Origin of the sequence: Paenibacillus sp. OV219 (assembly GCF_900110075.1) — a bacterium.
GTDB lineage: Bacteria > Bacillota > Bacilli > Paenibacillales > Paenibacillaceae > Paenibacillus_Z.
The window spans coordinates 288,358-346,028 of sequence record NZ_FOCJ01000005.1 but is presented as its reverse complement, the minus strand read 5'-3'; the positions used below and the strand labels follow the sequence as shown (position 1 = coordinate 346,028).

General features: G+C 48.1%; 55 protein-coding genes (2 of these 55 only partly in view). 42 read left to right on the top strand and 13 right to left on the bottom strand.

The window, feature by feature from the left end; translation table 11 throughout:
* The 14 genes from BMY11_RS15425 to BMY11_RS15360 all read left to right on the top strand — a co-directional run.
* Positions 1 to 1,490 carry the 3' portion of an extracellular solute-binding protein gene (locus BMY11_RS15425; protein ID WP_090577683.1) on the top strand. It extends 4 nt beyond the left edge of the window, so only the last 1,490 of its 1,494 coding nucleotides appear in the window; the start codon falls outside the window, past its left edge; its stop codon occupies positions 1,488 to 1,490.
* A gap of 77 nt (positions 1,491 to 1,567) precedes the next feature.
* Positions 1,568 to 2,497 (top strand): carbohydrate ABC transporter permease, encoded by a 930-nt coding sequence (locus tag BMY11_RS15420; protein WP_218150189.1) that lies wholly within the window; start codon positions 1,568 to 1,570, stop codon positions 2,495 to 2,497.
* A 17-nt stretch (positions 2,498 to 2,514) separates the two neighbouring features.
* A complete protein-coding gene (locus BMY11_RS15415; RefSeq protein WP_090577680.1) occupies positions 2,515 to 3,846 on the top strand; it encodes a carbohydrate ABC transporter permease in 1,332 nt (443 codons plus the stop codon).
* 55 nt (positions 3,847 to 3,901) lie between these two features.
* On the top strand, positions 3,902 to 5,167 hold the full coding sequence (locus tag BMY11_RS15410; RefSeq protein WP_090577678.1) for a Gfo/Idh/MocA family protein: 1,266 nt from the start codon (positions 3,902 to 3,904) through the stop codon (positions 5,165 to 5,167).
* Between the two features lie 27 nt (positions 5,168 to 5,194).
* Positions 5,195 to 5,902 carry a DUF554 domain-containing protein gene (locus BMY11_RS15405; protein WP_090577675.1) on the top strand — a complete coding sequence of 236 codons (708 nt, stop codon included), beginning with the start codon at positions 5,195 to 5,197 and terminating at the stop codon, positions 5,900 to 5,902.
* A 196-nt stretch (positions 5,903 to 6,098) separates the two neighbouring features.
* Positions 6,099 to 6,515 carry a hypothetical protein gene (locus tag BMY11_RS15400; protein ID WP_090577673.1) on the top strand — a complete coding sequence of 139 codons (417 nt, stop codon included), beginning with the start codon at positions 6,099 to 6,101 and terminating at the stop codon, positions 6,513 to 6,515.
* Entirely contained in the window at positions 6,512 to 6,703 is a 192-nt protein-coding gene (locus tag BMY11_RS15395) for a hypothetical protein (RefSeq protein WP_090577671.1), read from the top strand. The genes BMY11_RS15400 and BMY11_RS15395 overlap by 4 nt, the downstream gene beginning before the upstream one ends.
* Before the next feature lie 30 nt (positions 6,704 to 6,733).
* A complete protein-coding gene (locus BMY11_RS15390) occupies positions 6,734 to 7,462 on the top strand; it encodes a glycosyltransferase (protein ID WP_090577669.1) in 729 nt (242 codons plus the stop codon).
* Positions 7,452 to 8,600 (top strand): glycosyltransferase, encoded by a 1,149-nt coding sequence (locus BMY11_RS15385; RefSeq protein ID WP_090577667.1) that lies wholly within the window; start codon positions 7,452 to 7,454, stop codon positions 8,598 to 8,600. Before BMY11_RS15390 ends, BMY11_RS15385 begins: the two co-directional genes overlap by 11 nt.
* A gap of 9 nt (positions 8,601 to 8,609) precedes the next feature.
* Positions 8,610 to 9,689 carry a polysaccharide pyruvyl transferase family protein gene (locus tag BMY11_RS15380; protein WP_090577665.1) on the top strand — a complete coding sequence of 360 codons (1,080 nt, stop codon included), beginning with the start codon at positions 8,610 to 8,612 and terminating at the stop codon, positions 9,687 to 9,689.
* A gap of 95 nt (positions 9,690 to 9,784) precedes the next feature.
* On the top strand, positions 9,785 to 10,495 hold the full coding sequence (locus tag BMY11_RS15375; RefSeq protein WP_090577663.1) for a polysaccharide deacetylase family protein: 711 nt from the start codon (positions 9,785 to 9,787) through the stop codon (positions 10,493 to 10,495).
* A 454-nt stretch (positions 10,496 to 10,949) separates the two neighbouring features.
* Positions 10,950 to 11,183, top strand: coding sequence for a hypothetical protein (locus BMY11_RS15370; RefSeq protein ID WP_090577661.1), 234 nt, complete (start codon positions 10,950 to 10,952; stop codon positions 11,181 to 11,183).
* A 17-nt stretch (positions 11,184 to 11,200) separates the two neighbouring features.
* Positions 11,201 to 11,479: a hypothetical protein gene (locus tag BMY11_RS15365; protein ID WP_090577658.1), complete on the top strand. Its 279-nt coding sequence runs from the start codon at positions 11,201 to 11,203 to the stop codon at positions 11,477 to 11,479.
* 74 nt (positions 11,480 to 11,553) lie between these two features.
* Positions 11,554 to 12,534, top strand: a complete 981-nt coding sequence (locus tag BMY11_RS15360) for a phosphotransferase enzyme family protein (RefSeq protein ID WP_090577656.1) — start codon at positions 11,554 to 11,556, stop codon at positions 12,532 to 12,534.
* An 89-nt stretch (positions 12,535 to 12,623) separates the two neighbouring features.
* Here the strand turns inward: BMY11_RS15360 and BMY11_RS15355 are convergent, their stop codons facing one another.
* From BMY11_RS15355 to BMY11_RS15345, 3 genes are all read right to left on the bottom strand, one after another.
* On the bottom strand, positions 12,624 to 12,872 hold the full coding sequence (locus BMY11_RS15355) for a hypothetical protein (RefSeq protein ID WP_090577654.1): 249 nt from the start codon (positions 12,870 to 12,872) through the stop codon (positions 12,624 to 12,626).
* A gap of 78 nt (positions 12,873 to 12,950) precedes the next feature.
* Positions 12,951 to 13,151, bottom strand: coding sequence for a cold-shock protein (locus BMY11_RS15350; protein ID WP_090577652.1), 201 nt, complete (start codon positions 13,149 to 13,151; stop codon positions 12,951 to 12,953).
* A gap of 302 nt (positions 13,152 to 13,453) precedes the next feature.
* Positions 13,454 to 16,801, bottom strand: coding sequence for an Ig-like domain-containing protein (locus BMY11_RS15345; protein ID WP_090577650.1), 3,348 nt, complete (start codon positions 16,799 to 16,801; stop codon positions 13,454 to 13,456).
* 1,384 nt (positions 16,802 to 18,185) lie between these two features.
* Between BMY11_RS15345 and BMY11_RS15335 the strand changes: the two genes are divergently transcribed.
* The 3 genes from BMY11_RS15335 (at position 18,186) to BMY11_RS15320 (ending at position 20,521) form a co-directional block, all read left to right on the top strand.
* On the top strand, positions 18,186 to 19,268 hold the full coding sequence (locus BMY11_RS15335) for an amidohydrolase family protein (protein ID WP_090577647.1): 1,083 nt from the start codon (positions 18,186 to 18,188) through the stop codon (positions 19,266 to 19,268).
* Positions 19,269 to 19,285: 17 nt separating this feature from the next.
* The gene (locus BMY11_RS15330) at positions 19,286 to 19,684 is read left to right on the top strand and encodes a Rieske (2Fe-2S) protein (RefSeq protein ID WP_090577645.1); all 399 of its coding nucleotides are present in this window, start codon (positions 19,286 to 19,288) and stop codon (positions 19,682 to 19,684) included.
* A 393-nt stretch (positions 19,685 to 20,077) separates the two neighbouring features.
* Entirely contained in the window at positions 20,078 to 20,521 is a 444-nt protein-coding gene (locus BMY11_RS15320; protein ID WP_090577640.1) for a GNAT family N-acetyltransferase, read from the top strand.
* A gap of 225 nt (positions 20,522 to 20,746) precedes the next feature.
* Here BMY11_RS15320 and BMY11_RS15315 read toward each other — a convergent pair whose 3' ends face one another.
* Positions 20,747 to 21,613: a YusW family protein gene (locus BMY11_RS15315; RefSeq protein ID WP_090577638.1), complete on the bottom strand. Its 867-nt coding sequence runs from the start codon at positions 21,611 to 21,613 to the stop codon at positions 20,747 to 20,749.
* Positions 21,614 to 22,006: 393 nt separating this feature from the next.
* Between BMY11_RS15315 and BMY11_RS28510 the strand changes: the two genes are divergently transcribed.
* Together BMY11_RS28510 and BMY11_RS15310 are read left to right on the top strand one after the other, a co-directional pair.
* Positions 22,007 to 22,144 (top strand): hypothetical protein, encoded by a 138-nt coding sequence (locus BMY11_RS28510; protein WP_177182664.1) that lies wholly within the window; start codon positions 22,007 to 22,009, stop codon positions 22,142 to 22,144.
* Between the two features lie 142 nt (positions 22,145 to 22,286).
* Positions 22,287 to 23,765: an amidase family protein gene (locus BMY11_RS15310; RefSeq protein WP_090577636.1), complete on the top strand. Its 1,479-nt coding sequence runs from the start codon at positions 22,287 to 22,289 to the stop codon at positions 23,763 to 23,765.
* Here the strand turns inward: BMY11_RS15310 and BMY11_RS29720 are convergent.
* Positions 23,743 to 24,000 (bottom strand): phytanoyl-CoA dioxygenase family protein, encoded by a 258-nt coding sequence (locus tag BMY11_RS29720; RefSeq protein WP_371262846.1) that lies wholly within the window; start codon positions 23,998 to 24,000, stop codon positions 23,743 to 23,745. The genes BMY11_RS15310 and BMY11_RS29720 overlap by 23 nt on opposite strands.
* Before the next feature lie 761 nt (positions 24,001 to 24,761).
* Between BMY11_RS29720 and BMY11_RS15300 the strand changes: the two genes are divergently transcribed.
* On the top strand, positions 24,762 to 25,208 hold the full coding sequence (locus BMY11_RS15300; protein ID WP_090577634.1) for a nucleoside/nucleotide kinase family protein: 447 nt from the start codon (positions 24,762 to 24,764) through the stop codon (positions 25,206 to 25,208).
* 286 nt (positions 25,209 to 25,494) lie between these two features.
* Here the strand turns inward: BMY11_RS15300 and BMY11_RS15295 are convergent, their stop codons facing one another.
* Positions 25,495 to 26,709 (bottom strand): outer membrane protein assembly factor BamB family protein, encoded by a 1,215-nt coding sequence (locus BMY11_RS15295; RefSeq protein ID WP_090577632.1) that lies wholly within the window; start codon positions 26,707 to 26,709, stop codon positions 25,495 to 25,497.
* 183 nt (positions 26,710 to 26,892) lie between these two features.
* On the opposite strand from BMY11_RS15295, the gene BMY11_RS15290 reads away from it, so the two are divergent.
* The 6 genes from BMY11_RS15290 to BMY11_RS15260 all read left to right on the top strand — a co-directional run bounded on the left by BMY11_RS15290 (position 26,893) and on the right by BMY11_RS15260 (position 33,164).
* A complete protein-coding gene (locus BMY11_RS15290; protein ID WP_177182663.1) occupies positions 26,893 to 28,461 on the top strand; it encodes a helix-turn-helix domain-containing protein in 1,569 nt (522 codons plus the stop codon).
* Between the two features lie 224 nt (positions 28,462 to 28,685).
* Positions 28,686 to 28,961: a hypothetical protein gene (locus tag BMY11_RS15285; RefSeq protein WP_090577628.1), complete on the top strand. Its 276-nt coding sequence runs from the start codon at positions 28,686 to 28,688 to the stop codon at positions 28,959 to 28,961.
* Positions 28,962 to 29,525: 564 nt separating this feature from the next.
* Positions 29,526 to 29,780 (top strand): hypothetical protein, encoded by a 255-nt coding sequence (locus BMY11_RS28505; RefSeq protein ID WP_143069280.1) that lies wholly within the window; start codon positions 29,526 to 29,528, stop codon positions 29,778 to 29,780.
* A gap of 179 nt (positions 29,781 to 29,959) precedes the next feature.
* On the top strand, positions 29,960 to 30,451 hold the full coding sequence (locus BMY11_RS15275) for an NUDIX domain-containing protein (RefSeq protein ID WP_177182662.1): 492 nt from the start codon (positions 29,960 to 29,962) through the stop codon (positions 30,449 to 30,451).
* Between the two features lie 835 nt (positions 30,452 to 31,286).
* A complete protein-coding gene (locus tag BMY11_RS15265) occupies positions 31,287 to 32,147 on the top strand; it encodes a protein phosphatase 2C domain-containing protein (RefSeq protein WP_256217514.1) in 861 nt (286 codons plus the stop codon).
* A 63-nt stretch (positions 32,148 to 32,210) separates the two neighbouring features.
* Complete coding sequence (locus BMY11_RS15260) at positions 32,211 to 33,164, top strand: phosphotransferase (RefSeq protein WP_090577620.1); 954 nt, start codon at positions 32,211 to 32,213, stop codon at positions 33,162 to 33,164.
* 64 nt (positions 33,165 to 33,228) lie between these two features.
* Here BMY11_RS15260 and BMY11_RS15255 read toward each other — a convergent pair whose 3' ends face one another.
* The 3 genes from BMY11_RS15255 to BMY11_RS15245 all read right to left on the bottom strand — a co-directional run bounded on the left by BMY11_RS15255 (position 33,229) and on the right by BMY11_RS15245 (position 36,090).
* Positions 33,229 to 33,831: a Gmad2 immunoglobulin-like domain-containing protein gene (locus BMY11_RS15255; protein WP_090577618.1), complete on the bottom strand. Its 603-nt coding sequence runs from the start codon at positions 33,829 to 33,831 to the stop codon at positions 33,229 to 33,231.
* Positions 33,832 to 33,986: 155 nt separating this feature from the next.
* A complete protein-coding gene (gene murA / locus BMY11_RS15250; RefSeq protein WP_090577615.1) occupies positions 33,987 to 35,285 on the bottom strand; it encodes a UDP-N-acetylglucosamine 1-carboxyvinyltransferase in 1,299 nt (432 codons plus the stop codon).
* Positions 35,272 to 36,090 carry a DeoR/GlpR family DNA-binding transcription regulator gene (locus tag BMY11_RS15245; protein ID WP_090577612.1) on the bottom strand — a complete coding sequence of 273 codons (819 nt, stop codon included), beginning with the start codon at positions 36,088 to 36,090 and terminating at the stop codon, positions 35,272 to 35,274. The genes murA and BMY11_RS15245 overlap by 14 nt, the downstream gene beginning before the upstream one ends.
* Before the next feature lie 287 nt (positions 36,091 to 36,377).
* Here BMY11_RS15245 and BMY11_RS15240 point away from each other — a divergent pair, with 287 nt between their 5' ends.
* The 5 genes from BMY11_RS15240 (at position 36,378) to BMY11_RS15220 (ending at position 39,994) form a co-directional block, all read left to right on the top strand.
* A complete protein-coding gene (locus BMY11_RS15240; protein WP_090577609.1) occupies positions 36,378 to 37,559 on the top strand; it encodes an alanyl-tRNA editing protein in 1,182 nt (393 codons plus the stop codon).
* Positions 37,560 to 37,721: 162 nt separating this feature from the next.
* The gene (locus BMY11_RS15235) at positions 37,722 to 38,264 is read left to right on the top strand and encodes a hypothetical protein (protein WP_090577606.1); all 543 of its coding nucleotides are present in this window, start codon (positions 37,722 to 37,724) and stop codon (positions 38,262 to 38,264) included.
* A 28-nt stretch (positions 38,265 to 38,292) separates the two neighbouring features.
* Positions 38,293 to 38,481, top strand: coding sequence for a stalk domain-containing protein (locus BMY11_RS29715; RefSeq protein WP_177182661.1), 189 nt, complete (start codon positions 38,293 to 38,295; stop codon positions 38,479 to 38,481).
* 40 nt (positions 38,482 to 38,521) lie between these two features.
* Entirely contained in the window at positions 38,522 to 39,322 is an 801-nt protein-coding gene (locus BMY11_RS15225; protein WP_090577600.1) for a nucleotidyltransferase domain-containing protein, read from the top strand.
* An 84-nt stretch (positions 39,323 to 39,406) separates the two neighbouring features.
* Positions 39,407 to 39,994, top strand: coding sequence for a histidine phosphatase family protein (locus BMY11_RS15220; RefSeq protein WP_371262841.1), 588 nt, complete (start codon positions 39,407 to 39,409; stop codon positions 39,992 to 39,994).
* Between the two features lie 75 nt (positions 39,995 to 40,069).
* Here the strand turns inward: BMY11_RS15220 and BMY11_RS15215 are convergent, their stop codons facing one another.
* Positions 40,070 to 40,366: a hypothetical protein gene (locus BMY11_RS15215; RefSeq protein ID WP_090577597.1), complete on the bottom strand. Its 297-nt coding sequence runs from the start codon at positions 40,364 to 40,366 to the stop codon at positions 40,070 to 40,072.
* A gap of 90 nt (positions 40,367 to 40,456) precedes the next feature.
* On the opposite strand from BMY11_RS15215, the gene BMY11_RS15210 reads away from it, so the two are divergent.
* The 4 genes from BMY11_RS15210 to BMY11_RS15195 all read left to right on the top strand — a co-directional run bounded on the left by BMY11_RS15210 (position 40,457) and on the right by BMY11_RS15195 (position 44,383).
* Complete coding sequence (locus BMY11_RS15210) at positions 40,457 to 40,786, top strand: hypothetical protein (protein WP_090577593.1); 330 nt, start codon at positions 40,457 to 40,459, stop codon at positions 40,784 to 40,786.
* Between the two features lie 21 nt (positions 40,787 to 40,807).
* Positions 40,808 to 41,605, top strand: a complete 798-nt coding sequence (locus BMY11_RS15205) for a class I SAM-dependent methyltransferase (protein ID WP_090577878.1) — start codon at positions 40,808 to 40,810, stop codon at positions 41,603 to 41,605.
* Positions 41,606 to 41,716: 111 nt separating this feature from the next.
* Positions 41,717 to 42,094, top strand: a complete 378-nt coding sequence (locus tag BMY11_RS15200) for a VOC family protein (RefSeq protein ID WP_090577874.1) — start codon at positions 41,717 to 41,719, stop codon at positions 42,092 to 42,094.
* Positions 42,095 to 42,244: 150 nt separating this feature from the next.
* Positions 42,245 to 44,383 (top strand): transglycosylase domain-containing protein, encoded by a 2,139-nt coding sequence (locus BMY11_RS15195; protein ID WP_090577591.1) that lies wholly within the window; start codon positions 42,245 to 42,247, stop codon positions 44,381 to 44,383.
* Here BMY11_RS15195 and BMY11_RS15190 read toward each other — a convergent pair.
* From BMY11_RS15190 to BMY11_RS29300, 3 genes are all read right to left on the bottom strand, one after another.
* The gene (locus BMY11_RS15190) at positions 44,365 to 46,509 is read right to left on the bottom strand and encodes a molybdopterin oxidoreductase family protein (RefSeq protein ID WP_090577588.1); all 2,145 of its coding nucleotides are present in this window, start codon (positions 46,507 to 46,509) and stop codon (positions 44,365 to 44,367) included. The genes BMY11_RS15195 and BMY11_RS15190 overlap by 19 nt on opposite strands.
* 51 nt (positions 46,510 to 46,560) lie before the next feature.
* Positions 46,561 to 47,796, bottom strand: coding sequence for a nitrate/nitrite transporter (locus BMY11_RS15185; protein WP_090577871.1), 1,236 nt, complete (start codon positions 47,794 to 47,796; stop codon positions 46,561 to 46,563).
* A gap of 213 nt (positions 47,797 to 48,009) precedes the next feature.
* A complete protein-coding gene (locus tag BMY11_RS29300) occupies positions 48,010 to 48,579 on the bottom strand; it encodes an ANTAR domain-containing response regulator (RefSeq protein ID WP_256217508.1) in 570 nt (189 codons plus the stop codon).
* Positions 48,580 to 48,893: 314 nt separating this feature from the next.
* On the opposite strand from BMY11_RS29300, the gene nirB reads away from it, so the two are divergent.
* The 7 genes from nirB to BMY11_RS15145 all read left to right on the top strand — a co-directional run.
* On the top strand, positions 48,894 to 51,389 hold the full coding sequence (nirB, locus tag BMY11_RS15175; protein ID WP_090577585.1) for a nitrite reductase large subunit NirB: 2,496 nt from the start codon (positions 48,894 to 48,896) through the stop codon (positions 51,387 to 51,389).
* Positions 51,382 to 51,714 carry a nitrite reductase small subunit NirD gene (nirD, locus tag BMY11_RS15170; protein WP_090577582.1) on the top strand — a complete coding sequence of 111 codons (333 nt, stop codon included), beginning with the start codon at positions 51,382 to 51,384 and terminating at the stop codon, positions 51,712 to 51,714. Before nirB ends, nirD begins: the two co-directional genes overlap by 8 nt.
* A gap of 14 nt (positions 51,715 to 51,728) precedes the next feature.
* A complete protein-coding gene (locus BMY11_RS15165; RefSeq protein ID WP_090577579.1) occupies positions 51,729 to 52,559 on the top strand; it encodes a uroporphyrinogen-III synthase in 831 nt (276 codons plus the stop codon).
* A gap of 223 nt (positions 52,560 to 52,782) precedes the next feature.
* Complete coding sequence (locus BMY11_RS15160; protein WP_090577575.1) at positions 52,783 to 53,337, top strand: GNAT family N-acetyltransferase; 555 nt, start codon at positions 52,783 to 52,785, stop codon at positions 53,335 to 53,337.
* 116 nt (positions 53,338 to 53,453) lie between these two features.
* Positions 53,454 to 54,722, top strand: a complete 1,269-nt coding sequence (locus BMY11_RS15155; protein ID WP_090577572.1) for a Gfo/Idh/MocA family protein — start codon at positions 53,454 to 53,456, stop codon at positions 54,720 to 54,722.
* A gap of 424 nt (positions 54,723 to 55,146) precedes the next feature.
* Positions 55,147 to 55,794 carry a DUF4912 domain-containing protein gene (locus BMY11_RS15150; RefSeq protein WP_090577569.1) on the top strand — a complete coding sequence of 216 codons (648 nt, stop codon included), beginning with the start codon at positions 55,147 to 55,149 and terminating at the stop codon, positions 55,792 to 55,794.
* 22 nt (positions 55,795 to 55,816) lie between these two features.
* Positions 55,817 to 57,671 carry the 5' portion of a 1,4-alpha-glucan branching protein domain-containing protein gene (locus BMY11_RS15145; RefSeq protein ID WP_090577566.1) on the top strand. It continues 1,016 nt past the right edge of the window, so only the first 1,855 of its 2,871 coding nucleotides appear in the window; it begins with the start codon at positions 55,817 to 55,819; its stop codon lies off the right edge, out of view.

The window sequence follows — 57,671 nt, the reverse complement described above, 5'->3', positions numbered from 1 at the left end:
CTAACAAGCAGCTTCTTAGTATGATCTCTGTCGCACTCTTGCTGGCAGTTTCAACAGTTGGATGCGGCAAGACAGCCGACAACAATGCGAACAGCACAAGCGTGAAAGATAACAGCACAACCAACCAGACAGCAAACAATTCCACGACGACGAATACAACGGACGCAACCAATTCAACCGATACAGCAGCTTCAACGAATGCGACGAATGACTCGGCGGCCGCGACTAACGAGACCACAGTGGATGATACGAAGACAGAGGAACCGGTCACCTTAAACCTGTGGACCTCCAAAGACGACAGCCAATGGGATAAGGACATGCGCGCGAAGTTTCAAGAAGCCTACCCGTACATCACGCTCAAGACGACTCTGCATGAAGGAGATGCAGGGAACGACTTCTTCCAAAGCGTCGCGGTTGGAAATGCGCCTGACGTCGCGATTTTCTCCCAGACGGTTGTCGATCAGAACGTTAGGGCAGGCACGCTGGCACCGCTCGATGATTATTTTGCCTCTTGGGAAGATAGCGGTAACTATTTGCCGATATTCCTAGACAGCTTCAAGTTCAACGACAAGCTATATGCACTTCCGTGGACCGGATCAACGATGCTGTTCGCTTATAACAAAACGCTGTTCAAAGAAGCGGGCATCAGCGGACCACCGCAAACTTGGGATGAAATGCTGGCAGATGCGAAGCTGCTGACGAAGCCCGACAAGCAGCAGGCCGGTTATGGAATTCTTGCTGCCGAGTGGACAGAATGGTTCTTCCAGTATTATGTCTGGCAGGCAGGCGGCGATCTCACCGTGAAGAACCCGGATGATACGCTGAAATTAACGTTCACCGATCCGGCTGTTATTAAAGCGGCTCAATTCTATCAGCAGCTCGCAAGTGCCAAAGTCATTCAAAGCGATATTACGATGAAGTTCGATAAAATCGTCGAAGCGTTCGCGCAAGGCAAAGTGGCGATGATGCCATTCGCGACAGACTGGGTTGGCTGGGCTGTATCGATGGGCATTAAGTATGAGGATATTGGTTTGGCGCCATTCCCGGCAGGACCGTCCGGCAAGCGGACAACAGCAGGCGGTGTCGGCGGTACGGGCATCAATGCGAAGTCGCCGAAGAACGTGCAGGATGCCGCTTGGAAATATATCACCTTCATGAATACGAAGCAGACCATCGTCGATCGTCTGCTTTGGCAGAAGGCGAACCAAGGACTCGTCAATCCGGTGCTTCTGCCAAGAACGGATTACTCGCTGGCAGACGTCGGCGTGACCGATCCGGATATGGTGAAGACCATCACGGATGTCGCTGCGGATACGAGACCGACGGAGTTCTACGGTAAGGGCGTCATCGGCAAATATGTAGATCAGGGCGTTCAGAAGATCGTGGCCAATCCGAAGGCTGACCCGACGAAGATCTTCCAGAAGCAGCAGGACTTGGCGACGAAGGAAGCGTTGGATGACTTCAACAAAGCGGCGCTCGGTCAAAAATAATAATAGCGGAATAGTTCGACCTAGGGGGAATCCATCAGATTCCCCCTTCTTACTAAAATGGAGAAAGGAGCATGAGGATGCGTACTGAAGCTCAAGCTGCCAAGCAAGCCATGACGATGCCGAAACGACGTAAAGTGAATAGCTATGCTTTGCGAAACACCATGATACCATGGCTGTTCGTCATACCAGGCATCCTATTCACTCTATGGCTGCGCTATTATCCGCTGCTTAAAGCGTTCTATATTTCGCTGTTCGACTACAGCGTCGTTGAACCACCCGGCAAGTTTATCGGCTTAAAGAACTTTACTGATATTTTGAACCAAAGCGCCTATTGGAGCGCGTGGAAGAACACGTTTATTTTCCTCATTCTGACCTTGATCATTACTTTCGCCATTCCGGTCATTCAAGCGATCTTCCTCAGCGAAGTTCGAAGAAGCCGAAGCTTCCTCTCGACCATCTATCTCGTTGCTGCAGTCGTACCAATATCCGTAACGGTCATCCTATGGAAATGGATATGGCAACCGGATTACGGCGTCGCTAACGGCATCTTGTCCTTCTTTCATCTGCCGCATCAGCTATGGCTGAGTGATCCTTTCTGGACTAAGTTCTGTATCGTCTTGCCTGGCATTCTCGGCGGCGGTGTTACGGTGCTGATCTATCTGGCTGCCATTCTCGGCATACCGGGTGAAGTCGTTGAAGCGGCCAAGATGGACGGCTGCTCCGGGTGGAGGAAGCTGTATTATATCGTGCTGCCGAACATCTCCTCCGTCATCTATTTGTTTTTCGTCATGGGAGTGATTGGTTGCATGCAATTAATGGTTACGCCGTTCCAGTACACATCCGGCGGACCGGCCGGGACGTCCACCCCGATGGGGCTCTACGTCTACAACACCTTCATGAAGGAAGGCGAAATCGGCAGGTCCAATGCAGCTTCAGTACTGTTGTTTATTGTAGTCGCGGTCATGACGGCGATACAGATGAAATTTGACAAATCAGAATCTGGATAAATGGATGTGGGTGCCCTATGAAGAGAAGACACGACCTCAGCCTGAAGCTCACGGCGTATCTGGTCAGCGCACTATTCGCCGTACTGATCTTGTTTCCCATCATCTACACGTTCGGGAACTCATTGAAAGACGAGAATAAGATCTATGAGATCCCTCCGAAAATCTTCCCGAGCCATGCCAGGAGCGTGACCGTTGTTCTGGATTACTCCGATTATAAGAACGCAAGCAAGGCAGAGCTGCTGGATAAGCTGATGATCGATTCGACCTTAGCGATTTATACGATTCCGTATGATCTAAACAAGGCGAGTATTTATGAAGTGAAAGTGGTTGGCGTGAAGGACGCAAAAAGCATTTTTTATACGCGGGTTCATCGGGCGCAGATGAGGTTAGAGCTGGATTTTGGCCTCTACAATAATGCGATGATTAAGAAAGAAGTGCTGCTCTATCAAGGGAAATATAAGCAATCTGCAGCCACATTCGGCTATGAATTTAATGAAGCTGGAATTCATAGAAGCTACAATCGAGATCAGATCGGGAACAATACATTTAACATGCCAATCGGAGAATCGTTAGTCAGCAAATATCAGATCAATGGAAGATTTATCGGTACGGTGCTCGAGAACAAACCACTGTTGATGTTTGAGAACTACAAGTACTTCTTCCAGCTGCCAGCTCATATGTATTCGGATGACCCGGTCGTGACCACCTACAGCTACTGGATCTTCCTGTGGAATACGGTAATCGTCTTGAGCTTCGCCATCTTCATTCAAACGTTCTTATGCGCCTTGACCGCATTTCCGTTATCCCGCGTCTTTAACAGGAGAATATCGAACGTGCTGCTCATGTTCTTTCTGGGGACGATGATGGTGCCGTTCGTCTCGATTATGATTCCGCAGTTTCTCATGTTTAAGCAAGCGGGATTCTATGACAACTATCTCGCCTTACTTATCCCGTATTTAACACCTGCGGCAACCTTCGTCTATTTGTACAAAGTGTTCTTCGACAAGCTGCCCGGCAGTTTATTCGAAGCTGCGAAGATTGACGGCGCCTCGACCTGGTACTGCTTCACAAGAATATGCTTGCCTCTGTCGAAGCCGGTACTCTCGCTCGTTGCGCTCACGACCTTCTTGGATAACTGGAACGATTTCTTCTGGGCGTATATGGTGTCTGAGAGGTCCCAGCTATGGACGCTAAATGTCGCATTGTACCATATGGCGCAGAATAGCTTCGCGAAGCAGAACTTTATAATGGGGCTATCATTCGCTGCAATCATTCCCGTATTGTTCATTACGGTCTTGTTCTCCAAGCAAGTTCGGCAGACGATCGTTTTCAGCGGAATCAAGGAATAGTGGTTGTTCGTTGTTCAGCGGAGGATGGGAAATGAGAGAGAAGGAGAGGCCTGTAATGCCTACTGATGTGAAAATCAAGCTTGGCGTCATCGGACTTGGATTAAGAGGTCAGTTTCTATTGTCGATCTTGCTGAATATGGATTCCGTCGAGATTGCCGCAATATGCGACCCCATTGATAAACGGCTTGCGAGAGGAAATGAGCTAATCGGACAACAGGGGGCTCACGCCGCTGTCTATGCAGATTATAAAGCGCTGCTAGCAAGAAGCGACATTGAAGCCGTTATTATATGTACAACGTGGAACACACATGTTAGAATCGCCATTGATGCGATGAGAGCTGGGAAGCATGCGGCAATGGAAGTCGGCGGAGCTGCGTCATTGGAGGAATGCTGGCGACTCGTCAGGACGTCGGAGGAGACCGAGAAGTACGTGATGCTGCTGGAAAATATCTGCTATGCCGATATCGAGCTATCGCTGCTTCATATGGAGCGGCAAGGTCTGTTCGGCGAGCTGATTCATCTTCAAGGCGGATACCAGCATGATCTCCGGGAAGAGATTGCGCTTGGCCGGGAGAATCAGCATGGACGGCTCAATCATTACTTGCACCGCAACGGAGAGCTGTACCCGACGCATCAGCTTGGGCCAATCGCGAAGATGCTGCGCATTAACCGCGGAAACCGGTTCTTGACGCTCACGTCGATGGCATCCAAGGCACGCGGCTTGAACAAGTGGATTCGAGAGAACAAAGGCGAGAAGTACGACCTTGCGAGCGCGGTATTCGAGCAAGGAGATGTCGTGACGACGCAGATCAAATGCGCGCATGGCGAAACTGTCTTGCTTGTGCATGACACCACGCTGCCGCGGCCCTATTCCCGCAATGGCCGGGTGCAAGGAACGAACGGGATATGGATGGAGGACGGCGGTGTCGTGTATATTGAACATATGACTTTGCCGGACTATGAGCAGCATCCTTATGATCCGCATCAATGGGAGCCATATGAACAATACCGGATCAAGTATCAGCATCCATTGTGGAAGAGTTATGAGATGCAAGGTGTCCAAGCGGGGCATGGCGGAGTTGATTATCTCGTCTTACAAGCGTTCGTAGAGAGTATAAGGACGAACACGCCGCCGCCAATTGATGTGTATGATGCGGCTGTCTGGATGTCCATCACTTGCTTGTCTGAACAATCGGTAGCGATGGGCAGCATGCCTGTCCCGGTTCCGGATTTTACAAGCGGGGGATGGGTCGACAGAAAAGCAGGCGCAAGAGGCAAGTATTCGCTCGACGAAGTTTGCTTCGAGTTTTTTGATGATTAACAGTGGTCGTGCAAAGGGGAGAGCAAGGTGATTTTGACAGGGGCGGTCATTAACGCAGCAGCAATTATCGGGGGAGGTGCGCTCGGCATCGTCCTCCCTCGTGTCAAAGAAGAGATGAAGAAGACCGTCATGGCTGGACTCGGGATGCTTGTGTTTGTACTTGGAATCGGGATGGCGCTGAAGTCCGATAATTTCGTCCTGGTTGCGTTTAGTTTGGCAATCGGTGGGATTGTTGGCGAATGGCTTGCAATCGAGCATAGGCTGCAACAATTGGGAGACCGTTTGCAGCAGCTTGTCTCCAAAGATAAGCATAGTAATATCGCGGAAGGCTTCGTCACGACGACGCTTGTTTTCTGTATTGGTGCGATGGCCGTACTCGGATCGATTGAGAGCGGACTGCATAATAATCATAATATTTTGTTCACGAAGTCGATTTTGGACGGATTTCTAGCCTTGTTGTTTGCATCAACGCTCGGGGTCGGCGTGCTATTCTCGTCCGTGCCGATCCTGTTGTACGAAGGATTCCTGTCACTGCTCGCGTCGGTCATTACGACGTGGGTCGGACAATCGATACTTGATGCGATGATCGTCGAAGTGACTTCAATCGGCGGGATTCTCATTATGGGCATCGGGATTAATATACTGAATGTGATGCGGATTAAGGTTGCCAATCTGCTCCCTGCCATCGTTATTGGCGCATTGCTTGTGCCGATCTTAAGATGGTTCGGGGGATAAGCAATTATATCATCAGCAATTATACCTGCTACTTGAGACACCTATCATTTGGGATAGGTGTCTATTCGTCTTGTATTGCCATACGAACATTTCATGGTTACTAGTGGATTGTCCCAATCGCTCAACCTCTTAACTGTATACGCTAGTAAGTATGAAAAATAGAAGTTTTCGCATGGAATTGGAGGATGGAGGAGCGATGAAAATTATCGTAAATGAGAAAGAACTGAAGGAATACTTCGACGGGCTTGCCCGTCTGCTAATGAGGCCGAAGGCGGCACAGCCACCGGTTACTTCGGAGCCGGAAGTGGAGCATCAAGATGCATCGACGCTTATCGAGGAGCTGCGCAAGGCGATTCGAGAAGAATTGGCTTCCATCGACAACGCGGGGCATCGCGATGTCGTCGCACCTAGCTTGAACAAGCTGGGGCAAGTCTTTGAGCCGTACACAAGTAAACCAGCTGAGCTGTCAACCCCTGCCGGGACTGTCGAAGGAATAATCACGAAGGTAGGCGATGATTTCTTAGTCGTGCGTGAGCATGGCGGGATGAGCGTTATCGTGCCGCTGGAGCAGCTGGTCGCCTTTCAGCTAACTGGGAAGCAGGTGGAACGATGATTGAAGAGCTGCAATCGCTCGTGAATAAGGAGGTTCAGATCGCAACTGCACTGGAAACGATTCAAGGAACGCTTGTGTCGGTAGACGGAGCAGCGTTAACACTCCGCACATCGGTGGTTTTTGGCTATGAAAGCGGTAGCTACGCGATTATTCAGCTACGTTTCATTTCATATATTCGGCTGTTATAACGATTGTGGTAAGTAAGGGAGGAGAGAAAATTGACGTTTCAACGTGTACCGGGACTTGTCAGCATTGTCACCACAGTCTACAACAAGCTTCCTTATCTGTCGGATTGCTTGGAAAGCCTGCTGGCTCAGTCCTATTCCAATTGGGAGCTCATTCTCATCGACGATGCTTCCACTGACGGTTCTTATGAGTTTGTGCTGAACTGGCTTAACAGCAAAGAGCCATTATTGCGAGAATGTAAGGGGATTTATACGCTGCGGCTACCGCGCAATACAGGTTATGCTGGCGCCATTACTGCAGGTATGTTTCTAGCCAAAGGCGAGTTTATCGCGATTCAGGATGCAGATGATCTGTCACATCCGGAGCGGCTAGCGAAACAGGTTCGATATCTAAATCTTAACCCGCAAATCGAGCTGCTAGGCACGAATTACGAAGTGTTTGAAGATGGACATCCGGATCGCCGAATGCCGGTCTATTGGCTTAAATATGGCAATCAGATCGGGAAAGTTTACGCTGAAGGTGGGCATTGCATCTGTCACGGAACCGCGATGTTCCGAGGGACGGTGTTTGATCAGATCGGCGGACATACAAGGAGAATTGAAGGGGCGGAGGATTACGAGTTTATAGCAAAAGTGATTAAGCCAGAAGCGAGAAATGTGGACAATTTGAGAGATGTGCTGTATTACTACCGCAAGCATCAGAAGCAGCGTTCGCGTGCCTTTTTCGGTAAGTCACAGAAGGAGCAGGACCATGAAGCATAATCGCCGGATTCGGATACTGATGGTGATGGATAGCTTGGCCGTCGGAGGAACGGAAACTTATGTGCTAAGTCTGGTGAAGGCTTTCCCGTCGCTCGGCGTCATGCCTGTATATGCTGGGGGAACCGGTGTGATGTATGAAGCCTTTGCTCGTGCAGGATGCCCGATTCATCGCGTGGATCTGACGGCGGAGCAGCTGCAGGACCCAGCACGCCAGGAGCATGCGGAACAAACGCTTACACAGATTATGCACAGCCGGAAGATAGATTTGGTGCATATTCACCAAACGCCATCCGGCTTGTATGCGGCGCAAGCGGCAAGAAAGCTGGGCATCCCGGTTGTGTTTACGGTACATGGCGCTTACTATCCGTCAGATCAGCTGCAGCAGATGCAGGCTGCAGGCTGTACCTTCATAAGCGTTAGTCTGCCGGTACAGGCGTATTTAGAGCGTCAAGGCATACCGTCACATGTGATCGCGAACGGTATCGATTTTGAACAGTATCGTTCTGAATCCTCTAGCGCGCTTCGCGCCGGTCTTCGCATTCCGGACGGGAAGAAGGTGGTCGTCTATGCGTCGCGTCTGGCATGGGATAAGGCGGTCGTATGCGCGATGCTCGTTAGAGCCGCTCGCACCATTCAATTAAACGGAACGATTCCCCTTCATGTCGTTATCGCAGGTACAGGCAACCAAGCTGCTGCAATTGCCGAGCTGGCTGAGACGGTGAATCTCGAATGCGGTACTTCCTTCGTCCATCTGGTAGGCAGTCAAATGCAAATGCGAGATTACTATAATCTAGGCGATCTCGTTGTTGGGACCGGACGAGTTGCATTGGAGGCAATGGCGTGCGGCAAGCCCGTGCTGGCGATTGGCAATCACGGATATTTTGGCTTCGTGGACCAGCCTGTCTATGACGAGGCTTGGCAGTATTATTTTGGCGACCATGACTCTAAGGAACGCCCTTCCGAGCAGCGAATCGGGGGAGCGCTCAGCGACGCGCTTGCTTCTTCGGATAGGCTCGAGGAGATGGGCAGACAAGGACAAGCATGGGCACGGGCGAATTTTCATATCCGCGACAAAGCACTTCAGATGAAGCAGTTGTATTATTCGTTGCTTGGCGAAAACTTGATTGGAATGGAGTGATTGGGACGAATGCGTAAGGTGTTGTATCTAGGGTGGATCGGCTTCAACAACCTTGGAGATGAGTGGATGTGGGAGATGTTCAAGGCGATGGCAGAGGGTAATCTGAATGAGGAGGAGTATCAGGTTATTCCTTCTTTTCCGAAGGAGGATTGGAAGAAAGTAAGCCAGTACGATACGATCGTTCTCGGCGGCGGGTCGCTGATCGTTCCGGGCTATGTCGATCTGGTGCATGATGCGCTGGAGCTTGGGAAGACCATCATCATCTGGGGCAGCGGCCATGACCGGCTTCATAAACTGGAGACTTCGCCAGATGGGCAGCTTGTGCCGGAGGCAGCCAATGAAAGCGAGCAGTATCGAATGAAGCTGAAAGCGATAATGGAAAGCAGTGCTTATTGCGGGGTCCGTGGGCCTTGGACGAGGGACTATTTAGAATCGCTAAGCGCTTTGCCGAAGCCTATCACCATCAGCGGAGATCCCGCCATGCTGATGAACGCGCTGAAGCCGGAGTCGGCATTACAGTCGGTCGGAAGCGTCCAGGGACATGGGCAGCATCGGACAATTGGCATCAATTGGGGCACTACGTATAACCGACTATATGGCGGCAATGAGGAACAAGTGGAGGATCGACTTGCAGAAGCGGGCCGTACGCTGCTAGCGCTCGGATATAGGCTCCATCTCTATTCGGTTTGGGGAGCTGACGGAGAGGCGTTGGCAAGGCTGTACCGCAAACTTGGCAGTGATGAGCGTGTTACTCTCGATCCTAAAGTATATTCTGCATCGGATTATGTGCGGCTGATCGCTGGATTCGAAGCAACAATTAACTTTAAGCTACATGCTAATCTGCTGTCCGCAGCGGCGAATGTTCCATTCGTCTGCATCGGTTACCGGTTCAAGAGCTTCGATCTGATGCATGGGCTAGACTTAGCCGATTGGATCATCCCTTCGGATGACCCTCAATTGGCGGAGAAGCTGACGGAGAAGGTCCAAGCGGTTGCGGCCTGGCGGGAAGGGTTCATAAGCAAGCTGGAAGCGGGGCGAGAGACTGCTTATCAATCGCTAATTACGCCGTTTCGGGAGCGGTTATTCTAATGTGTGAAATGACAACGAAGCGGAGACGAGTTAAAATATGAGCGAGCATACCTTGAATGAATTGACTCGGATGAATAGAAAGGAAGTTTCAGCCTTTGAGAAAACGACTTTGGATATCCGCCGTGACGCTGCTTGTACTTGTCTTGCTGCTTATCGGCACGCAGAAATGGATGAACTCCCGAAGCTTCCAATTTTATGGTGGTATTGTCAATCATGTCAGTACGGATGAGAAAGTGGTCGCGCTCACCTTCGATGACGGTCCGTCCGCGAATGTTGAGCAGCTGCTGCCCCTTCTTGCTAAATACAACGCAAAGGGGACGTTCTTCGTCATCGGCAACGAATTGAAGACGCATATGGAGGATGCGAAGAAGATCGTCGAAGCAGGCCATCAGCTTGGGAATCACTCCTACTCGCATGAACGGATTTTGATCAAGAGCCATGCATATGTCCAACAGGAAGTCGAGCTGACGAACGAATTGATTCGGGAAGCGGGCTATACAGGAGAGATTACTTTCCGGCCTCCATATGGGAAGAAGTTGTTCAGCTTGCCGCATTACTTGCATGATAAAGGCATAAAGACGATTATGTGGAGTCTTGAGCCTGACACGAATTACACAACCGTAGAAGACAAAGTGACTAACGCGGTGAATGGCGTTAAGCCGGGTTCGATAATATTACTGCATCCCATGTATGATAAGACAGGCGACGAGTTGAAAGTGATCCAGGGCATACTGGATGCACTAAGTAAGCAAGGGTACCGTTTCGTTACCGTGAACGAGCTAATCCAATTGGGATCGGATAAATAAGTGAGACGAGGAAAGGCTGCCAATCTGATGATGGCAGCCTTTTCGAGCTTCAAGACTATCGTTGAAATCGTTTGAACAAATAGTTTTCAAGGGCAATCCTATCTTGTACATTGAAGCATGATGAGCTTAATAATATAGCTGCGCATGCCTTCTTGAAAGGATACAGGGAATACATTCCCTTAACCCGTGAAAAAGTTATTCGTTCGATTAAGTTAACCTACTGGAAAGAAGCGGCATGGGTCGGCGTCCGTGCCGAGCAAAGTGGTAGTGCGATCCAAAGATTTGTAGAGGAATCCATTTGGGTATCAGATCATTGGTCTTGCTTAAATGAGTTTTTTTAAAGCGTCTTCAATGGAGTAGCTTGAGTAAAGAATAACTCTAGTCATTTCTTATATATCCTATACTTGCTGCAATTGTTATCCTTGGCGTACCGACTAGACAGGGGATGATTCAAATGGCATTAGCAGTTCGTCCTTATCACTCTGACTTAGAGGATCAGGTTAAACATTTAAGTCATAAGGCATGGTTGCTTTTTAAATACAACAAAGATTATGAACACCAGAAGATGAGCTGTATAATCAACGAGCAAGATGAATTAATTGCTCTAGGTTATTTGCGTCATGGACTTGATGATGATCACGATGTCATGGAAATTGTGATGTTTGTAAATGAGAGGGGCGTGGCGTAGAAGTAAGGCATTATCCGATGGAAACTCAAGAGGAAAGAATTAAGTATACAGAAGCAGAAAATAATTACTATAAGGGCGTCGTATATAGAAGTGTCAATATGCTTGAATGGATGATGGCTGGGCCAGAGTTTCACACCGTTGCGGCATTTGATGGAGATGAGCTTGTAGGCAGCGTTATGTGTTGCGAAGTTGAAACATTAGTACAAGAAAAAGATGAGGAAAGTATGCTTCCACTAAAGTCAATGGGCTATAGTTTCCCGGTGAAACTGGAGCTTTTCTCAAAAGATATCCAATAAATAGTCTAAATAAAGAACCGACACCATTCTGATGTCGGTTTAACTAGTTTTTATAAAAAGAGGGGGTTACGACTATGAATCATGATCAATTGGCAATGGAAGTCATCTCGCAATATCGGATAACAGATCCGGAGCTAGCGTTTATTAGACATAATGAAAATTTAACTTATAAAGTGAGTGATAAGGCGGACGGCAAAAGCTATTTGCTCAGAATACATAACCCAGTTACAGCAGGCTTGTCGGGCATACAACATACGCTCAAGGGATTGCAATCGGAAGTGACTTTGCTTCAGGAACTCCATCGGAATAGTGAACTTCAAGTGCAAGTTCCTATTGCTAATCTATCCAACGAATATGTATCCGTAACAAAACTGGAAGATACACTTTGTTATGCAACACTGCTTACGTGGATTGAAGGTCCCATATTGACAGCGGAAGATAGCGACAATAAAGAAATCGCATATAAGCTGGGTGAACAACTGGCTCTTCTTCATCAATTTACGCGGACTTTTACTGCAACCGGACAATTTGAACGGCCGATCTATAATGCGGAAAAAGTAGATTTCACCGTGAATGAACTGAAATACGGTGTGGAAAATGAGGTTTTCAGCCTTGAGTTGTATGAGATTATTGTTCAAGTGAGTGCGGTAGTTAAGGACCAGCTCAAACTATTGGATACGCAGAAAAAGACATGGGGTATCATTCATTCGGATATCCAGTTAAATAATGTTGTTATGAGTAACGGAATTCCCTGTTTCATTGATTATTGTTTATCCGGGTTCGGTTATTACCTATTCGATATTGGCAGCGCAACGACTGTTCTGAAGAGTGGGGTGAGAGATTCATTCTTGGAGGGGTATGCTTCGAAGGCAGCATTCACCGCTGACAGCTTAAGGATCGTAGAAGGATTAATTATTATGGATGTATTATTATGCTACACATTTTTTATCCGCGATCCGGAGCGAAACGGGTGGATTAAAGAACATGCCGAGAAAGCATGCGATAAGATATGGAAGCCGTTTCTGGAGGGGAAAGAGGTTTATTATTCTTTCTAATGCAGTGAAGGAGAATAATGGAAGGTGACGAGTATTGCTTGCTAAAAAGAAAAGGAGAGGCGCAATGCACCTCCCATTCCACGGTAATATTAACTTGTAAAGTATTTCAGTCTATCCTCTTCACTTAATGTGAAAAATCTACTTGAGCCACGGACGATGGTTGTTCCATCGACAATACGTACGGAGTGATCATTGTAAGATTTAATTGTCGAAATAGGTCTCATACGCATTCGATCTTGGTAGGCTTCAATTGGTTCTTTGTGCATCATCGCTAATTCGAAATCCTGGTCTGACTTTAATTCTTGTTTGGGAGCGAATAGCGGTTTTTCATTTGCCATGATTAGGTTATCCTCTTCTCAAAAGGTACTTTTTAAAAAAACTGTCCTTAACAATTGTTAAGGACAGTTCACTTTGTACTACAGTTTTACAACATTTTCGGCTTGAGGACCGCGGTTGCCTTGAACTACATTAAATTCAACGCGTTGTCCTTCGTCCAACGATTTGAATCCATCCCCTTGAATTGCGGAGAAATGAACGAATACGTCATTTCCGCCCTCCATTTCAATAAATCCAAAGCCTTTCTCTGCGTTAAACCATTTCACTGTTCCTGTTTCCATAATAAAATTACCTCCAAATTGTTATTAACATGCTTTTTAAACAAAAAAACTCGCACATTGAAAAAGGTACCATTACACAAATGATCACTTTTTCAATGGGTGAGTTTATGTCAAAGCTGCTTATAGACTAATATTAGCACACAAAAGTGTGATAAGCAAATTGTTCTCCCTTCCATATATGACATATAATCCGGGAAGACATGAAGCATGACGGAAGAACGAACATAAACGAGAGCGGCCACATCGGAAAAAGGAGGAACGCGAGGTTCCTCCTTTCTCTTTGCGGCTTCCCGAAAAGGGGGTTACTGTACGCCGAAGGTAAATACCGCATCTTGGTCTGGCGATAAGCTGTTGTAATCATGGATCGAGTCGGCGCCTTTGCTGGTGTACACGATCGTTCCGATCTTCCCCGAAGCGAGTGACGGCACTTTCAACACGATAGTTTGCCCGTCCAGACGACCTTCCGTTGGTATGATTTGTTTGCCATCTACGACGATATTAAAGAAATTCGTTTCATCTGTGTAGCCCTTGATTGGTTCGCTGAACGTAATCTTAAGCGTTGTTCCTTGCGCGTCTACTTTCGCAATAGATGGAATGGCATTAATCGCACTTGAAGCGGTAAAGAGGTAGGCGCTGCTGTTATCAGAGTCCTTCAGCGAGGCCCCTTGATCGTCCACGATCCTCCCGTGGTTCGAATCGTACTCCAATCGGTAGTGCTGATTCGACTTCAGAGGATCCAACCGGTCCGCGTTCAGGTACACCGTGATCGTCTTGCGATCAGGGGACAGGACGTAGCTCGCGTTGCCGCTAGATTGAATGTCGACTTCGTTTCCGCCGGACACGGTGTACAGTAAGAAGCCTCCCGCGTCATCAAGCCATACCGGCTCGCTCAATTGAATTTCGAACGTGTAGCGGTCCTTCGATACAATCTTCGTGACAGTAGGTGCTTGATTGGTCGTCGACGTTCCCGCGAACACAACTTGATAAGGATTGGAGCCTTCCTGCGTTCGGATGGCGTTCCATCCCGACGCGTCCTTGATGCTGTCCTTGAAGCGCAGGCGGTACGTTTTGCCGGACTTCACGTCGTTGTCTAGATAGAGAGTTATTTCGGTCACGATGATGTTTGTGTCGTTAAGACTATCCAAAGCGACTCCGATCGTCGAATCGTCGTCGCGCAGAAGATAGAAGCCGGATGCGCTGACGTTGCGAACGGGCTCGCTGAAAGTGACCTTAATCGCCCTGCTGTTCAAAGCCGACACTTGCGTAACATAAGGTTCGTCGTTTATTTTCTCCGTGCCTGGGAATACCTTCTGATCCGCCCCGTCCTTTGTGACCAAACCAGGCAAATCGGAGATGCGTCCGGTATAAGCATGCCCCGCGATGAATAGGGAAGGATTGCCCGATTGCTTCGTCCTTAGCTGGATCACAACCACGTTACCCGTGCCGGACTTGCGGACAATGTATTCGCTCCACCCGCTCGCGTCGACGTCTCGGTTGTTGTCTTTCAGGATCGTCAAGTCGAGAGAGGCGACCTCAGATTCGGACAACGCACGGCTGAACGTCGCTTGAACCGTGTTTTGATTGACAACTTCGAGCTTCTGAATCTCGATCGATCCGGTCGTTTCGCGATCACTGCCGACGAACTGAATGTGCGTGTCCGTGACGATCGCGTTGCCGCTCAGGTCCTTCAATTGATTGATGGTGACGGAATAAACTCCGCCCGGCGTCTGGGTGTTGGTCGTGAGCGTGACCGTCTTCTTCGTGTCGTCGTACACCGCGCTCTTGACCGCGCCGAGATTGCCGTCAAGCTTGTAGTTGCCCACGCGGGTCGCCGTACTCGCATCTAGACGTTCGCTGAATGTTAAAACCACTTGGCGTGCTGCCGCTTGAATGCCGACAACGGTCGGAGGAGTGCGATCGATGAGGCCGCCAAAATACAGGTTAGTCGCCTTATCCATCATATTTCCCACCAGGTCGGAGATCCCTTGTATCGTCAAGGTATACAGTACGGCGTCCGTTTGCTTCGTCGTTGTGAGAATAACCGCGTCTCCGTCAGTGTCGAGAAGAACGTTGGTTACCTTGAGATTGTTGTTGATCGTGTAACTCGATATTTTCTTCGCCTGATCAGCGTTGACCTTCTCGCTGAACTGCACTTCGACGGTCGAATTGCTAAGCACGGTTACGGATTTGACTAAGGGCTTATCGTGATCATTCGTACCTTTGAAAACAATATCGCGCTGCGTGTTCATGACGTTACCGGCCAAATCGGCGATGTTGCGAATTGTCAGCTTATATTCCTTGCCGTTCTCTTGTTCGCCCGTGTATAGCGTTACCGTTTTGCCGTCGCTTGCAAGAGTCGCGCGGGTGACGTACAAATCGTTATTGATGCTATAGTTGTTCACGTTGCGAGCGTCGCTGGCGTCGACCTTCTCGTTGAAGACAACCTGGATTGTTGAATTGTTCTGCCCAGTTACGGACGCGACGGTCGGCTTCGAGCCGTCGAGGTCATAGATGCCGTAGAAGTACAAGTCACTTCGGGAGGTCATCGTGTTGCCCGATAGATCCTTCACACCGGATACGGACAGCCGGTAACGATAACCGTCCTCTTGCGTGCTCGTCGTGATTATGACCGTGCGGCGATCGTCGGATAACGCAAAGCTATAGAGATTGAGGTCGCCGGAAACGATGTCGTAATGGTCAGAATCTTCTGCCGTGGAGCGGCTAACCTGCTCGGAGAACGTTAGCCGAATCGTCCGATCTCCCAGGCTCTCGACCTTGGTGATGGTAGGACGAGTGGTGTCGCCTGTACCGCCCGTGCCGCCGTTGTTATCCCAAATAGCGGAATAACGCCAGCTCGTTCCGTCCACCGTAAGCGTGTAAATGATGTTCCCTTCCTGCGGCCCCGTCGAGATAATAACGATATTGCCATTCGAGGACAGAGTCGCTGTCTTGATCGCGATAACCGTGCCCTGATCGCTCTTTAGCGTGAAGCTGGACAGATCAACTGAGGTGACGGCTTCCTTCAGGGTGACTTGAATAATACTGTTCGCCAGCGGTTGAACGGTGCTCACCTGAAGCTTATGCTGGTTTTGCTGCTGATAAACGACATAAGCGGCATCGACGAGCTGCCCGCGGGTAGCGGCTGCTTTGTAATTGCTCTGGTAGGAGATAAAGCCGTGATCGAGCGCGGCACTGACCGAGCTCCTTGCCCAAGCGGATACGCTGCCTGTCACCGGAGAGCTACTGCTTTCGTAGCCATAGGCCCGAACCAGCACGACAGCCAGTTGCTCGACCGTTACGTTAGCTGTGGGAGAAAACTTGCGCGCAGCGGTTCCCGTCATGAGCCCTGCATTGTTCACAGCCTCCACTTCGCGATAGGACCATCTCGTCTTCAACACGTCGTCAAAGCTCGCCTTCACCGGGTTGGTGTCCGATAGACCCCAGAGCCGATACAGCACGGCAGCGAATTGCTCACGCGTCATCGATTGGTTTAGCCCCGCGCTTCCGTCCCCGAGCCCCATGAAGATTCCTTTGTCCTTCAGCACCTCGAACTTCTCTTGCGTGGAAAACGACTCCGCACCTGCAGTGAAAGCCGGAATCGCCAGCGCTAACAGCAGCCATATGATCAGCACTTTCCGTACTAGCATCATGTACTAACCTCCTTTTTTGCGAGCCATGAAGACCCGCCGCGTTGTATAGCTGTTCATTAAGACGCTGGGAAGTTACGGAATGTTGCGCCGACAAAATCAAATTGGGCATCTGTCGAAAATTACATTTTTCCGCATAAATACTAGGACAAGCGACAAAAAAATCTTTTAAAAGGGAGGATTAGTTCTATTGCCTATTCCATTTTTAGAAACATTATGTAGCATTTTGTTGGCATTTAGAGATGATGAAATAATAAATTTTTTTTTAGTGTAAGCGGCGGCTAATTCTCATACAATTAATCGTTACAGTATGGGCGATGTCACAGATGAAGTTGAAGTCGAATCATCGATTGAAGCGATTGTGGTCGTCTACTTCAAGTATTTCGATGAACCAGCCAAGTACGGTGATATGATCAAAAAGGCTGTTGAAGAGCTAGTGTGAACACTCGCCTATCGGGTTTCGAGATTGAAAGCGGTGAGTCCGTGGTCATCGGGGTAATCGGAGGCATGCTAACAGAAGGGATATCAAGGAGGAAGCATCACCATTAATTTTCATGCTGAATACGATAGTGATAAATCACATTGTATGAGGGATACCATGGAACTACTTCGAAAGTATATTATCGTGAATCTGTTGATATTTATGCTGTGTGACCTGTTATGGACGGCGGATGGTACTATTCGCCCTTTGCTAGCCTCAGTACCGTTCTTCTTTGCAATTGTCTATTTACTGAATAGGGCGAAGTTTGAGAAGGCGTTATTTGGGTGGGATGAGTCATAGAGATCAAGACGCTCGTGAAAAAAAGACGTTATATAACAACTCGGGAAAGAGGTCTTCAACAATATATGAATGGCTCACTAGAATGGCTATTAAACCAAGAACAAGGTCTATTAGCCAAAGGGCCAGAATCGATAATGAATACATATATGAAGGTTTTAGAAGAGTATAATCTGAATCCAACCGTATTAAAGTAATACCATATCTCATTATAGGCCGCGAAAATCGCGGCTTTTTTCATTTATGGGATAAAGTTCTTGTCAAAACCAATTGACAAGAACTTTATCCCATTCCCGATTTTGACAAGAACATGATCTCATTCCGACAGAACAGACAAAATGACTAAAAATTCTTTTTCCATGCAGGGGATGTAAAGTAATTACCGGTAATCTAAAAAATATAAAGAGGCAGCTGAGGAGATGACAGAAATTACAATAAAGGTTGAGCAACGAAGAGAATTGAATATGATCGCAAACCGGCAGAAATGATCGTTCTTTTATTCGCCTACTAGCAGGAGAGTTTAACTACACCGCGAATACAACAGAAAACGCTTATGTTGGGCCGTAACCGATTTATTTCCAGATCAAAGTAACGGAGGCGAACGGAAGGATGGAGCAGCAGCAGGAAAAGACGATTGAACAAAAGAAATCGCGGACGGGAATCATTGACTGCGATGTGCACCCTTACCCTAGAAACACGGAGGAAATCCGTTCCTATATGAGCCAGCCGTGGAGGGAGCGTTATAACGGAGGCGGACGCGGCTTTTACGGAAATCCGGTGCATGGAGACCGCTTGGACGCAAGACCCCCGCAGGGCGGTCCATCGGGCTCCGATCCGGAGCTCCTGCGTAAGCAGCTCATCGACGAGTATGGGCATGCTTACGCGATTCTGATGCCGCGCGCATTCTGCAACCTGCACCCTGATCCCGATTTCGGAAACGCAATCGCGGCGGCCTACAACGATTGGCTCGCGGATACGTGGCTCAGCAAATATAATCCGGATGGCGTATTCAAAGGCTCTATCACGGTGAATACGCAGGATCCCCAAGCCGCTGCGCGCGAAATCGAGCGGTGGGCGGGACATCCGCATTTTGTCCAGGTCATGACAGATTCCGGAGCTCGTGCTCCATTCGGACAGCGCCAGTTCTATCCCATCTATGAGGCTTGCGAGAAATTCGGACTGCCTTTCGCCATTCACCCCGGTACTGACGGGATGGGAATTAACGTGCAGCCGACCCCGGGGTTTCCGTCCCATTACATCGAATGGCATACTTGTTTGTCTCTCGGTTTCCAGGCGCATCTCGTCAGTTTTTTGACGGAGGGTGTTTTCGAGCGGTTTCCGGGCTTTAAGATTGTCCTTGTCGAAGGCGGCGTCTCGTGGCTGGCTCCCTTGATGTGGCGGCTTGACGCGGAATATAAAGCGCTCCGGTATGAAGTCCCTTGGTTGAAACGCAGACCTAGCGAATACTTGCGCGATCATGTGCGGATTACTTCGCAGCCGTTGGAAAGACCGGACAACGACGCCTACTTGCTACAAATCTTCGACATGATGGACGCCGAGCATATTCTTATGTTCTCCAGCGATTATCCGCACTGGGATTTCGATTCCCCGACCCGCGCTTTCCCGAAGCTGCCGGAGTCGCTGCACCGCCGGATATTTTTCGATAATGCGAAAGAGTTATATAAGCTTTAGTAAAGGAGGTAATCGATATGGGGAGGCATGTCATCGGACCGGTCGCCGAATTCCCTACGGGAACAAGAAGGATGCTGGTTGTGCAAGGACGCCCGATCGGAATATTTAACGTGAAAGGTTCATACTACGCCCTCAAAAACAGCTGCCCGCATCAAGGAGCGCCGCTTTGCGTCGGTACCGTAACCGGTATGACACTTCCATCTGCGCCAGGGGAATATTTATACGGCCGTGAGGGCGAGATCGTACGCTGCCCTTGGCATGGCTGGGAATTTGACATCACCACCGGCAAATCGATTTATGACCCGCACAAATGTCTGGTCAAGACATATGATGTGACGGTTGAAGTGGAGGATGTTCCGGAAGTGGAGACATATCCTGTCACCGTGGAATCCGGAACGATCGTTGTGCATCTTTAGTTTGTTGGCGAGAACTCGTTTGGGGCCGCGCAAATTGTAAGAGGACATGAACATATATGCATTAAAAGCCGCGTTCTACGCGGTTTTTTATTTAGGATACAACTTCTTGTCCTTTCCAAAAGACAAGAAGTTGTATTGTTTTCCGATAAAGGACACAAAGATGAAACCTTCCCCGAGGTTGCTAAACTATACATGTTGCCGGTCTCTTTTACATTATACAATGCATTTTAATGTCCTGAAATTCGGCTTTCTTTACATGTTCGAGGTAGAACGATTTAACTTTCATGCTCTGTGGTGCAGCACAAGAGATGCATGGATGGCTAACGGGCAGGATTGCTTCATTAATTGTCGAATCCTTTGTTTCGCGAATATTTTTATTAACGGGGGCAGAGTATGGAAGCTAAGATACGAGAAATTGTAGCAAACGATTATACTGAAGTTGTTTTCTTATGGAACCATGTACTTGGCGTTCGCACTGTTACGGATGAAAACTTTCGCGTTACGATGGAACAGATGATCAAAGCCGGCAATTACAAAACGTTTGTAGCGTTACTTGAGAATCATGTTGTTGGTTTCACATCTATCGTTCATTCATTAGCTGTAGGGTCTGCGAATGGTTATCTGCATATAACCGGACTTGCTGTTCATAATGATTATCAGCGTCATAGGGTAGGCACTGAACTGCTACGATACACTGAAAACTATGCGAAAGACAGCGGAATATCCAGCATAATTTTGTGTACCGGAATGAAGAGAACCGATGCCCATGCTTTCTATGAGCATAATGGCTATGACAAAGATTCATACTGCTTTGATAAGATTATTAAAATTGATTAATGAATAACCACACTTTGCGTTTAACTAACGGGCACGTATGTTCCAGCTCCCACGGGCAGAATCGTTCGATCCCCGGCTACCGTTATATTACAACCGCAAAAAAATGAGGTCGACCAGTAAGTTCTGGTGACCTCATAATACGAACGGGCACGATAGTTGAGGAATCGTTAATATAAAAAACAAGCCCCGATAAAGGGGCTTGTTTTGTACTTCTTAGGACAATTATTAATCCTCGCCTTCGTGATCATGTTCTGCATGATCGTGACTTTCATTTTGACCGTGATCTCCGTCATGGTCATCATCATCATCTTCGTCATCTTGCTTTCCTTCATGGTGGTCATCGTCACGGTCACCGCGAGCGAATTGCTGTTGCTGCTTTTTCTTCGCTTGCTGCTCTTTATGAGTTTTTTGCCAAGCTTCTTGCAGCGCTTTTTTCTTAGCGATTAGCGCTTTTTTCTGCTCTTTTTGTGCTAGCTGTTTTTTATTTGCGAGTTGTACCTTTTGGTCATCTTGAACCTTTTGCACATTTTGAACTTTCGCATTGTCTTCCTCATTTTCTTTTTCTTGTTCATATTTCAACACTTCAGGTCGATTCGTCAATTTGATTTCGATATTGATTTCCACCTTGGCCGGTGCGATAGCAAAATGCTTGATCAGTGCATCCAATACTTGCTGCTTATTCATGTTTTCTTGTAATTTGACGTCATCCAGGAGCTGTTGGATAAATTGTGCCGCTTCGCTGCCTGTCAGGTGGTTTTCCGCAGCCTGGCCACGGATTATTTCTACCTTGGACTCGACCTTCGCTTGTTCCCGTTCGAGCTCAATTTCAATCTTTAGGCCATTGCCAGCGATTTTAATTTCCAAGTCTTTCAGCTGATCGAGCTTGATCGGTCCCTCACTCGCATTCGGTTGAGCAGTTGAGGACTTAGGTGTTGCAGGAGCTTTTGGAGGGACAACATATGTATCGCTTGCTGTAGTCGGTTTGTCCGCTGTTGTTGCGGACGAATCATGATCCGCGTAGGCGACGAATCCATAAGAAAGAATGATAGAGCATAGTGCTCCGATTAACATATAGGCAATTTTCTTTTTCAAAAATAAACCTCCTCAAATGTGTATGTTCTTTTGACTCGTGGCAGCAGTATATGAATTCGTCATGTAAGGCTGGTTTTAAGTCCGTACAAGGTTTTATTCCAGATATGAAAAGGCTGATCCATAAGGATAAGTAGAACATCTCTGCCGTAAATGTGAGAGAAATCCTTAGAAATTGAGGGACGGTACACGACCGTTCAAGGATCAAACCGCAGCTATGGTTTGATTCTTTTAATAGAAGTAACGGGAATGATAATGCAACAAACAAGAAGACTTTGTGTCTAAACTAAAACAGTAAACTATTGAACATTCGGAGGTTATATGTCAACTATCACGTATCATGGTATTGCTTCCTCATTGAAAAAGGTTCATTGAGCAATGCTGGAGAAATGAAAGATGTTCGTTCGTTATCCGGAATTTACCAACTTTAGCGAGCCTTTGGGAGGATACGAGTCGCTGCTAAGCAGCGTGAAGGCGAAGCGATTGCTTGGCTGGCAGCCTACGTATAGATGGCGCGAACAGCTAGACAAATAATTTGTTTATAAAAGAGAAATTTTCATCGCGATTGTTCTAGAGGGCCTGCCATGAGCACCATGAGCGGGCTCTTTTTGTTTGAATTAAATTTATCGGACAAGCCTAGCAAATTATAATAAAATGGGACTAAATGGAGAGGGTGATGGGTGTGGCATTCGACATTGAAGAAGCTACAATCTTGGACATGCAAGCGGCGTTTGCTTCGGGCGAATTGACCTCCAAGCAATTGGTTCTGGCGTACATGAGCAGGATTGCAGATCATGACAAGAGCGGGCTGCTGCTCAATTCCGTGCTCGCCATTAATCCCGACGCGTTGTTCATCGCCGAAGCGATGGATCGGGAACGAGAAACGACAGGACCAAGAGGTCCGCTGCACGGTATTCCCGTTCTGCTGAAGGACAATGTCGACACCGGAGACAAAATGCCGACGAGCGCCGGTTCGCTAGCGCTTGCCGACAGCTATGCACTCGAGGATGCATTCATCGTGAAGCGGCTGCGTGAAGCGGGAGCGGTCATTTTAGGCAAGGCGAACATGACGGAATTCGCCAACATGATGACGGAAGGCATGCCTTCCGGATACAGCTCCCGAGGCGGTCAGGTGATGAACCCTTACAACATATCGACGCCGACCGGAGGATCAAGCGCGGGATCGGGTGTTGCGGTCGCGGCGAATTTCTGCGCGGCAGCCGTCGGCACGGAGACATCGGGCTCGATTCTGAACCCGAGCAACCTCTGTTCGGTCGTCGGCATCAAGCCGACGGTCGGCCTGCTGAGCCGGACGGGTATTCTCCCGCTGTCCAACACGCAGGACACCCCGGGTCCGATGGCACGGAGTGTTACGGACGCCGTGATTATGCTGCAAGCGATGGCGGGTTATGACGAGCGCGACGCGGCGATGGGAGGCGGCATCGGCAAACAACCGGCAGACTATTCCGCCTTCCTCAAACCGGAAGGGCTGAAAGGCGCCCGCATCGGCATTCCGCGCGACTACTACTTCGAAGAGCTGACCGAGGAGCAGTTGGCGATCTTCGATCGGGCGGTCGGGATTATGCGCGACATGGGCGCGACGATCGTCGATCCGGCGAATATCGTGACGGCGCGGACCATCGCCTATTCGACCGTGCTGCTGAATGAATTCAAAGTCTCGCTGAACGCCTATCTCTCGAAGCGCGGTCCGGGCACCCCGATGCGGACGCTGAAGGACATCATCGCGTTCAACAACGAGCATCCGGTCGAGACGTTGAAATACGGGCAGAAGACGCTGATCAACGCGGAATTCCATTCATCCGGGGCCTTGACCGATGTTCGCTATCTGCGAGACCGCGCCACGGATATCCGCTTGTGCAAGGACGAAGGCATCGACGCTACGATGAAGAAACACACCTTGGATGCGCTGCTGTTCCCAGCGGATTTCGGTTCGCGGTTAGCAGCCCGAGCGGGTTATCCTTCCGTGGCCGTACCGGCAGGCTATACGGCAGCCGGCCCCCCGTTCGGCGTCGCGTTTACGGCGGGAGCCTACGAGGAACCGACGCTGATTCGCCTCGCCTATGCGTTCGAGCAGGGGACCAAATTTCGGCGTCCGCCGTCCTTGAAGAGCTTTATTGCGAGAATCGATCGGTAAAATGAACATTTTCCGTCGGGATATCGCTTGCGTCACGGTATTGGAATAAGACGTTACGGCGTGTGAGCTCGCTCCGGTTATTTTCTGGACCATGGGTTGTCATATAGTTAAAGAACAACACATCGCCTGCTTCAGCCGGACAAGCGGTGCCATCCGTGATCTGATACTCTTTATAATTGAGATAATGGGTACCAACATGAGGCAGGTTACCGCCGAAATGGGAGCCCGGAATCACTCGCAAGCAACCGTTCTGCTCATCTGCAAAAATGCAGATGGACGCTTGCCGCGAGCATGGTGTCCTTCAAGTGCGAGAAGTACGGTTTATCTTGGTGCATCGTGAATGCAGCATCATGATAATGCATGTCATGGGAGCCTTTCAGTACGAGTTTTTTTAGTTCTTCTGGAGGCATGTAGTCCACCTGCCAGGCTGCATTATTATGCTTTCGCTGCATTCGTCCGATTAATTATCTTTTTTACCTCATCGCGCACGCGTACTACACTAACGGGTGCGATAGTTCAACGCACTTTGGAGCAGCTTGCCGGTGGCAGCTGCTCCGTTTTCGTTACGCTAACAGTCATATTAGCGCAACTTCCTTAACAGCATTTCGTCTTAATAATAAGAGGTAGCCAGTCTTTAACGATCGGCTGCCTTTGTTAAATTAACGGGCATATAAAGTGGTATATTTTTATCATTTCTGGTTGACGATTTCCATGATAAACTGGATCATTAAAAGTGTATGAAAGCAGGAGTTTTCGTTGGAACAGGCTAATGACTTCCTTACTAAACAAGTAAATAAGGGACGAAGAGTAACACATATTTTAGTCATCACAAATGTTTCTATCGCCATTGTTTTGGAAATTCTCAGTATAATTGCTGGTGCATTTTCTCTTTCAAGTTTTGTCTCAACGATAATCATGATACTGATTTGCCTTTCCTTATAAAGAGGGAGCAAGGTAGGCGTTTCCGGTGCCGGCAAAACTACGGTCTGCAACGAATTGCAGCGGCGCGGCTACCATGCCATTCATGGTGACCGTGAATTGGCTTATCAAGGCGACCCGGAAACTGGTACCCCGACGGATGGCTTTAAACCCGAACACCACATTTGGCATGTAGATAAAGTAAAAGCTTTGGTCGCCAATCAAGAAGAGGCGGTAACATTTTTCTGCGGTGGTTCGCGAAATTTTCCCAAATTCATTAATCTCTTCGACAGCGTGTTTGTCCTTGAGGTCGACCTGGAAACCTGTCTCCGGCGGATTGATGAGCGAGTGGCACTGGACCCAACTGACTGGGGTGGCAGACCAGAGGAACGGGAAATCATTCGGTGCTTGCATCAAACGAAAGAAGGCGTTCCCAAAAACGGGATTATAATCGACGCCACCGCACCGATCGCGCACGTCGTTGACGAAATCCTCCATCAAATCGAAGCAAATGAACGCCAATGACAGTAACTTACGGGCGCTCAAGGACATCCCAATACATCAGTGCACCTGGATACGAATAGGACCATCCACTGCGTTAACGGGCACAATAGTACATAGACAAGGCTACCGGCATTATCGGTAGCTTGTTCGAGCTAACGGGCAGTTTTATACAATGTTTGTTCAATGCCATATGGTAAAATATCTCTATCAAAATTAACGAAAAGTGAAAGGTGATGGACTATATTTTTAGGGATGCACAACATGCAGATACCGGTTTTTCATCCCTCTTAGCTCCCCTTCAATTATTTTAATAGATAGCATACAGGTTGAAATCATCGTTGCCCACATATAAGACACCATCATTCAAGGTAGGCGAGGAAATCATGTTGCCGCCTATTTGTAGATTCCACTTTTCTACTCCTGTCTCGGCATCCACGGCATAGACGTATCCCGTTTCTTCCACATAACTGTTGGCTGATGCGCAATAAACGATCTTGCCATCGGTTACAGGCGAGGCGTGTACCGCTGCATAGGTGGGAAAGGCCCACTTAGCCTCTCCGGTAGAGGCGTCCAAAGCAAGCAGTTGATGTTGATCGGAGCTGCCCGAAAAGATCGTGCCATTGTAGATTGCAGGCGAAGAAAGATCATACTGGACACTGTGATCCCTCCATAACGTCTTTCCTGTTTTTATATCTATCGCCGCAATTCCACCGTTTCTCATTCCAAAATAAACGGCATAATTATCAATCGCTGGGGAAGAATCGACAGCTTGCATTAACTCTGATGTCCAAATTTGCTTGCCTGTTTTGGCGTCGAGCGCCAGGACATTCCCCGGCTCGGCTTGAAGATCATAAATAAAACCGGATATGCCAATGTATATGATACCGCTTGCAACGATAGGGGAGGAGTGCAGAATGACAGGGAAGTCTTTGTACGTATCGGGATTTTGGAAATGGAGGTGCTGCCGCCATACAACCTTCCCGGTCGTCGCGTCCAACGCGTACACAATACCGTTCCCGCCTCCAAAGTAAACATTCCTCTCATCGATCGCAGCAGAGGATTGCCAGTAATCATAATCGTCTCTGGCCTCATTTGTTCCCTCTATCTTGAAGCTCCAGAGCATTTTCCCGGTTGCAGCTTCCAGAGCATAAAACGTATTGTCCCCGCTTAGAAAATACACTTCCCCATTCTTAATCGTTGGGGAGGAGAGAATCGCTCCCTTGGTGGGGAACTTCCAGATTTGCTCCCCCGTTTCCGCGTTAACCGCATATAAGTTTTTATCTTCACTGCCAAAGTAGACGGCTTGATCATAATAAACAGGGGATGAGCGGACTCGGCCCTCGGTCTTAAACTTCCATTTCACGCCATGAAGCTCTGTGGGGCCTTTCGAAGTATAAACACCCGTGTGCTGCGGGTTGCCACGGAACATCGCAATACCCTTGGAACCAGGTGAACACCCGCTTAATGCTAGGCCGATTATGAGCAGTAAACAACAGGTAAGCAGTACATGGCTTCTTTGCATATGGAATAGCTCCTTCACTCAATAATTTAAATTGTTTCAAGTATAGCGGAAAAAGTTGCCGTAATTTCGGGACAGGACACAATTGTCCTCGACAAAAGATAGGATCAGCGGTATGGTAATTAAAACCATATCTGGCGGTGACAACGGATGAGAAAGATAAAATTCGGAGATTGCCTGAACGAAATGCTGCAATTACGAGGATGGTCGGCGGCGAAGCTAGCCAAAGCGTTGAATATCGATTCCTCCTATGTTCGCAGGTGGGTGAGAGGGGAAAGAACGCCTGCCCTGAACTCAAATTATTTGCAACAAATTGCCGGTGCGCTTAATGAGGGGCTCGATAAAGCGTACAAAAAGTCGACGAAGGACGCTTTTGTTAAAGGCGTGGAGGAACTTGGGAGTGGTGTAGAGGGAACCGAAGTTTTATCCTTTCACGATCGGTTGGTTCATATCTTGCAGCAGTCCCAAATTTATTCTTTAGGGATGGATCATGAGGCGAGGAAGAGCTCTAAACCTGTGGAACGCCAGAGCTATGTGATGGATCTGCTCGATAACGTACATCGGCAATCGACCAGCCCTATTCTACCGAACAATCAAGGATCCGCCGCCTTTCAGATCGGACAGATTCCTGCATCCATTCAAGGAAGGGACAAAGTGCTGGCAGCGGCGATTTCCATGATCCAGGAGGCGATGAACGACAAGGAGCCTAATGCTGATCGTGAGATATTCCTTACCTTTCAGAGCGAGAGGGAATATTTTGATGGCTATCCAGAAATCTATGGGCAGTGGCAGCATACAATTGTCGAGGCTTTACGCGCGGGCTGGAATATAAAGCAAATTTGCAAATTAAACAGAAGTCTCGAACGATCGCTCAAGCTGGTTAATCAGATTATGGAATGGACTAATTATCGTGGGAAATACGAGTTATTCTACGTCAATAAATATGGCATTTATCATCCGCCGTTTGAAATCTTTCTGATCAAGGGGAAGTGCGCGCTCTTGTGCTTCGCAACAGAAAATAACAATGCAATTGACGCCGCACTCTATATCAGTGACGCCCAATCGGTGCTAGTAATTGAGAGGTTCACTGAGCAGATGTTTTATAACGTGGAGCCTTTAGTAAGAAATCTGGACTTGGAGCAATACTTTGAGCTGAATTCAGCTGCAGACAGAAAAGCGGGCCATCATCTGCTCTGCTATCATGATTTGAATTTTTTGACCGTTCCCTATGAAACGATGAGGAAATACATCCGAATCTCGATTCCAAATGAAGATGAAAACACCATTCATATGAAGAGAATTACTGCCAGCTATCAGTCCTTTGAGCGCGACATTCAGAAATTCAGAATTTGTCACATTTATCCAATGAGGGTGTTTGAACATCTTGTATTAACTGGACAGCATCTCAATAACGTCTTTTTTCGTCCTACACCAGGGGATGTGACTGATCATATCGAACATATTATTCTGCTTTTGAGAACGTATGAAGGGTTTGAAATCGCTTTGGTGAGCGATAATCAGATGGATTTGCTCAATCAGGCCCAGTGGGAAATCAAGGGCGACCATACCATTATGATTGGTGTTATGCCGAAAAATGAAAATACCACGAGTGTAGAGCTGCTCACTATAGCGGAGGGCACAATCGTAGGCGCTTTTCAGGAATATTATTGGGACTTGTGGGATCGAATCAATCCGATTACTCGCGATAAAGCAAGTGTGATCACTTGGCTCGAGCAGTTGTTAAGAAGAGAATAGCAGGTATTGATGAACAGCCCATTAGCAACAGGACGCCGAGCGATCGGTGGCCTGTTCAGCTAACGGGTACAATAGCTCACTACACAATAACGAGGCTGCCGGCAAATAAATCCGTCAGCCTTCTTTGCGCTAGCAGGCAGTAGAGCTCAATAAAGATAATGTTTACGTACCTCTGAAGAATCGCTACTCTGGAGTTATCTCGTTATTAGATGGAGGCATAACTGTTGAACGTGGGAAGAACTGAGGTTACATTAGGGACATTACAATTTTTTGTAGTTCATTTAACGCAAAAGGATATTGGAATTACAGTGAATGAAGAGTTGGGACATTTTTTACTTATTGATGCAAACGATTCTCCAGAAATGTTTCTGATGTCTAGTTTATTCAAGTATGTATATGACACTAATGATGTCGTTTTTCTTCAACGTGAAAATCCATCTAATGCTGATCTCGTGATTTTCAATGGAGCAGTTTACCCATTGGGGAGAAAAGAAATTTAAGAGAATAAAAGCTACTATTAATCGTCACAAAGCAAAGAATTTTCAATTAGAACTGATAAGTGGGCACGATGAGTCGATTGGGGATAAATGGGAGAGCTGGAAGTACGAGAAACAACTGAAAATACATGCTGATAGCCATTTGGCTATGTTGAACACGTCTAAATTAGGTCTTGAATTGTTGATAAATAAATGTGCGTACTTAGCTGTTTCTTATATCGGGCATTCATATTTTGACTGGTACTCAACTACTGACTCAATTGAACTTATTATTAGAAATATGGCTCGTAATGATTAACAGGCAGATTAATTCCAGACTGAACTGGTAAAATAAATACTGAATTAAACTTATTCGTTGGGAATGAGGATTGAAAATTGAGGGATAAGGTAGAGAAGAAGCTCGCGGAAGATATTCGAAAAAAATTAGCATTGTCACTAAATAATCTGGGCTTTAAAAGAACTAAGCCAACATTTTACACGAAATTACACCAGGACAGAATTGATTTTGTTCATTTGCACAAATTCACGTTTGGGCTATGCTTTAGAGTTCACATAGGAACCAGGCTATTGTCAGATTCGTTTGATGCAATTGCCTTAAATGGAATAGATAGTGACTCATTTAGAACCAAGTATAATTTTAGTTTTGAACCAACTGAAGAATCAGGGAGTCATTGTGTTAATCAAATGACTAGATTTATTCAAATTGAAGGGAGCAACTGGTTTAATCAAACTAAGGCATTAAGTAAATTAGATACGTTAGATAACAATTCAGAATTAGTTAGTAATAGCTACAAACCTCTGCGTATCAAGAAACCGAACTAATTTCAACTTATGCTTAGCTAACGTTGGAATATGGAGTATTCGACCACATCGTTGAACTAACGGCACGATAGTTGATTGTCACGGCAGCTGCTCCTTGTTTTTATTAAGCTATTGGATATTTTAATTAAGAAACAAATTGCTGAAAAGAACGTCTAATAGGTTAGTTTAGGAGGGGTATTTTGGTTAGAAATACGGCTAAAGCAATTATTGAATACGATAATAAGGTACTCTTTATTAAGAAAAAGGTTGAAAATATAGGTGTTTATTACACATTACCAGGTGGGGGGCAAGAATCAGGCGAGACAATGGAAGATACTATTCTACGCGAATGTACTGAAGAATTGAATATTAGTACGGCTATTAAAAAAATAATATGTGTTAGAGAATATATTTCTAACAATCACGAGTACTCTTTTTTAATTAAACAAGTGCATGCGATTGAGTTCATCTTTCTTTGTTCTTTTGGTACCGAAGAAAAGCTTATTCATTTACAGAATGATGTTGCACAAATTGGATTTGAATGGATAGATATTTCAATGATAATTGAGGCTTTACAGCAAAACAAAGAAAAGAATGGTCTGAAGTTCCCTCAAACACTCAGAGATTTTTTATTTGAATATTACATAGCCCGTAGTATAAAACCATATTCAATATTTAAGTTTGAATTATGATTTTGTTCAACTCTAACGGAAAACGTTAGTGAAGGTGCTTGTTTCCAGAAGCTCCTCTTTTTCTGTTCATTGAAGTAATGGGCAGTTTACCGCAACAAACCCTTCTAATTATTCGTTTAGAAAGGGACCATGCTTTTGCGGAGGAGAAGTAATAAATGAAGAATCAATTAAAAAGTAAAGTTATTGTTGCTTTAATAATAATAACTTGTTGTATCCTCTTACTTTTATTTTGGTGGTTATATAATATGGTCAATACCCCAAATCCAATGGATCCGTGACCCGTTGTCTTAAAACAAATATGTTATATACCTTAGTCGTCTAAATATTAAAAGATTCATACGTGCTTAGGAGGGGAGGATAGTGCGTTACTATTTTAAATTAATTACTTTGAGCGCTATCTTTGCTTTATTGCCATTCATAATGAGTGAATTGCTGTCTAATATCTATAGAATTAATCGAATTACTGGAATTGAAATGGCAGCCTTAGATAAGGTTAATATGATTATTGGTCTCGTATGCTTTACTTTAATATTAATCCGGCAGATGACCCTAATCCGGTTTCGGGCTTAATCATTATTGCAGGTTTATTCTTCTACCTGTTTATTTTAATTGGAGTTAACGCTATTGCTCTATTATTAAAGAGTCAAATGTCGTTGAACTCCAATACGCGATAGCCGTCGATCAACAATAGTTTCAAAGTTCGCACAGTGCAGATCACAACAGTGACCTGCTTTTTCGTTGAAGTAACGGGCAGAATAGTTTCAATAATTAGTAATGAGAACATATGGTAAAATAGGTGAACGCTACTATAATAATTTGAGAACGGAGTGACAATTTGATTGTAACTTATGAGGAAACCACCCGGAAAGGTGTGGGATTACATAATGAGGATGCCGTTATTACGCTCTCCGAAGCAAATATGTATGGCGTTTTGGATGGCGTCTCTTCATTGGTCCCCTATTTAAATTCCAAAAACGAAACAGGTGGTTTTATTGCAGCGAATTTGATAAAGGACTACTTCAAATCGATTACTGGGCTTGGAAGCCTTAAGGATCACTTAGTTGCAGTTAATGATCGACTTAGGGAACAGATGGTGCTCGCAAATATTGATTTGGAGAAAAAAGAAGAACTCTGGGGAGCAGCATTGTCCGTTGTACGTATACAGGATGATGGCGTGGAGTTCATACAGACGGGCGATTGCATGATTCTAGCCGTGTATGACAATGAGGAGGTTCGCCCGTTAACCTGGAGACAGGTTGCTCACTTAGAAGCACCAGCATTCGCTAAATGGCAGGAAGGAATAGCAAAAGGCTTGAAGAGCCAGAAAGAGCTTCATGACACCGTAATTGATATCATAAAAAAGAACCGATATCGGTCTAATACGGATGGAGGTTACGGAGTCCTAAATGGGGAACAGAACGCAGTTCGTTTCTTCGAATACGGTAAAATTAGTCTGACAGGAATAAAACATATCATTTTGTTGACTGACGGAATGTTTTTGCCTATAACTATGGTGCCTGAACAGAGCTCGTATTGGAGCTTCGTAGCGCATAGCCTATTGAATAAGGGTATCCAACGTTACACGCAAGAGTTAATAGAACTTGAAGAAAGCGACTCCGAATGTATGAAGCATATTCGTTTCAAGAAATCAGATGACAAGACCGCAATCGTGATTAGTTTTCAAACTAATAAGTGAATTATTATTCAGGTTATTACTTTAATTTCGTTGAAGCATGAAAAACGGAGAGGAAATAAATGGATGAATGAGTCTATCGTTTTACAAGCAGAAAAAATAGCAAGCGATTTTCTAAAGGAGCAAGTAAAAGCGTCATACCCTATTATAGATAAAGGTATCATCAATCAGGTTTGCGTGGTCGAAACGGAGAGTCATAAAGTCGTTGTCCGCATGAATGGTAAAGATACATATGCTAGCTTTGTTAAAGAAAAATGGTGCATTGAGCAGGTGGCCGCAGCTGGTATTCCTAGCCCTGATGTATTGTCTATTGGCATAAATGATGAAACCGCATACATGATTCAGACATATATTACTGGCGACAACGGAGTAGATTGTCTGGTTCCCAAAACAGATGTATGGAGAATCCTTGGTAGTTATGCCAAGCTTATTCATTCGATTCCAGTGGAAGGATACGGAGAAAATCTGATTGATCCATTGCATGGTAGATTTGAGTCCCCAGCTCATGCAGGATCTGACGGCAGTTGGCACGGGTACGTACAGCATAATATTAATAGTTTGACTGATGATGATCGCTTGATCGAGCTTGGGGTCATTTCTCAGATGGAATCACTGAGAGTAAGAAGTCTGTTCGAGAAAATGAAGAAAGAACGGTTTCGCTTTGGTCTAAACCATGGAGATATATCTCTAAAGAATACGATTGTCAATGATGCAGGCCAGGTTCATTTGCTGGATTGGGGTAATGCAGCTGTAAGTGTGGTACCGCATGGAACGGTTATTCAATTGATGCATTATCAGATACTCGGGTTAGCAGAAGCACCAACGAAGGAGGAATTCCAAGCGTTTATTGACGGCTACGGTTTGAGTGCGAACGACCTTTCTGGGATGAGGCAAGTACTGCTATTAAAGGCTGTTGATAACCTTAGATGGGCAATTAATCGCCGTCCGGACCTGATCGATCCCTTTTCTGCGTTCGCGAAACAAGTCATTGCTATCATGATGGGGAACGGTGAACTATAACATCAATGTGGTGATGTCAGCCGACGATTTGGATGTTCAGTTCACCGTATCCGTGTAAGTTTTATTACTCCTCAAACGTCTCCAACGGGATATTCAAAATATTCACCTTACTGCCGTCTTTTGCGCTATACTCGAACAGCTGCAACATTAGCGTGCCGTTCTTTGGCAGCTTATTGGCCGGAATTAATAGATCCAGCTTGAAAGCCGACCATGCCGGTGCGCCCTCACTTAGCATGTAGTTCTTCTCTAGCAAATAATTGTGCCCGTCCTCTACGGCATAGCTCATCATCGCTTCGAAAACCCTGCCCTCGCCCGTTACCGTATATTTACCCGCGCTCCCCGCGATCTGCACGTTTCGGAACGCATTGTTCTGGATCGGTCCACCGCCCCCGTACGTAATGATGACCCGTCTCTGAGCGCTATCCCAGCCGACAGTCCCGCCTAGCAGATCACCCACTGCACGCAGCGGCACATACGTGCTACCCTTATAGTTCATAACCGGCAGCTGATCGCTCTCATAGGTCGATCCGTTCACTTCAATGGGATAAGGCGCTTCACCCAGCACAAATTGCTTCACCGTCGCAGCCATTGTCGGCATAGCCAGCATCAACATGCAACCGCTAAGGAGACCAATAACAAATCCGCGAACTCCACGCATGCTCTTCATCGCTTCACACTCTTTTCTTAGGCCATAGCCCGAAATTTGGTGTTAGGTTACGTAGTTCATCCTATGCATGAGACAAGCACGTTTACCCCTTCGGCCGCCGATTTATCGGCAACTCGAAAGAAGCCTGCCGCGAAGGCAGGCTTCTTTAGGATTTGTTAATTACTTTGCTTCAGCATGACTTCCCGCACGACTTCCTCATCGCTGTCGAACATGCTGATATTAGCGCCAAGGGCTCGGAAAGAGCCGATGACATCCTCGTAGCCGCGCTCAATATGCTGCACGCCAGCAATCGTAGTCGTTCCTTCCGCGCGCATTCCGGCGAGGATCAAGCAGATTCCCGCACGAACATCCGAGGCGTGAACGAGTGCTCCATGTAATGGCTTGCCACCTTGGATCGAAGCGACACCGGAACGAATTTTGATATCTGCTCCCATTCGGACAAGTTGATGAGCATGATTAAAGCGATTCGGGTAGATACGTTCCCCGATAATGCTTTTGCCGCGGGCTTGTGTGAGCAGTGCGGTCAGTGGCTGCTGCAGATCGGTTGCGAATCCGGGATACATCGCCGTACGGACTCGTACGGCGCGAAGAACTCCGTTCGAATGCGCAGTGACCGCGTTGTCCTGTATGTCCAGCTCAAGCCCGATTTCGCGAAGCTTTGCCAAGCATGATGAGAGGTGCTCCGGAATAACCTGCTGAACGGTTACCGATCCGCCGGTAACGCCTGCCGCCATAAGGAATGCTCCTGCAATTAGCCTGTCTGGAATGACGGTATATTCGCCACCGTGCAGCGAGGAGACGCCTTCGATGCGAATCGTATCGGTGCCGGCCCCTGTGATTTTGGCGCCTAGTTGATTCAGAAGGTTCGCCGTATCCGTCACTTCAGGATCATGAGCTGCGTTCAAAAGCACGGTAGTTCCCTTCGCGCGAACGGCTGCTAACATGACATTAATCGTGGCGCCGCATGTAATCATGTCGAAGTAGATGGTTGTGCCGCGAAGCTCCTTAGCCTCAACCGTATAATAGTCCGGATGAAACGTGAACGTCGCGCCCATCATTTGTAGTGCCTTCACATGCTGGTCCATCGGGCGGCTGACGAAGTCATCACCACCTGGGTACCCGACGCTCACTTTGCCGAACTTCGCCAGCAAAGAGCCGACGAAATAATAAGCCGCTCGGAAAGAAGAGGACTTGCCAGGGTCAAGGCTGGCATTCGTGATCGGCCGCGGGTCCATAACGACTGTCCCTAAACCTTCGTGCTGCACATTCATTCCGAGATCTTGAGCTAGTTCATAGATGACCCGCAAATCCGCGATATCAGGAATACCGTGCAGCGTTACCGGCTCATCCGCCAAGCAGACAGCCGCGAGCAAGGCAAGTGAAGAGTTCTTCGATCCAGGAATATGTACGCTGCCGTGAAGAGAGGGGGTCCATTCGACTTTAATGGCTTTCATCATCTGCGCCTCCGCTAGCCAAATTTTCATCTGCGATAATGACATTGATGTTGTGATTCTCGAAATCTTGTATAAGGTGCTCGGGAGCACCTTGGTCCGTAATAAGGATGTCAATGAGTTGTAGAGGGACGGAAGTAGCGAAGCTTCGGACGCCTAGCTTCTCGTGAGGGGCAAGACATATCCGGCGATTCGACGCTTCAGCGGCCGCGCGGATCAGCGCGGCGTTCTCCGGGGTAGCGACCGTGATTCCTTTCTGTGAGATGCCACCTCCGGTAATGAAACCGATATCGTAATTGAATCGACCAATCATTTCCTGGGCGATGGTATCGATCATAGTGTCCCCTCCGGGGCGCAGCTTGCCGCCAACCAGGTAGGCTTCGACCTGAGGCATCAAGCGGAGGGTTTCCGCAATTGTGAGTGAATTGGTAACAACCGTGAAGGGCATCTCGGCCTTGAGATACTTGAGCATTCCGAATTGAATGCCTGCGCCGCCAATGAAGACGGTATCGTTAGGTTGGATATAAGAAGCGGCCAATTGGGATATGGCGTTCTGATGCGGCGCACCATCGCCATAACGGATGTTCTTAGGTTGCGGCTTGTCGCGGACCTTTCGCGATGGAGTGTCATAAACAGGGACCGCGCCTCCGTAAGTTTTGCGTAGCAGCCCTTGATCTTTCATAATGGATAAGTCTCTGCGGATGGAGTCGATAGATAGCTGGAATTGCTGAGCCAGTTCTTGGGCAATAACCCGACCGTCCTTCGCGAGTATCTCGAGTATGCGCTGCCTTCGTTCCTCTGCGAGCATGTTGACCTCCAAAGCTTAGTGGCAAATAATAACAATCTGCTCCTATCCTATTCCGCATTGTTCATGATTGTCAATTGTTTTATTCAGCTTGGTTCTGTTTCATTCATGTTCATTCGATATTCGTGATATTTGTGAATCAACCATTCTGTTCTATGGTACGATTTGGTTGATGTAATTATTGAATGGAGGACAGCAGGGCTGATAGGTTCATCTACACTTATTCATTCAGAGTCAAAAGGATAAAATAGAGAGAGTTAATGATTATGCCAAAGAAGAGGGATTGAACGATGACGATTAGGTTGTATTATAATTCTTCCTATGTAACCGAATGGGAGACCAAGATTACGAAGACGCTCGAGCGAGATGATGGATGGTACGTCCTCTTGGAGGAAAGCGCCTTCTATCCTCATGGAGGGGGCCAACCTTGCGATACGGGAACGATTAACGGTGTCCCTGTCCTAGATGTTATAAGCGAGGAAGATGAAGTGCTGCATAAAGTAGAGCGATTGCCAGATGGAACGACGGTGTTATGCCAGATCGATTGGCAACGAAGATTCGATCATATGCAGCAGCATAGCGGTCAGCATCTGTTGTCTGCGGTTTGTCTAAAGTTATTTGGCGCGATGACGTTAAGCTTCCACTTGGGCATCGATTCCGCGACTATAGATGTGGAAAGACCCGAGCTAACACTGGAGCATTTATCCCAGTTGGAACTGGAAGTGAACCAAGCTATCTACGATAATCACCGAATTGCTAGTTATACGGTTTCCGAAGAGGAGGCTAGCCGTTTGCCGCTGGTAAAGTCGCCGACAGTGACGGGGAACGTACGGATTGTCGAGATCGAGAACGTGGAATACAATGCGTGCGGCGGGACGCATGTTGCGTCCACAGGTGGAATCGGGATGATCAAGCTGCTAAGAACGGAGAAGATAAGAGGAAATACCCGCATTTCATTCAAATGCGCTAACCGCGCCTTAAAGGAATTTAACGATTGCTTGGGCATTATTGGGAAGCTTTCTTTGAAATTCAATACAGGGAAAGAAGATATTGTCGCTCGCGTTGAGAAGTGGGAGCAAGAAGAAAAACAGATTCTAACGGAAATGGCTGCTCTCAAAGAGCAGAATGATTCGTTTGTCGCGCGAGAACTCTTGGAACGCCAGGAAAGCGGCTTGATCGCGCATCAGTTTGAGAATAAGCCGTTGAAGGATTTGCAAAGCTTGGCGATAAAGCTCTCGTCTTTGACCAACAATCCAGTGTTGCTCGTCGATCTTACGGATTTTAAAGTGGTACTGTCGCATAGTGGACGATTCGAGCGTGCTTGCGGTGCATTTTTCAAGGAACATCTAGGGGAGTACGGCGGCAAAGGCGGAGGTAGCGGGACTATGGCCCAGGCTGGTTTCGGGACACTAAACGAAGTATTGGCATTCTATGAATTTGCAAAAGCGGAGTTCAGGAGCAGTATAAGTTGACAAGAATATGGTCAGTTAGCTGACAATCCATACATGAAGGCGGCTGACTAGCATTATCAGCTGCCTTTTCTGATTTTAGCGCAACAAAATCATCATTATTCGCGTATTAGTTGGCGTGGTAAAATGTGGTAACTATATGAAATGCGGATATAGGGGGATTTTATGCGCAGAGTATGGCAACGTGGAGCAGTTAGGAAGCTTATCATCTTATTCATTGCGGTAATAGTCGGCATCAGTGGTCTCGTAGTTAATGGTAAGGCAGTATCGGCATGCGATTTTGGTAGAGATTTCAACAATCAAACAAGGCCGGATTCGAATGTGTTTGTAGGTAAAGTACTTGAGGTTCGAGCTGATGGGCACAGTGGATATGATGTCTCTCTTGAAGTCTACAAAGTTGAACAGGGTACCGTAAAAGCTTTAGCTAAAGTATTTACACCACACATTGGTACCTGCGGCGGTTTTGACTTCAAGGTTGGAGAAATGTATTACATCATAACGATAGATTCTAAGATATTTCCTTCAACGAGTGAGGTGTTTATTAATAGAGCCAGACCCTTATTACCTGGTGAAATAATCGAAAAGGAAACAATTGAGGGTCAATCTCTCCTAGAAGATTTCTACAAACGATTAGATGTCTCCGTCTCCGTTAATGCAGTGGACTTGCTTGTAAATAAGGTTTGGAATCGAGTTTGCTCAATCAAATGAGGATGACGACAGCGTAACACTGCATTATTTGGGGACAGATTATACTTATCAGGTTGGACGGAACACCGTATTTATCGGTGAGAAGCTAGTCATTATGGATACAATTATTGAACGATATGAAGGTATTACTTATATTCCCGCACGACAGGTTGCTGAAATTATTCATGCAAAACTAACATGGAACAACAATCTCAAGAAAATAAATTTTTCCTTCTGAAGCGACAACTCCAATTCCAATACAGAGGATGGAGATAAACATGCGCAATTTGCAAGCAGGTTATGGTTTGGACAGTAATGGATTTATCGTGAGTGATGTTGGATTAGATAAGATAGCTAATTCCTACTTGCCTTGCATCAGAGAAACGGTTGAGAACCTACAGAAATTGTTTCCGCGTCAATTGCACAGTATCTATGTGTACGGCAGCGTTGCCCGCGGTGAGGCTGTCGCGCGTAAATCAGATTTGGACATTCTAGCTATGTTTGATGGGGATTTGAGCCCTGGTGAGATTGCAGCATTAAAGCACCTAAGTATAATACTGTCTCAAAAGTATGTATTTCTAGTTCGTGAAGTAGGCATAGCTGTTGGAAATTGCGACTACGCATTTGCTCCTGAGAATTATTATGAGCAGGCCTTTCTTAAGGAGCTCTGTGTTTGTGTTCACGGAGACGATATTCGTGGGCGGTTCGGTCCTTACAAGCTTATAATGGAGATCGCTATTAGCTTCAACGGGGATATTCTTGAAGCTTTTACACGGACAATAACTCGATTAGAACAAGCTTCTAATGAGGAGTTTAATTCAACTACGCAAAGCTTTGCGCGCAAACTTATTCGAACCTACTACTCCATGCTCATGCAACGATCTCAAATTTGGACGACTCGGCTTCACGAACAGTCAGAGGTCATCATTCACTATTTTCACGATAAAGAATCTATTGTTCGCACGCTGCAGCAATGGATTGAAGAGCCGCCACCAAACCGAAACACTGTCCTGGATCTCTTTAAGAGGGAAGGTAAGTGGGCGAGTGATAACTTTGTAGTAGAAGCCTGTATTTCTTAGTGGCAGTCATTCAAAATATGAATATCATGCTTGGATTCGATGAAGGTTTAGGCTTGGTATCTTGAGAATGGATTAGGGGATGTGATGAATGTGACAAAGATTGGACTAATAAGGCATGGAATTACGGAGTGGAACATTGAAAAACGTGTACAGGGTCAAAGCGATATACCACTTAATGATACAGGCAGACAACAGGCTCGATCATTGGCGAATCGGTTGAAGAGCGAGGAATGGGATTATATTTTCGCAAGTGACCTTATAAGAGCTAAAGAAACTGCTGAAATTATTGCTCAGACAATGGGCTTACATGTAAAGACTGATGAAAGACTAAGAGAAATGTATTGCGGCGAAATTGAAGGAACCACTCTAGATGAAAGAGTAAGCAGGTGGGGGGACGAATGGGGAAAACTTGAGCTAGGTATCGAGGATGACGAGACGATCATGTCGAGAGGGATGTCATTTATTGAGGATATTTCAACGTCACTTCCAGGGGAAAAAGTGTTAATTATTAGTCACGGAGCATTGCTTGGTGTAACTCTTAAGAAATTAATCCCACATGTAGATACAGAAGAACACTTAAAAAACACTTCAATAACTGTTCTAAATCTCAAGTCAAAATGGGAATGTGAACTCTATAATTGTGCCAGACACTTGAACGAGTCGTTAAATTAACGGGCGCGTTAGCTGACCGACCAAGGAGTAGTTTGCAGAGGCAACTGCTCCTTGTTTCGTTGAGGTATCGAGCCGTTATTGCGGGTCTTTGGATTGATGCTGGCTAAGCGAAGCTTTCTTCGACGCTAATTGCTTGGTGAGATCAGCCTGGCTGCTGGTTAAGATCTTAATCTCTTCGGTTAATTTATTGATGCGCGTCATTTTGCTGCTTAAATCGTTGTGCGACTGGCTTAATTTCATATCTCTTTCCAATTGTTTGATCTTGGCTTGAGCTTTCTTTATCTTGTTCTTCTCGTTTGCGATGTTGCTTTCTATGTCAGCGATATCCCGCTGGAGCTTGTTGACGATTGCTTTCGTGAAATTAATGGACATTCATGCACCTCATAATCATGTAGTGTAGCTGATATTACATTTTACTATAAATAACTCAGTTAAGCGAGCAAGCGGGCGAGGAGGGTCTAGATGAAATATTGGCTATATCTTGGTATCCTTTCATCATTCGTAAGTATATTGTTATGGATCATTCTGATCTTCTTTAATCCATATAATTCTGCTCCACAAGGCAAAGATGTACTATTTCGAACTGCTTTATTTCTTTTAGTGCCAGCATTTTTTGCCGTATTTGGCGCACTTATCAAGAGTCGGATCATTATGTGTATTGCTTTTTTCTGGTCACTCCCGCTTAGCCTTTACCTAGTAATGACGCCCAGCATCTTTAAATTATTTATGGTTACTTCGCTTTGTTATCTGTTGTCTGGGATTATGATGAGAAAACGTGTGGATTCTGATTAATCAGGAGGTAAGATGCTCTCGATGAATGATAATGAATTATTGCGCGAGTCATTCGAACAAGCCGCTAACATATATCAGCAGGCACGCCCGGAGTACCCAGAAGAATTGTTCGAAGATCTGATCCATGTAGCAAAATTGAAGCCTGGCGCTCGTTTGTTGGAAGTGGGCTGTGCAACAGGAAAGGCTACACTCCCGTTAGCCCGGCGCGGGTATGCAATCACATGCGTAGAGCTTGGTACTGAGCTCGCGGCAGTTGCCCGTCGTAATCTTGCTGGATTGAATGTTGACATCATCAACGGGAACTTTGAAGAGTGGCAACCCGGGGCGGGAACGAGCTATGACTTGGTATTCGCTGCAACGGCCTGGAAATGGATTGACCCCGAAGTTCGGTACATGAAGGCATGGCAGGCTTTACGTCCTGGCGGACATCTGGCATTTTGGAGCGCGAATCATGTTTTTCCAGACGACGGAGATCCATTTTTCCGTGATATTCAACATGTTTATTATGAGCTCGGCGAGGGCAAAGAGGTCGAACGAAACGACTGGCCAAGGCCTGGTGAACTTCAAGTGGAAAAAGATGAGATTGAGGAAAGCGGTCTGTTCGAGGTTGTTCATATTAGACATTTCGATTGGGAGCTGATTTATACGGATGAAGCGTACCTTCAACTCCTCGATACTTTCTCTGGGCACATCCTAATGGATGAATGGAAGCGCGAGAAGCTCTACAATGAAATTCGAGTTCGCCTTCATGCTCGTCCAGAGAAGTCGGTAAGACGCCACTGGGGAGCTGTGCTCCATGTAGCCCGGAGAATAGGATGAAGCCTGCGTTTAATTGATGAATGGCAGGATAGTGCAATGCCGATGTGGAAGAATATAGCGCAGGCACAATAGCCTCAAATCGAATAATAAGGAGCGAAGCATTCAATGTCACTGATAAGCAAAGTCGGTCAAATTATGGTGTACGTCAACAATCAAGATGCGGCAAAAGAGTTTTGGACGGAGAAGCTTGGTTTTGTCGTCATATCGGAGATGGATAACGGTGAAGGCTTCAGATTTATTGAAGTGGCGCCGTCGCAGCAATCTGAAACGAGCATTGTTCTACATAACAAAGAATTCGTTGCGAAAATGTCGCCTGAACTGAATTTGGGCACACCGTCGCTCATGTTCAACTCAGACAATCTGGATCAGTTCTACAGCGACTTGAAGAACAAGAATGTAACTGTCGGTGAGCTGGTGACGATGCCATTCGGCAGATGCTTCAACTTTGCCGATGATGAATCAAATTACTTCGCTGTCATGGAGAAGTAGTCATGGAATAAAAGAATATTACTTTATTTAACATCCGCGGATTCCGCGGATTTTTTTGCGTTCTATAGACCTAACCTACTGAAAATACGCATGCTCTGCGAACTACTATCTGAGTGTTGAAGTAGGATTGGAAGAGCAGGTGGTTCATTGATGAATAGTAATCATACGAAAGAGAGCACGAATAAGCGGCGGATCGGATGGACGAAAATAATCGTTTCGCTCGCAGTAGCCATGGTGTTCGTCGGTTTGGCTAGCTGGTTCGCACTTCGTGTAATGGTGGATCGGCAAGATATATCGCTGCTCGCAAAGCCGCTTCCGGCTGAAACGGTTATTATGGACGATAATGAGAAAGAAGCAAGCCGGATAAAGTTGAACACGACGATTGAACCGGTGAGCTATCACGCGTTGCCGAAGCAGCTTATTGATGCTGTAGTTGCTGTAGAGGATAAGAGATTCCTCGAGCATCACGGCACAGATGTGTGGGGAATAGGCCGTGCGCTGTTCACGAATGTAACGAGCGGCAAAACGGTCGAAGGCGCGAGCACGATTACGCAGCAGCTGGCGAAGAATGTCTTCTTGTCGCAAGAGCGGACATGGTCGCGCAAATGGAATGAGGCGCTGCTCGCGAAGAAGATTGAGCAGACCTATAATAAGCAGCAAATTATGGAGATGTATCTGAATCAGATCTATTTTGGCGAAGGGGCTTGGGGCATTAAGCGGGCGGCGAGCACTTATTTCGGGAAGAGCGTCCAGAAGCTCACGTTGTCAGAATCTGCGCTCCTCGCTGGCATTATTAGAGCACCTTCTGCGTTGTCGCCATACAAGCATATGGATGAAGCGAAGGATCGGCGTAATGTGGTGCTGCAACTTATGCGAGATCAGGGCAAGATTAGCTCGAGTACATATGAGGCAGCAAGCAAGCTGCCGATCCGACTAGGCAGCGCCAAGTCGAGCCGGGGAGAAGGGCTGAAGTATCCTTACTTTGTGGATCAGATAATACGCGAAGCTTCTGAACAGTACGGACTGAGCGAGAATGAAGTGCTGCATGGCGGATTGAGGATCTATACGACGCTTAATACGACGATGCAGCAGGCAGCTGAACACGTTTATGCGGATGCATCCGTCTTTCCAAGCAGCAGCTCGGACCAGCTTATTCAGAGTGGCGCCGTTCTGCTAGACCCACGTAACGGCGGCATTAAAGCGCTTATTGGCGGCAGAGGGGACCAGCCCTTTCGCGGATTTAACCGGGCCGTGCAATTAAAGCGCCAGCCGGGCTCGACGATGAAGCCGATCTCGGTGTATACGCCGGCATTCGAGCGCGGTTATCTGCCGAGCGATACGCTTATGGACGAGCCGATTGATTTTGGCGGATACGCACCGAAGAACGCCGGAGGGGGATACCACGGCGAGGTGTCGATCTATGACGCTATCGTCAACTCGTATAACATCCCGGCGGTAGAGCTGCTGAATGAGATGGGCATTGATGCTGGGATGGACGCTGCAGAACGGTTCGGAATCAAGCTGTCTGATGCAGATCGGACGCTTGGGCTCGCGCTTGGCGGACTCCAAGAAGGCGTCTCGCCGCTAACGATGGCAGCTGCGTTCAGCACTTTTTCAAATGATGGCAAGAGGTTCTCTGCACATGCGATTGTTCGCATCGAATCCGCAGACGGAGAGCTGCTTGCAGAAGCGGTATCGGAAGAGCCGATTCAAGTAACGGACCCAGCTGTGGCGCGGACGATGACGTCGATGCTTGAAGGCGTCGTGCAGGAAGGTACCGGCGAAGCGGCAGCTATCGAAGGTCGCCCGATTGCCGGCAAGACGGGGACGACTGAAATGCCAGGTACTGGCGGCGAAGGGATCAAGGACAACTGGTTCGTCGGGTACACGCCTCAGCTTGTCGGTGCAGTATGGCTTGGCTATGATCATACAGATGCATCGCACTACTTAACGACGACGTCGAAGGCTGCAGCTGCTGTTTTTCACGCGCTTATGAGTGAAGCCATGAAGGACGAGCCTGTGATGGATTTTCCAAAAGCTCCTCAGCTGTCAGTGAATAAACACGGCGATCAAAGTGACAAGGGGAAGGAGAAGGAACCGAAGTGGAAACCGGGGTTAGGTCGCGATCATCCAGCCGGTCCTAAGGAGCCAAAGCAACCGAAGGATGATCACAAACCGCATGATAAGAATAGACCTGACGGGAATCAAGAAGACAAGCATTCCCAGGGTGAGCATAAGCCAGGCAAGAAGAAAGACAAGCACGGTGGCGATTATGCTGAAGGCGATTGACTAACGCGCTCCAGGCGGACCGCACATACCTTAAACTCTGGCATTCGGCTGATCGGGTGGAGCGCATCGTTCGTCAGCAGATTGATCGAATGCTCGCCGCCCCAATGGAAAGGAACGAAGACGCTCGTAGGATGGATGTCGGGCGTCACCTTCACATCGAAGACGAGTGAGCCTCTTCGCGTTGTCAGCCGGAGACGGTCTCCGGGACGCAGTAGGATTTGCTCAGCGGCATATGGGTGGATCTCGGCTACAGGAACAGGCGCTTTCTTCAGTAACGCCGCTGTTCGCCTTGTTTGAGCACCGCTCAAATAATGATTACCTAGCCTGCCTGTTGTCAGGATGAACGGATAATCGCGGTCAGTCGTCTCAGCAGGCTTCATCGGCGTAATCGCGTGAAGCTTGGCGCGTCCATCTTGGTGCGAGAAAGCGCCATTCTCGAACATCCGCGGCGTACCAGGATGGTCTGGCGAGGGACAAGGCCAGAACAGCCCTTTCTGTTCTTTCAATCTCGTGTATGACATGCCGCTATAGTCAGCGATACCGCCAGCTGAAGCAAGGCGCAGCTCGTTGAAGACCGCCTCCGGTGAATCGAACGCAAAGTACGAGCCTCGTCCTAACTTCTCCGCCAGCTTGCCGATGATTAGATAGTCCTCAAGCGCCTCTCCAGGTGTTTCGAACGCTTTGGAGCGATGAAAGACACGTCCTTCCAGGTTGGTTAATGTTCCTTCCGCTTCGAGGAAGGATGAAGAGGGTAGCATCCAGTGTGCGTAATCAGCCGTCTCGGTTGCGAACATATCAATAATGACGAGCAGTTCAAGCTTCTTCAGAGCCTCGGCGACTCGTGCGTTGTTGGGACTGGACACAAGCGGATTGGAACCGAGCACGATCATCGCTTTGATCTCACCATCGAGGATTTTGCCATATAGCTCATACGCCGAGACGCCTTTGCCTGGAAGCTCCTCCGGGTCGATGCCCCAGACGGAAGCGACATGGCTTCGCGCTGCCGGATCTTCGATCATTCTGTAGCCGGGCAGCTGGTCAGCCTTCTGTCCATGCTCGCGGCCGCCTTGGCCATTCGCTTGTCCGGTAATCGGACCGAAGCCGCAGCCGGGCTTGCCGATCTTGCCAGTGACGAGACAAAGGTTAATGTAGCTGAGCGTATGTTCGACGCCATTCACTTGCTGCTCAATTCCGCGTGCCGTGAATATCATTCCTGTATCGGCTTGTGCAAAACCGCGCGCAACGGTACGAATGACTTCCTTCGGTATGCCGGTATAGTGCGATACGTTCTCAGGAGAGAAGGGGCGCACCGCTTCGCGTACGTCTGCCAAGCCATTCGTATGCTGCTCCACAAACTTCGCATCGTACAAGCCTTCCTCAAGAATGACGTGCATCAATCCACTTGCGAAGACGGAGTCAAACCCGGGCTGAAGATTTATGTGAATATCTGCGATCTTCGAAGTCATCGTACGGCGGGGATCTATCGTAACGATGATGGCATTCTGCTTCTTCGCTTCGAGCAAATAGGGGATCATCGTCGGCTGGCATTCGGCAATGTTGGTGCCTGCAAGAATAATGTACTTCGCCTTCGGGATATCCTCGAGCGCTATATTCAAACCTCGGTCTACGCCAAAGGCACGATTTTGAGCTGCGGCCGCCGAAGACATGCAATACCGCCCGTTGTAATCGATGTACTTGGTGCGAAGCGCAACACGGGCGAATTTGCCGAGCAGGTAACACACTTCATTCGTCAACGACCCGCCGCCAAATACGGATATGGCATCATACCCGTATTGCGCTTGAATCGCTTGGATTCGGCTTGCGATATCGCTGAGCGCGTCATCCCAGCTTGCCGTCTTCCAAGACGATGTCGTGTCACCTGAAGCGACCTTGCGCATCGGCGCAAGAAGCCGCTCAGAGTGGACAGCATGACCAAGCACATTCAGACCCTTCTGGCATAACCGACCAGTAGCAACAGGGAAGTGTTGGCTCGGTTTTACTTCCCAACCCACTTCATTATCGGCGCGGATGAGATCGATGCCGCACTGCATGCTGCAGTAACAACAGTGAGAGTGAAGCCGCTCTGCATTTGAGGATGCAGAGGCGGTGAGTGGCAATAGCGCCATCGTAATTCCTCCTTTATGCTCGGCTGGCGGTGAGAACTGCGTCGTCTCTCGCTATGACGCGATCGTTGAACGTTGAGAATCAACATGAGAGGAGCGCCCAGCTGTGAACCATGTTCTCTTCCATGAGCCTTGAGCAGCCAAGATTAGGCCGATGCATGTAAGCGCGAAGCCACTTAGGATGAGAAATCCCATCGTATATGACCCGGTCGATAGCTTCAGACTTCCTAACAGATTCGGCAGAAAGTATCCGCCTAAGCCACCGGCTGCCCCGACTATGCCAGTCACGATACCCAGTTCGTTTTTAAAGCGCTGCGGCACAAGCTGGAAGACGGAACCGTTACCCATGCCAAGCGCCATCATGCCGATAAACAGCAGCGGAACGATGAGATAGAGCGGTGGGAGAAAAGAAATGGAGGCCATCATCACGGCGGTCACGCCATAGAGTGCCATTAGCATCCGTACGCCGCCGAATTTATCTGCCAGCCAGCCGCCAAATGGGCGGAAGAAGCTTCCGGCGATGACGCAGACAGTCGTGAAATCAGCCGCTTGCACCGGATTTAAACCATATTGTGTATTGAAGAAGATGGTGAGATAGTTGGCCATGCCGACAAATCCGCCAAAGGTGACGCCGTATAAGAGACAGAACATCCATGTGTCGCGCTGCCTCAGTACAGCGCCGTAATCGGCAGGCTTGCGCGGTGATGGCTGATTCGGGCTGTCCTTAGCCAAAAGGGTGAAGGTGATGAACACCACAGCAATGGGAATCAGCGCGAGGCCGAACACGATATGCCACGATCCAAAATGCTCTGCGAGCCGATTCGCGAATAGCGTTGTGAAGACGGTACCGCTGTTGCCGGCTCCGGCAATGCCCATCGCCAGACCTTGATATTGCGGTGGATACCAGCGGCTAGCGAGCGGCAAAGCTGCAGCGAATGAAGCGCCAGCTATCCCGAGCAGCAGTGCAACAATGTACAGCTCGCTCAGCGAGTCCGCGAATTTCCATCCCCATATAAGCGGTATTACGGTCAGAAGCATGCCGATTTGTCCGGTGCGTTTAGGTCCGATGACGTCGGTCATATAGCCGAGTACAAGCCGTAGAATAGAGCCTCCAAGTATGGGAAGTGCGACTAAATTCGCCTTTTGCGCAGCGTCCATCTGGTAATCGTTCATAATGATGACGGCTAGCGGTCCGAGCAGAACCCAAATCATAAAGCTCGTGTCAAAATATAAAAAGGCGCTCGCGAGTGTTGGGGTATTCCCGCTTTTCAAAAAGCTCTCTTTATTCATCATCTTCCTCAGGTCTCCTCTCCCGTTCCCGGGTTCATTGAACATAAAAAAGCCGCACTGCAGTCATTGGAACTGCAATACGGCCTCATCGCCACTGGCTGCACATCGGTGTGCATGCCAACTATTTACGGAACAGATACACGTCATTGTGATCTTAGTTGCATTATATGCGCGGTGAAATGTTCATGTCAATATAGCTGACATAATATTCTGCTAGCCATGGATCAATTGGTACACCTTGACGATCGAAGCGGCGATATCGCCGATTCGTTTCCGCTCATTCATCGCCTGCTTGCGCAAGAAATCATACGCTTCCGCTTCAGAAATGCCTTTTACCTCACATAGAACGGCTTTTGCTTGGTCAATCCATTTCCGTTCTTCGAGACGCATGAGGAGCTGTTCGCGTTCTTCAGTCCAGTGCTTGCGCTGCTGAAAGTTTCGGAGGCCCCATTGCAGGGCTAGCTTCATTTCGCTCACAGTCATTGAAGGGAATAACAGGCCATCTGGTGTGTAGCCCCAGTCGCCTTGTTTGAGAGCAACGTCTTCGGAGTACAGCCAATAGGTGGGCAAACGTCTCATACTTGTTATCGTCGTCTGCCAATCAATCAGATTGGCATGCGGCACATGGAGGACGACGGCATCCGCGATATGGATATGGTGCTGTGCTTCGCTTGCTGTAGCTGCGCGGTACAGCTTATGGCAGCTTTGCTGTAGATGTGGGGGGGATTGGATGGCAAGTGATTCTGGTTCGATAAGAAGAATTGTTCTCGGTATAACAATCACCTCGCAAAGATGGCATAATCGCCATTCATTCTTACAAAAGAGAGAAAATATGTAATCAAATATAACACCAATAATGGGGCGCGTCGATATCGAAATGGAATTTTCTGTGTAAACATCGTGTAAGTGATCAGCTCTCGCCTAACTTGTGTCAAGTTTGTTGACATACCATTATCCCGCCGCTATACTGAAGCCATGAATATGAACATGGTTGGCACAACGGCGTGCCCCTGATTTTAGGCAATGGAGCCTATCCTGCTTTGTCATGACGACAGCGGGGTAGGCTTTTTATGTTTTTATACGAGGAGAGAGACGCGATGAGACAACGATTGGTAATGATCGGCAACGGCATGGCTGGTGTTTCGTTCGTGGAGCAGCTGTTGAAGCTGAATCCAAAGAGATTCGACGTCACCATTATCGGCGCTGAGCCGTATCCGAACTATAACCGGATTATGCTCTCGTCTGTACTAGCTGGCGACGCGAAGATGCAGGATATTATTCTGAATGATTGGGATTGGTATAAGGAGAATCACATCACCCTTCACACGGGCGAGACTGTGACTTCGATTGATGCAGCAACGAAAGCTGTCATAACAGACAAAGGCGTTTCCATTCCATATGACGAGCTTGTGCTGGCTACTGGCTCGTTGCCTCTCATGCTTCCTCTGCCTGGGGCGGATAAGGAAGGCGTCATTGCATTTCGGGACATCAAAGATTGCGAGACGATGATTGAAACCGCGAAGCATTATCGCAAAGCGATTGTAATCGGCGGCGGGTTGCTCGGACTTGAAGCAGCAAGTGGATTAATTCACTTAAATATGGAAGTGAGTGTTGTGCATAAACATGCTCACATTATGGAGCGTCAACTCGATGCGACCGCCTCACGTATGCTGCAAGAGGAGCTGGAGCGGCAAGGGATGCGGTTCTTGCTGCAGCAGCAATCGGACGCGATTCTTGGTGATGCTCGGGTGAGCGGACTCCGCTTTAAGGATGGAACGGAGGAGGCTGCTGATCTCATCGTGATGGCAGTTGGTATCCGGCCGAACATACAGCTCGCAAGTGAGAGCGGCATTCAAGTGAATCGCGGCATCGTCGTAGACGATTATATGGAGACGAATGTTCCTCATATCTATGCGGTTGGCGAGTGCGCGGAGCATAGAGAGAAGTTATATGGATTGGTTGCACCGCTTTATGAGCAAGGCGCCATTCTCGCCAAGAGGCTCGCGGGGGTCACAGTAGAAGGCTATAAAGGGTCGGTCGTTTCTACGAAGCTCAAAGTATCGGGTGTCCAAGTATTTTCTGCTGGGCGTTATGCGGATGGGCCGGGAACGAAGGCGCTTCGGGTGCAGGATGACTTAGAAGGTGTTTATAAGAAAATCGTGTTTGAGAACGGCAGAGTCGTAGGCGCGGTTCTGTTCGGGGATACGATAGAGAGCTCTAAAGTGTACGCAGCGATACGGAGTGGGGAAGATTATTCAGGCCGAGAGAAAGAAATTCTGTTCGGCGGAGCGGGCTCATCAAGCGGAGGCGGACGAAGCTTAAGCGAGGCAGACCTTGCTGCAGCGATGAGCGGTGACGAGATCGTCTGCGGCTGTAACGGCGTCGCGAAGGAAACCATTGTGGCGGCAATTATGGAAAAAGGCTGCGTCAGCGTTGGCGAAATTAAAGCATGCACGAAAGCATCCGGCAGCTGCGGAACATGCAAGCCGGTTGTGGTAGCGATACTTACGGCGACGATTGGAACAGAGCAAATCGCAGTGGTGAAGGAAGGGATCTGCGGGTGTACGTCGCGTACTCGCGATGATGTTGTCGAGGCTATTCGCCGCATGAGGCTGACAACGACCAAAGAAGTGATGCATGTGCTCGAATGGAATAATCCCGAAGGCTGCTCGAAGTGCCGCCCTGCACTCAACTATTACATTGGCATGATCTACCCGGAAGACCATGAGGATGAGCTGGAATCCCGGTTCGTCAATGAGCGAAACCACGCGAATATTCAGAAGGACGGTACGTTCTCGGTCGTTCCGCGTATCTACGGCGGCGTGACGACCCCGGGAGACTTGAAGAAGATCGCTTCTGTCGCAGAGAAATATAACGTGCCGCTTGTTAAGATTACAGGCGGTCAGCGTATTGACCTGCTTGGCGTGAAGAAGGAGGATCTTCCGAATGTTTGGAAGGATCTCGATATGCCTTCAGGCTACGCATACGGAAAAGCGCTGCGGACGGTGAAAACATGCGTCGGCAATACATTTTGCCGGTTCGGCACGCAGGATGCCATCAAGATGGGTATCGACTTGGAGAAGAAATTTGAACGGTTGAATACGCCGCACAAGGTGAAGCTTGCTGTCTCCGGCTGTCCGCGGAACTGTGCGGAAGCAACGATTAAGGACCTCGGCGTAGTTGCGATTGATGGCGGATGGGAGCTTTATGTGGCTGGCAACGGCGGAATGCGGGTGCGAGCAGCAGATCTGCTTACGAAAGTGAAGACGGAGGAAGAGGTGCTGGAGTGGACCGGCGCTTACTTGCAGTACTACCGCGAGACGGCGAACTTTGGCGAACGGACAAGTGAATGGTCGCTCCGAGTCGGGCTCGATACGATAAAAGTTGCACTTACGAACCAGGTAGATCGCGATGCGCTGAATGAGCGAATTGATATGACGCTTGGTCGTACACAGGATCCGTGGAAGCAAATCGTGGAGAACGATGATCTTCTTAGCGCCTTCGAAGCGCTTACGGCGCCGGTATCCTCGGAAGCGGCAGCAAGCACCGAATCAGGAGCATCGAACAAGAGAGGGGGCGCTGCAGGTGAATGAAGTCATCATAGGCCATTTGTCCGAATTTCCAGAGCGCAGAGGCAGAGTTGTAAGGTTAGGTGATCTTGAGCTTGCGATGTTCAAGCAATCCGATGGCACGGTCAAGGCGATTGAAAACCGTTGCCCGCATAAGGGCGGCAAATTGTCGGAGGGCATGGTGTGCGGGAGTCATGTTTATTGTCCGCTTCATGACTGGAAGATCAGCTTGAATGATGGACTCGTGCAAGCCCCGGATGATGGCTGTGTGGAGACATTCCCTGTCTATATTGACGAGAGAGATTACGTTGTACTGCGGATCGACCTGAGCGAGCCAAAAGTATCATAGAGGAGGAATGTGTTATGTCGCGATTAGATGGCAAAATCATAGCAGTGACCGGTCCGCGAAAAGCCGAGGAGCTAAGCCGTATGATCGGCAAATTCGGCGGTACGGCTGTAATCCGCCCTGCGCAAGGCACGGTGTTTCTCGATGATTCGCAGATAGAGCTGCAGCTGCGGGCGCTCATTGATCATCCGGCTGATTGGCTCATCCTCACGACAGGTGTCGGTACAGAAGCGTTACTGCAAACCGCAGAGAAGCTTGGCTTAGCCGAGCCGTTCCTCGCTGCGCTTGGCCGGATGAAGCTAGCAGCCCGGGGTTACAAAACGGTAAATGCGCTGCGCAAGATCGGGCTTGTGCCCGAAGTGCGCGATGAGGATGGCACTACCGCCGGTCTAATGCGTGCGTTAGACAGCTATGACTTGCAGGGTTGCCGTGTTGCGCTCCAGCTATATGGCGATCCTGCGCCGAAGATTACCGGTGAGCTGCAGCAGCGCGGCGCTGTGTGCGAAGAGCTTCTACCCTATCGACATATCGCGCCAGCTGACGAAGTGATAGAGCAGCTGCTTCACGAGATCATCCGTGGTCAGATCGACGCTGTAACCTTAACCAGCACGGTACAGGTTCGTTATGTGATGGGCTGTGCGGCGCGTCTCGGCATATTGGAAGCGGTACGAGCAGCTTTTGAGACCAGTGTGCTTGCGGTTGCGATTGGCAAAGTGACTGCGGAAGCGATGAGCGAAGAAGGCATCGCGCGCGTCTTATTCCCCGAAGAGGAGCGCATGGGCAATATGCTCGTCGCGATGAGCAAATATTACAACGAAACCGGGGAACAATTGTTAGCTGCTAACTGAATCTGGTGGGGAGCGAAGTGGCGTGTTTGTCAGATAACAAGCGGTTCACAGAGTGTCCGAGAAAGTGGTCTTTGGGACTTCTTCTCGGGCATTTTTCTATGTAGCTCTCCATTCTCACTCGGTTAAGCTTCTCAAAAAAGACGTCGAAGAAGTCTTTCATTTATGCTAACTTAGTAGAGGATATAGAAGTTCAAGCAAGCAGGTCGAGGAGGTTAAGAGCTGAATGACGACTCATTACGCTTGGTCAGGCTCCAAAGTTAGGCTGCGTCCGGTTAAGCCGGAGGATTGGGCAGATTTTCACAACAATGATCTCGATTCCGAGAATGCAAGATTATGTGATGAGATTCATTTTCCACGCTCGGAGGAAGGCACGGGGATGTGGGCGGTACAGCAGGCGCAGAACGGTCCTGACGGAGACAATGTGTTCTTGGCGATTGTAACTCATGACGGGACACTTGTGGGTAGCGTATGTACGGTGAGCTGCAATGCGCGCACAGGAACGTTCAAATATGGCATATCTATTTTTCGCTCATACTGGCGGAACGGATATGCCAAGGATGCGTTGAAGACGTTGCTGCGGTACTACTTTGAAGAGCTTCGCTATCAGAAAGTGAATGCGTCTGTGTATGCGTTTAACGACGGATCTGCCGCACTTCAAGAACATCTTGGATTTCAGCTGGAAGGCACACTACGCAATATGATCTATACGAAAGGCCGGCATTACGACGAGTACATTTATGGCCTGACGAAGGCTGAATTCGAACAACTTTATGGATAATCCTCACATGACTGCCGATTTAGGCAGTCTTGTTCTTTTTAGTCACTTGTTTGGTTGGGTTCACACGCAGCATAATCGAGTATGTAACTATCGAGATGATAGGGAGATGCATGTTGATGCCAAAAGTAACAGCAGCGCTAATCGGAGCTGGTCAGCGAGGGGCTCGCGCGTATGGTCCGTATGGCCTCGAGTTTCCGGAGGAACTGCAGTTTACTGCTGTGGCTGAGCTCGATGCGAACAGGCGCATGAAGTTTCAAGAGGCACATGGCATCGCAACCGAGAATAGCTTCGAGCAATGGGAGCTGCTGCTGGATGGGCCGAAGCTGGCAGATGCTGTTCTGATCTGTACGCAGGATAAGCTGCATTTTGAACCAGCAAAACGAGCGCTTGAACAGGGCTATCATGTCTTGCTCGAGAAACCGATGGCGGTAACCCCGGAGGAGTGCGTGCAGTTAGGTGAAATTGCGGTGAAGCATGACCGGGTATTCGCAATTTGTCATGTGCTGCGCTATACCGAGTTCTATAAACAACTAAAGCAGTTGCTTGTCGATGGCGCGATTGGTCAATTAATTGCGATTCAACATACAGAGAATGTGGAGCACCGCCATCAGGCGCATAGCTTCGTGCGTGGGAATTGGCGTAATTCGGAGTCCTCTAGTCCGATGATTCTATCCAAGAGCTGCCATGACATGGATGTATTACTATGGCTTGCAGATTCGGACTGTACGAAAGTATCGTCGTTCGGGTCGCTGACGCATTTTCGCACCGAGCATGCACCGTTAGGTGCGCCGCTCCGCTGTACGGACGGCTGCCCTGTAGAGCACACTTGCCCGTATTACGCGCCGAAAATGTATTTGGAGCGCGAAGATTGGGCAGGCCTCGCGATACGCAAAGTGGTCAGCGACGATATGAGCAGGGAAGCTGTGTTGCACGAATTGCGGGTTGGACCGTATGGCAGATGCGTCTACCACTGCGATAATAATGTTGTTGATCACCAGGTCGTCAATTTGGAATTCGCGAATGAAGTGACGATAGCCTTCACGATGTGCGCCTTTACGATGGAAGGCGGCAGAACCATGAATCTAATGGGAACCGGAGGCCAGATTCGGGCGCATATGGAGAAGAACATGATTGAGCTGTCGAACTTCTCCACAGGTGAAACGAAGACAATAATGATAGATGCGCCAGCAGAAGGTCATGGCGGTGGTGATTTCGGCATTATGCGTGACTTCATCCATCTGGTGAGTGAAGGCGGCAAGGAAGCGAGCCTAACAGGAGCCAAAGTGTCCGTGCAGAGTCATCTGATGGCATTCGCAGCTGAGAAATCTCGACTCGAAAGTCGTGTTATTGAGATGGAGCACTATCGGCTATCGCTGCTCGGATAGCTTGTTAGATGCTTGAGAACGGACTGAACGAATCCCTCATTTGTTCAATAAGTAAGAAAAGTGACTGTTTTGTTACAAGGCGTGTCAGCCGTAGCGTGATTGCTGTCGAAGGTCGGCCAATATAAGGAAATCTCCCGACAGCATGAGTCAAACACGGAATGGGTATTTAGTCCCCTAGTTCTTTATGCCTGTTTGTGTATCACGCAGATAAAGCGTATTCAATGATAGATTTTCACGAAAAAAACACATGAATTTGGAAATAGAGACATGGGACATCTGCTGCAGATGAGCCCTTGTCTCTATTTTTTTTTACCTGCATCGTTCGAGCAAATTTTCAGCCAGATCCCTTTATAATGCGTAAATATGCGGCAGGTGTTTGGCGACTGTAGAGCGGCCGCAATGATTAAAGGGGGTACGTTGTCGTTTGGAAGAAATCATTCGATTAAAGCAAGAAGGATTGACTCAGCGGGAAATTGCAGCGCGTCTTGGTATTAGCAGCAGTAAGGTCAGGTATCATCTGGCGAAGCATGGGCTTCTGCCACAGGGTAGCCGCAGCAGCGGAAGAAACGGTGAAATGGTAGAAGTTCCGGATGTGGACTTTGCATACTTGCCGCAGACTGCAGGTCTCCATCAGGACAGGCTTGTGCTGCTCCCGAGAGATCCGAAGACCTTATATGTCTATTGGATGCTGACCGAGCGGCGAATTCGGATGATTGAGCAGCATTTTCATTGCGCATGGCATGAGCTGCCCAAATGGCTGCGGGTCTATGACGTATCGTACACGGCTTTCAATGGCGATAACGCAAACCGGTCTTGGGATATTCAGGTGAACTCAGATGCAGACAATTGGTTTATCAAAGAGATGTCTGCGGGAACTGTCTTCTGTGTCGATTTCGGTACGACTGCGATTGACGGCAGATTCATTACGCTGCTTCGCTCCAATGTAGCCGCGACGCCGAGGCTTAGTAGCGAGCACAGCTCCGCTGAGAATAATAGCGTGTGGGCAAGTGTTGAGCCAATTAAGCAGCCTGATTGGGCTGAATCGTTCACCGGGTACTCCATTGCAGAATAAACAGCCGGAAAGGAAGTCTACTGTGGAAAAAGGTTATCTCTCCATCGTGCTGCACGCACACTTGCCCTATGTGCACCATCCTGAAAGTGAACGCTATATCGAAGAACGCTGGCTGTTTGAGGCCATTACGGAGACGTATATTCCGCTGCTCGACATGATGGAAGGGCTCGTCCGAGATCAAGTTGCGTTCCAGCTGACGATGTCAATGACGCCGACGCTGCTCTCCATGCTCGCAAGTCCGCTGCTGCAGGAGCGGTATGTTAAACATATGGATCAGCTGATCGAACTAGCGGATAAAGAGATTGCTAGAGTGCAAGAAGATGAAGCGCTGCTGCCGGTGGTCATGATGTATGCGGAGAAGTTCCGTCATATGCGTCTGCGCTTTGTGGAGACTTACAGCAGCTGCATCATCGAAGGCTTCAAAGCGATGTCGGATCAAGGCTACTTGGAGATCATCACCTCATCCGCAACGCATGCCTTCTTGCCATATATTCGCACGGAGCAAGCGCTGCGAGCGCAGATCGAGAATGCCGTGAAGGTGCATCGGGCCCACTTCGGCAAAGCGCCGCGCGGCATATGGTTGCCGGAATGCGGATACCGCGAGGAGCTTGATCATGTACTTCGGGAATTCGGCATCCAGTTCTTTATGACGGATAGCCATGTGTTCCAGCACGCGGATCCATCGCCGGCTCAAGGCGTATACGCGCCGATCGTGACTCCCGGAGGTATCGCCGCATTCGCCAGGGATGAAGAAACATCAAAGCAGGTATGGAGCGCGCAAGAAGGCTATCCAGGTGATTTCGATTACCGTGAATATTATCGTGATATTGGCTATGAACTCGATATGGAATATTTGAATCCGCATCTCCCGATTGACGGGCTGAGATTGAACACCGGGATGAAATACTGCCGCATCACAGGCAATAACGCCGAGAAGCAGATTTACAATCTAGACTGGGCACGCCAGAAGGCCCAGTACCATGCAGGCAACTTCATGTTCAACAGGGAGAAGCAAACGGAGCATCTAGCGGGGAACATGCACCGCAAACCGATCATTGTCGCGTCGTATGACGCGGAGCTGTTCGGCCATTGGTGGTACGAAGGACCAATGTGGCTGGAAGAACTGTTCAGAAAGCTGGATTCCGAGCAGCAGACAGTTAAGCTGTCGACGCCTGCGGCTTATTTGGCAGAATATCCGGTCAATGAACAGTGCCGTCTCTCTTTCTCCACGTGGGGAAGAGGCGGATATGGTGAAGTATGGTTAAACGATACGAATCAGTGGATCTATCGCCATCTTCACAATATGGAAGAGCAGATGATCGAGCTAGCTGATCGGTATACAGTAGCTGATGATCAGACGACAAGAGCGCTTAATCAAGCGGCTCGCGAGCTGCTGCTAGCGCAAAGCAGCGACTGGCCATTCATTATGGATAATCGCACAATGGTAGACTATGCCGTCAGACGAGTGAACAATCACGTCGGCCGTTTCGGTCGGATCTATGAAATGCTGCAGACAGGATTCATAGATGAGCGCTGGCTAACTGAGGTTGAGCTTCGAGATAATCTGTTCCCAGACTTGGATTACCAAATCTACTTCTCCGGTAGATACATAGGCGGCGATAACATCGTTCATTTACAGGCTTCATCATCAGGATTCAAAGTGCTCATGCTGGCGTGGGAATACCCCCCGATGGTTGTCGGCGGTTTATCGAGACATGTCTATGATCTAAGCCGTACGATTGCACGACTTGGAACTGAAGTCCATGTTATTACTTGTCATGTGGACGGCTGTCCGGCGTATGAGGTTGATGGCGGGGTCCATGTGCACCGCGTAAGGGCCTATCAATCTGCTAATCTCTCGTTCATGGAATGGATTC

Excerpts from the sequence above, each read along its gene's own strand:
- BMY11_RS15385 (WP_090577667.1), top strand. The coding sequence starts at position 7,452 with ATGAAGCATAATCGCCGGATTCGGATACTGATGGTGATGGATAGCTTG.
- BMY11_RS15155 (WP_090577572.1), top strand. The coding sequence starts at position 53,454 with ATGCCAAAAGTAACAGCAGCGCTAATCGGAGCTGGTCAGCGAGGGGCT.
- BMY11_RS15330 (WP_090577645.1), top strand. The coding sequence starts at position 19,286 with ATGGGGAGGCATGTCATCGGACCGGTCGCCGAATTCCCTACGGGAACA.
- BMY11_RS15320 (WP_090577640.1), top strand. The coding sequence starts at position 20,078 with ATGGAAGCTAAGATACGAGAAATTGTAGCAAACGATTATACTGAAGTT.
- BMY11_RS15260 (WP_090577620.1), top strand. The coding sequence starts at position 32,211 with ATGAATGAGTCTATCGTTTTACAAGCAGAAAAAATAGCAAGCGATTTT.
- BMY11_RS15415 (WP_090577680.1), top strand. The coding sequence starts at position 2,515 with ATGAAGAGAAGACACGACCTCAGCCTGAAGCTCACGGCGTATCTGGTC.
- BMY11_RS15365 (WP_090577658.1), top strand. The coding sequence starts at position 11,201 with ATGGAAACTCAAGAGGAAAGAATTAAGTATACAGAAGCAGAAAATAAT.
- BMY11_RS15165 (WP_090577579.1), top strand. The coding sequence starts at position 51,729 with ATGTCGCGATTAGATGGCAAAATCATAGCAGTGACCGGTCCGCGAAAA.
- BMY11_RS15345 (WP_090577650.1), bottom strand. The coding sequence starts at position 16,801 with ATGATGCTAGTACGGAAAGTGCTGATCATATGGCTGCTGTTAGCGCTG.
- BMY11_RS15295 (WP_090577632.1), bottom strand. The coding sequence starts at position 26,709 with ATGCAAAGAAGCCATGTACTGCTTACCTGTTGTTTACTGCTCATAATC.
- BMY11_RS15215 (WP_090577597.1), bottom strand. The coding sequence starts at position 40,366 with ATGTCCATTAATTTCACGAAAGCAATCGTCAACAAGCTCCAGCGGGAT.
- BMY11_RS15350 (WP_090577652.1), bottom strand. The coding sequence starts at position 13,151 with ATGGAAACAGGAACAGTGAAATGGTTTAACGCAGAGAAAGGCTTTGGA.
- BMY11_RS15185 (WP_090577871.1), bottom strand. The coding sequence starts at position 47,796 with ATGAATAAAGAGAGCTTTTTGAAAAGCGGGAATACCCCAACACTCGCG.
- BMY11_RS28510 (WP_177182664.1), top strand. The coding sequence starts at position 22,007 with ATGTTCGTTCGTTATCCGGAATTTACCAACTTTAGCGAGCCTTTGGGA.
- BMY11_RS15400 (WP_090577673.1), top strand. The coding sequence starts at position 6,099 with ATGAAAATTATCGTAAATGAGAAAGAACTGAAGGAATACTTCGACGGG.
- BMY11_RS15355 (WP_090577654.1), bottom strand. The coding sequence starts at position 12,872 with ATGGCAAATGAAAAACCGCTATTCGCTCCCAAACAAGAATTAAAGTCA.
- BMY11_RS15235 (WP_090577606.1), top strand. The coding sequence starts at position 37,722 with ATGCGCAGAGTATGGCAACGTGGAGCAGTTAGGAAGCTTATCATCTTA.
- BMY11_RS15255 (WP_090577618.1), bottom strand. The coding sequence starts at position 33,831 with ATGAAGAGCATGCGTGGAGTTCGCGGATTTGTTATTGGTCTCCTTAGC.
- BMY11_RS15160 (WP_090577575.1), top strand. The coding sequence starts at position 52,783 with ATGACGACTCATTACGCTTGGTCAGGCTCCAAAGTTAGGCTGCGTCCG.
- BMY11_RS15410 (WP_090577678.1), top strand. The coding sequence starts at position 3,902 with ATGCCTACTGATGTGAAAATCAAGCTTGGCGTCATCGGACTTGGATTA.
- BMY11_RS15210 (WP_090577593.1), top strand. The coding sequence starts at position 40,457 with ATGAAATATTGGCTATATCTTGGTATCCTTTCATCATTCGTAAGTATA.
- BMY11_RS15370 (WP_090577661.1), top strand. The coding sequence starts at position 10,950 with ATGGCATTAGCAGTTCGTCCTTATCACTCTGACTTAGAGGATCAGGTT.
- BMY11_RS15310 (WP_090577636.1), top strand. The coding sequence starts at position 22,287 with ATGGGTGTGGCATTCGACATTGAAGAAGCTACAATCTTGGACATGCAA.
- BMY11_RS15360 (WP_090577656.1), top strand. The coding sequence starts at position 11,554 with ATGAATCATGATCAATTGGCAATGGAAGTCATCTCGCAATATCGGATA.
- BMY11_RS15395 (WP_090577671.1), top strand. The coding sequence starts at position 6,512 with ATGATTGAAGAGCTGCAATCGCTCGTGAATAAGGAGGTTCAGATCGCA.
- nirB (WP_090577585.1), top strand. The coding sequence starts at position 48,894 with ATGAGACAACGATTGGTAATGATCGGCAACGGCATGGCTGGTGTTTCG.
- BMY11_RS15335 (WP_090577647.1), top strand. The coding sequence starts at position 18,186 with ATGGAGCAGCAGCAGGAAAAGACGATTGAACAAAAGAAATCGCGGACG.
- BMY11_RS15220 (WP_371262841.1), top strand. The coding sequence starts at position 39,407 with ATGAATGTGACAAAGATTGGACTAATAAGGCATGGAATTACGGAGTGG.
- murA (WP_090577615.1), bottom strand. The coding sequence starts at position 35,285 with ATGAAAGCCATTAAAGTCGAATGGACCCCCTCTCTTCACGGCAGCGTA.
- BMY11_RS15380 (WP_090577665.1), top strand. The coding sequence starts at position 8,610 with ATGCGTAAGGTGTTGTATCTAGGGTGGATCGGCTTCAACAACCTTGGA.
- BMY11_RS15225 (WP_090577600.1), top strand. The coding sequence starts at position 38,522 with ATGCGCAATTTGCAAGCAGGTTATGGTTTGGACAGTAATGGATTTATC.
- BMY11_RS15290 (WP_177182663.1), top strand. The coding sequence starts at position 26,893 with ATGCTGCAATTACGAGGATGGTCGGCGGCGAAGCTAGCCAAAGCGTTG.
- BMY11_RS15240 (WP_090577609.1), top strand. The coding sequence starts at position 36,378 with ATGACGATTAGGTTGTATTATAATTCTTCCTATGTAACCGAATGGGAG.
- BMY11_RS15245 (WP_090577612.1), bottom strand. The coding sequence starts at position 36,090 with ATGCTCGCAGAGGAACGAAGGCAGCGCATACTCGAGATACTCGCGAAG.
- BMY11_RS15205 (WP_090577878.1), top strand. The coding sequence starts at position 40,808 with ATGAATGATAATGAATTATTGCGCGAGTCATTCGAACAAGCCGCTAAC.
- BMY11_RS15195 (WP_090577591.1), top strand. The coding sequence starts at position 42,245 with ATGAATAGTAATCATACGAAAGAGAGCACGAATAAGCGGCGGATCGGA.
- BMY11_RS15420 (WP_218150189.1), top strand. The coding sequence starts at position 1,568 with ATGCGTACTGAAGCTCAAGCTGCCAAGCAAGCCATGACGATGCCGAAA.
- BMY11_RS15190 (WP_090577588.1), bottom strand. The coding sequence starts at position 46,509 with ATGGCGCTATTGCCACTCACCGCCTCTGCATCCTCAAATGCAGAGCGG.